Annotated in this window: 48 protein-coding genes, 3 tRNA genes and 1 rRNA gene (1 of these 52 running past the window's edge); 28 read left to right on the plus strand and 24 right to left on the minus strand. The window is 48.9% G+C overall.

Translation table 11 applies throughout. The features are described from left to right. Positions 1–121 (minus strand): 16S ribosomal RNA (locus tag ACYVJM_RS25090); the annotation flags it as partial. A 718-nt stretch (positions 122–839) separates the two neighbouring features. On the opposite strand from ACYVJM_RS25090, the gene ACYVJM_RS25095 reads away from it, so the two are divergent. The 3 genes from ACYVJM_RS25095 (at position 840) to ACYVJM_RS25105 (ending at position 6,325) form a co-directional block, all read left to right on the plus strand. Then, positions 840–2,066, plus strand: a complete 1,227-nt coding sequence (locus ACYVJM_RS25095) for a metallophosphoesterase family protein (RefSeq protein WP_461150986.1) — start codon at positions 840–842, stop codon at positions 2,064–2,066. Continuing rightward, entirely contained in the window at positions 2,063–5,152 is a 3,090-nt protein-coding gene (locus tag ACYVJM_RS25100) for an AAA family ATPase (RefSeq protein WP_461150987.1), read from the plus strand. Before ACYVJM_RS25095 ends, ACYVJM_RS25100 begins: the two co-directional genes overlap by 4 nt. 150 nt (positions 5,153–5,302) lie before the next feature. Continuing rightward, a complete protein-coding gene (locus ACYVJM_RS25105) occupies positions 5,303–6,325 on the plus strand; it encodes an alkaline phosphatase D family protein (protein ID WP_461150988.1) in 1,023 nt (340 codons plus the stop codon). Between the two features lie 101 nt (positions 6,326–6,426). Here ACYVJM_RS25105 and ACYVJM_RS25110 read toward each other — a convergent pair whose 3' ends face one another. The 3 genes from ACYVJM_RS25110 to ACYVJM_RS25120 form a co-directional block, all read right to left on the minus strand. Beyond that, positions 6,427–7,242 (minus strand): enoyl-ACP reductase FabI, encoded by an 816-nt coding sequence (locus ACYVJM_RS25110; protein ID WP_461150989.1) that lies wholly within the window; start codon positions 7,240–7,242, stop codon positions 6,427–6,429. 134 nt (positions 7,243–7,376) lie between these two features. Further along, positions 7,377–8,429 (minus strand): alpha/beta hydrolase, encoded by a 1,053-nt coding sequence (locus ACYVJM_RS25115; protein WP_461150990.1) that lies wholly within the window; start codon positions 8,427–8,429, stop codon positions 7,377–7,379. Beyond that, positions 8,426–9,871, minus strand: coding sequence for a methyltransferase RsmF C-terminal domain-like protein (locus tag ACYVJM_RS25120; RefSeq protein ID WP_461150991.1), 1,446 nt, complete (start codon positions 9,869–9,871; stop codon positions 8,426–8,428). Before ACYVJM_RS25120 ends, ACYVJM_RS25115 begins: the two co-directional genes overlap by 4 nt. Positions 9,872–9,918: 47 nt before the next feature. Here ACYVJM_RS25120 and ACYVJM_RS25125 point away from each other — a divergent pair, with 47 nt between their 5' ends. From ACYVJM_RS25125 to ACYVJM_RS25140, 4 genes are all read left to right on the plus strand, one after another. Then, positions 9,919–10,431: a KdsC family phosphatase gene (locus ACYVJM_RS25125; RefSeq protein ID WP_461150992.1), complete on the plus strand. Its 513-nt coding sequence runs from the start codon at positions 9,919–9,921 to the stop codon at positions 10,429–10,431. A 138-nt stretch (positions 10,432–10,569) separates the two neighbouring features. Further along, on the plus strand, positions 10,570–11,841 hold the full coding sequence (gene bioA / locus ACYVJM_RS25130; RefSeq protein WP_461150993.1) for an adenosylmethionine--8-amino-7-oxononanoate transaminase: 1,272 nt from the start codon (positions 10,570–10,572) through the stop codon (positions 11,839–11,841). Between the two features lie 154 nt (positions 11,842–11,995). Continuing rightward, positions 11,996–12,068: transfer RNA gene (locus tag ACYVJM_RS25135), tRNA-Gly, on the plus strand. Between the two features lie 372 nt (positions 12,069–12,440). After that, complete coding sequence (locus ACYVJM_RS25140) at positions 12,441–13,088, plus strand: VWA domain-containing protein (RefSeq protein WP_461150994.1); 648 nt, start codon at positions 12,441–12,443, stop codon at positions 13,086–13,088. 784 nt (positions 13,089–13,872) lie between these two features. On the opposite strand, the gene ACYVJM_RS25145 is transcribed toward ACYVJM_RS25140, so the two are convergent. Beyond that, positions 13,873–13,944 (minus strand) — tRNA-Arg (locus ACYVJM_RS25145). Positions 13,945–14,255: 311 nt separating this feature from the next. Between ACYVJM_RS25145 and ACYVJM_RS25150 the strand changes: the two genes are divergently transcribed. Further along, complete coding sequence (locus ACYVJM_RS25150; protein ID WP_461150995.1) at positions 14,256–14,525, plus strand: hypothetical protein; 270 nt, start codon at positions 14,256–14,258, stop codon at positions 14,523–14,525. Positions 14,526–14,593: 68 nt separating this feature from the next. Here ACYVJM_RS25150 and ACYVJM_RS25155 read toward each other — a convergent pair whose 3' ends face one another. Beyond that, positions 14,594–15,436, minus strand: coding sequence for a retropepsin-like aspartic protease (locus ACYVJM_RS25155; RefSeq protein ID WP_461150996.1), 843 nt, complete (start codon positions 15,434–15,436; stop codon positions 14,594–14,596). A 496-nt stretch (positions 15,437–15,932) separates the two neighbouring features. Here ACYVJM_RS25155 and ACYVJM_RS25160 point away from each other — a divergent pair, with 496 nt between their 5' ends. Continuing rightward, the gene (locus ACYVJM_RS25160) at positions 15,933–16,223 is read left to right on the plus strand and encodes a LytTR family transcriptional regulator DNA-binding domain-containing protein (RefSeq protein WP_461151148.1); all 291 of its coding nucleotides are present in this window, start codon (positions 15,933–15,935) and stop codon (positions 16,221–16,223) included. 217 nt (positions 16,224–16,440) lie between these two features. After that, positions 16,441–16,680 carry a DUF6965 family protein gene (locus tag ACYVJM_RS25165; protein ID WP_461150997.1) on the plus strand — a complete coding sequence of 80 codons (240 nt, stop codon included), beginning with the start codon at positions 16,441–16,443 and terminating at the stop codon, positions 16,678–16,680. Between the two features lie 1,195 nt (positions 16,681–17,875). Here ACYVJM_RS25165 and ACYVJM_RS25170 read toward each other — a convergent pair. From ACYVJM_RS25170 to ACYVJM_RS25185, 4 genes are all read right to left on the minus strand, one after another. Next, positions 17,876–18,100, minus strand: coding sequence for a hypothetical protein (locus ACYVJM_RS25170; RefSeq protein WP_461150998.1), 225 nt, complete (start codon positions 18,098–18,100; stop codon positions 17,876–17,878). 160 nt (positions 18,101–18,260) lie between these two features. Further along, positions 18,261–19,751 (minus strand): TonB-dependent receptor, encoded by a 1,491-nt coding sequence (locus tag ACYVJM_RS25175; protein ID WP_461150999.1) that lies wholly within the window; start codon positions 19,749–19,751, stop codon positions 18,261–18,263. A gap of 88 nt (positions 19,752–19,839) precedes the next feature. Beyond that, a complete protein-coding gene (locus ACYVJM_RS25180; RefSeq protein ID WP_461151000.1) occupies positions 19,840–21,303 on the minus strand; it encodes a S41 family peptidase in 1,464 nt (487 codons plus the stop codon). Positions 21,304–21,408: 105 nt separating this feature from the next. Then, a complete protein-coding gene (locus ACYVJM_RS25185; RefSeq protein WP_461151001.1) occupies positions 21,409–21,762 on the minus strand; it encodes a YraN family protein in 354 nt (117 codons plus the stop codon). A 100-nt stretch (positions 21,763–21,862) separates the two neighbouring features. On the opposite strand from ACYVJM_RS25185, the gene lipB reads away from it, so the two are divergent. The 5 genes from lipB to ACYVJM_RS25210 all read left to right on the plus strand — a co-directional run bounded on the left by lipB (position 21,863) and on the right by ACYVJM_RS25210 (position 26,680). Continuing rightward, positions 21,863–22,600, plus strand: coding sequence for a lipoyl(octanoyl) transferase LipB (gene lipB / locus ACYVJM_RS25190; protein WP_461151002.1), 738 nt, complete (start codon positions 21,863–21,865; stop codon positions 22,598–22,600). Between the two features lie 82 nt (positions 22,601–22,682). Further along, positions 22,683–23,087, plus strand: coding sequence for a hypothetical protein (locus tag ACYVJM_RS25195; RefSeq protein ID WP_461151003.1), 405 nt, complete (start codon positions 22,683–22,685; stop codon positions 23,085–23,087). Between the two features lie 51 nt (positions 23,088–23,138). Continuing rightward, entirely contained in the window at positions 23,139–23,876 is a 738-nt protein-coding gene (locus tag ACYVJM_RS25200; RefSeq protein ID WP_461151004.1) for a 3'-5' exonuclease, read from the plus strand. A gap of 139 nt (positions 23,877–24,015) precedes the next feature. Beyond that, a complete protein-coding gene (gene rnr, locus ACYVJM_RS25205) occupies positions 24,016–26,493 on the plus strand; it encodes a ribonuclease R (protein WP_461151005.1) in 2,478 nt (825 codons plus the stop codon). 115 nt (positions 26,494–26,608) lie between these two features. Beyond that, positions 26,609–26,680: transfer RNA gene (locus ACYVJM_RS25210), tRNA-Arg, on the plus strand. Positions 26,681–26,911: 231 nt separating this feature from the next. Here the strand turns inward: ACYVJM_RS25210 and ACYVJM_RS25215 are convergent. Then, positions 26,912–28,444, minus strand: a complete 1,533-nt coding sequence (locus tag ACYVJM_RS25215) for a hypothetical protein (RefSeq protein ID WP_461151006.1) — start codon at positions 28,442–28,444, stop codon at positions 26,912–26,914. A gap of 300 nt (positions 28,445–28,744) precedes the next feature. On the opposite strand from ACYVJM_RS25215, the gene ACYVJM_RS25220 reads away from it, so the two are divergent. From ACYVJM_RS25220 to ACYVJM_RS25240, 5 genes are all read left to right on the plus strand, one after another. Continuing rightward, complete coding sequence (locus ACYVJM_RS25220) at positions 28,745–28,939, plus strand: hypothetical protein (RefSeq protein WP_461151007.1); 195 nt, start codon at positions 28,745–28,747, stop codon at positions 28,937–28,939. Positions 28,940–29,057: 118 nt separating this feature from the next. Then, positions 29,058–29,492 (plus strand): EVE domain-containing protein, encoded by a 435-nt coding sequence (locus tag ACYVJM_RS25225; RefSeq protein WP_461151008.1) that lies wholly within the window; start codon positions 29,058–29,060, stop codon positions 29,490–29,492. After that, the gene (locus ACYVJM_RS25230) at positions 29,485–29,940 is read left to right on the plus strand and encodes a MarR family winged helix-turn-helix transcriptional regulator (protein WP_461151009.1); all 456 of its coding nucleotides are present in this window, start codon (positions 29,485–29,487) and stop codon (positions 29,938–29,940) included. The genes ACYVJM_RS25225 and ACYVJM_RS25230 overlap by 8 nt, the downstream gene beginning before the upstream one ends. A gap of 305 nt (positions 29,941–30,245) precedes the next feature. Beyond that, positions 30,246–32,798: an FdhF/YdeP family oxidoreductase gene (locus ACYVJM_RS25235; RefSeq protein ID WP_461151010.1), complete on the plus strand. Its 2,553-nt coding sequence runs from the start codon at positions 30,246–30,248 to the stop codon at positions 32,796–32,798. 486 nt (positions 32,799–33,284) lie between these two features. After that, entirely contained in the window at positions 33,285–34,988 is a 1,704-nt protein-coding gene (locus tag ACYVJM_RS25240) for an AMP-binding protein (protein ID WP_461151011.1), read from the plus strand. A 161-nt stretch (positions 34,989–35,149) separates the two neighbouring features. On the opposite strand, the gene ACYVJM_RS25245 is transcribed toward ACYVJM_RS25240, so the two are convergent. Beyond that, positions 35,150–35,587 (minus strand): LytR/AlgR family response regulator transcription factor, encoded by a 438-nt coding sequence (locus ACYVJM_RS25245; RefSeq protein WP_461151012.1) that lies wholly within the window; start codon positions 35,585–35,587, stop codon positions 35,150–35,152. 273 nt (positions 35,588–35,860) lie between these two features. Between ACYVJM_RS25245 and cysM the strand changes: the two genes are divergently transcribed. From cysM to ACYVJM_RS25265, 4 genes are all read left to right on the plus strand, one after another. Beyond that, positions 35,861–36,733 carry a cysteine synthase CysM gene (cysM, locus tag ACYVJM_RS25250; protein WP_461151013.1) on the plus strand — a complete coding sequence of 291 codons (873 nt, stop codon included), beginning with the start codon at positions 35,861–35,863 and terminating at the stop codon, positions 36,731–36,733. Between the two features lie 62 nt (positions 36,734–36,795). Then, complete coding sequence (locus ACYVJM_RS25255) at positions 36,796–37,842, plus strand: quinone-dependent dihydroorotate dehydrogenase (protein WP_461151014.1); 1,047 nt, start codon at positions 36,796–36,798, stop codon at positions 37,840–37,842. A gap of 105 nt (positions 37,843–37,947) precedes the next feature. Further along, positions 37,948–40,515: an FtsK/SpoIIIE family DNA translocase gene (locus tag ACYVJM_RS25260; RefSeq protein WP_461151015.1), complete on the plus strand. Its 2,568-nt coding sequence runs from the start codon at positions 37,948–37,950 to the stop codon at positions 40,513–40,515. 125 nt (positions 40,516–40,640) lie between these two features. Then, the gene (locus tag ACYVJM_RS25265; protein WP_461151016.1) at positions 40,641–41,282 is read left to right on the plus strand and encodes a LolA family protein; all 642 of its coding nucleotides are present in this window, start codon (positions 40,641–40,643) and stop codon (positions 41,280–41,282) included. A 73-nt stretch (positions 41,283–41,355) separates the two neighbouring features. Here ACYVJM_RS25265 and upp read toward each other — a convergent pair whose 3' ends face one another. After that, positions 41,356–42,003: a uracil phosphoribosyltransferase gene (gene upp, locus ACYVJM_RS25270; RefSeq protein WP_461151017.1), complete on the minus strand. Its 648-nt coding sequence runs from the start codon at positions 42,001–42,003 to the stop codon at positions 41,356–41,358. Positions 42,004–42,136: 133 nt separating this feature from the next. Here upp and ACYVJM_RS25275 point away from each other — a divergent pair, with 133 nt between their 5' ends. Beyond that, a complete protein-coding gene (locus ACYVJM_RS25275) occupies positions 42,137–43,933 on the plus strand; it encodes a hypothetical protein (protein WP_461151018.1) in 1,797 nt (598 codons plus the stop codon). A 90-nt stretch (positions 43,934–44,023) separates the two neighbouring features. Next, positions 44,024–44,596, plus strand: coding sequence for a D-sedoheptulose 7-phosphate isomerase (gene lpcA, locus ACYVJM_RS25280; protein ID WP_461151019.1), 573 nt, complete (start codon positions 44,024–44,026; stop codon positions 44,594–44,596). A 23-nt stretch (positions 44,597–44,619) separates the two neighbouring features. On the opposite strand, the gene ACYVJM_RS25285 is transcribed toward lpcA, so the two are convergent. From ACYVJM_RS25285 to ACYVJM_RS25300, 4 genes are all read right to left on the minus strand, one after another. Then, positions 44,620–46,974: a carbohydrate binding family 9 domain-containing protein gene (locus tag ACYVJM_RS25285; RefSeq protein WP_461151020.1), complete on the minus strand. Its 2,355-nt coding sequence runs from the start codon at positions 46,972–46,974 to the stop codon at positions 44,620–44,622. A gap of 119 nt (positions 46,975–47,093) precedes the next feature. Beyond that, entirely contained in the window at positions 47,094–47,957 is an 864-nt protein-coding gene (locus ACYVJM_RS25290) for a TPM domain-containing protein (RefSeq protein ID WP_461151021.1), read from the minus strand. Continuing rightward, positions 47,950–48,384: a TPM domain-containing protein gene (locus ACYVJM_RS25295; RefSeq protein ID WP_461151022.1), complete on the minus strand. Its 435-nt coding sequence runs from the start codon at positions 48,382–48,384 to the stop codon at positions 47,950–47,952. Before ACYVJM_RS25295 ends, ACYVJM_RS25290 begins: the two co-directional genes overlap by 8 nt. 82 nt (positions 48,385–48,466) lie before the next feature. Beyond that, positions 48,467–49,048 carry a LemA family protein gene (locus ACYVJM_RS25300; protein WP_461151023.1) on the minus strand — a complete coding sequence of 194 codons (582 nt, stop codon included), beginning with the start codon at positions 49,046–49,048 and terminating at the stop codon, positions 48,467–48,469. 145 nt (positions 49,049–49,193) lie between these two features. Between ACYVJM_RS25300 and ACYVJM_RS25305 the strand changes: the two genes are divergently transcribed. Further along, the gene (locus ACYVJM_RS25305; RefSeq protein ID WP_461151024.1) at positions 49,194–49,982 is read left to right on the plus strand and encodes an SDR family oxidoreductase; all 789 of its coding nucleotides are present in this window, start codon (positions 49,194–49,196) and stop codon (positions 49,980–49,982) included. Positions 49,983–50,215: 233 nt separating this feature from the next. Here ACYVJM_RS25305 and ACYVJM_RS25310 read toward each other — a convergent pair whose 3' ends face one another. The 6 genes from ACYVJM_RS25310 to galE form a co-directional block, all read right to left on the minus strand. Continuing rightward, on the minus strand, positions 50,216–50,875 hold the full coding sequence (locus ACYVJM_RS25310; RefSeq protein WP_461151025.1) for a response regulator transcription factor: 660 nt from the start codon (positions 50,873–50,875) through the stop codon (positions 50,216–50,218). A 64-nt stretch (positions 50,876–50,939) separates the two neighbouring features. Next, the gene (locus tag ACYVJM_RS25315) at positions 50,940–51,752 is read right to left on the minus strand and encodes a sensor histidine kinase (protein ID WP_461151026.1); all 813 of its coding nucleotides are present in this window, start codon (positions 51,750–51,752) and stop codon (positions 50,940–50,942) included. Between the two features lie 856 nt (positions 51,753–52,608). After that, the gene (locus ACYVJM_RS25320; protein ID WP_461151027.1) at positions 52,609–53,013 is read right to left on the minus strand and encodes a hypothetical protein; all 405 of its coding nucleotides are present in this window, start codon (positions 53,011–53,013) and stop codon (positions 52,609–52,611) included. A 398-nt stretch (positions 53,014–53,411) separates the two neighbouring features. Continuing rightward, positions 53,412–54,272, minus strand: a complete 861-nt coding sequence (gene rfbA, locus ACYVJM_RS25325) for a glucose-1-phosphate thymidylyltransferase RfbA (protein WP_461151028.1) — start codon at positions 54,270–54,272, stop codon at positions 53,412–53,414. A gap of 104 nt (positions 54,273–54,376) precedes the next feature. Next, a complete protein-coding gene (rfbB, locus tag ACYVJM_RS25330) occupies positions 54,377–55,435 on the minus strand; it encodes a dTDP-glucose 4,6-dehydratase (protein ID WP_461151029.1) in 1,059 nt (352 codons plus the stop codon). 88 nt (positions 55,436–55,523) lie between these two features. Beyond that, the gene (gene galE, locus ACYVJM_RS25335; RefSeq protein WP_461151030.1) at positions 55,524–56,558 is read right to left on the minus strand and encodes a UDP-glucose 4-epimerase GalE; all 1,035 of its coding nucleotides are present in this window, start codon (positions 56,556–56,558) and stop codon (positions 55,524–55,526) included. Between the two features lie 130 nt (positions 56,559–56,688). On the opposite strand from galE, the gene ACYVJM_RS25340 reads away from it, so the two are divergent. Then, positions 56,689–57,564, plus strand: coding sequence for a transglutaminase-like domain-containing protein (locus ACYVJM_RS25340; RefSeq protein ID WP_461151031.1), 876 nt, complete (start codon positions 56,689–56,691; stop codon positions 57,562–57,564). A gap of 73 nt (positions 57,565–57,637) precedes the next feature. On the opposite strand, the gene ACYVJM_RS25345 is transcribed toward ACYVJM_RS25340, so the two are convergent. Further along, positions 57,638–57,671: the end of a 4'-phosphopantetheinyl transferase family protein gene (locus tag ACYVJM_RS25345; protein WP_461151032.1), read on the minus strand. It continues 596 nt past the right edge of the window; the window shows 34 of its 630 coding nt (coding positions 597–630); the start codon falls outside the window, past its right edge; its stop codon occupies positions 57,638–57,640.

Below are 57,671 nucleotides of genomic sequence, written 5' to 3' on the forward strand. Positions count from 1 at the left end.
ATGAGGCAGGTTGCTTACGCGTTACGCACCCGTTTGCCACTGGCCTTGCGGCCCGTTCGACTTGCATGTATTAGGCCTGCCGCTAGCGTTCATCCTGAGCCAGGATCAAACTCTCCATCGTAAATATTTGCGTGACCTGCTAAAGATCACTATGTTGTTCAACCGGCAACCGAAGTTGCAAAGTTGAGTCTTTCTGTGCTGACCGTTTGTCAAAGAACTTGGCGCCTGACCCGTTGGTCGAAGCGTTGTTGAGAAGTGATTTAAGCGGGTTAAACCGTGTCTCGTTGTTTGGGAGTGCAAAGGTACTGCTTATTTCCCGATTGTCAAGTAAAAGTGAAATTATTTTTTAACTTAATTTTTTCACTTTTTCCTGGTAACAGATTGATAGTGAGTGGTTTATTTCTCTTTTTTCAATCTCCCTCATTGTTTGGGAGTGCAAAGGTACGAGACGTTAATTAGTTTGTCAAGTAAATCTGAAAATAAATTTTTAGGTTGATTTTCAGGCTGTTGCACGTAATGAGTTGATTGCCAGTGGCTTTCGCTTGTGTTTTCGACTCATTCCCGATGTTTGGGAGTGCAAAGGTAGGTGGATTTTGGCCCGGTGTCAAGCCCTGGTTTGAAAATAATTGGGGGCTTGCCAAACATTATTTGGTAAGGCCCGCAATCTCAATTAGTTACCGCAATAAAATAATTAAAAACTTTTTTCACCTATCCTTGTTACTGCCCCTCGAATAACGCAAAAAGCTTGCTCATGCCGTTTTTATGCCCACTATGCGGGTGTCATGAGTTATATTGCATCTTCCTTTTGTATCAATTCATCCGATACAATTTGTCATCTAATGAAAATACTACATACGGCAGACTGGCATTTGGGAAAGCGGCTTCAGGATTTTCAGCGGCTTCAGGAACAAAAAGACGTATTGGCCGAGATTACTCAGGTGGCCGATCGGGAAGGTGTCGACCTGGTTTTGGTAGCGGGCGATCTGTTCGATACGTTTAATCCAGACCCTAAAGCCGAGGATCTTTTATATAGTACCCTGAAAGAACTCACGGGAAACGGTCGTCGGACGGTGGTAGCTATTGCCGGAAACCACGACAACCCGGATCGGATCGAAGCGCAGGATCATTTCGGGCGTGAGTGTGGAATTATCTTCGCAGGGTTTCCAAAGACAGAGGTTCGTTCCTATGAACTGAGTTGTGAAGCCAAACTGCTTTGTTCGGCACCAGGCTTCATCGAGTTGAAGTTGCCACGGCACGACGCACCCGTTCGTATTATTATGACGCCCTATGCTAACGAGACCCGGCTTCGGTCATATCTCGGTATGGTGAGTCTTGACGACGAACTCCGGCAGCATCTGCACCAACATTGGGCTGCTCTGGCCGATACATACATGGATGAGCAGGGCATCAATCTGCTAATGGCTCATCTGTTCGTGATGAAACGGGGTGGTGAGCAGCCCGAAGAGTCCGACGATGAGCGCAGTATTTTGCAGGTCGGTGGGGCGTCGGTTGTGTATACAGACATGATTCCGCCCCAGATTCAGTACACGGCGCTTGGGCATTTACACCGGTATCAGCAAATAGCGGGTGGGCCTTCTCCTGTTATATATAGTAGTAGCCCGTTAGCGTACAGCTTTGCCGAAGCCGATCAGCAGAAATACGTTGTTCTTATTGACGCCGAAGCCGGGCAGCCCGTTACGGTTACCCCGGTTCCTCTTACTACCGGAAAGCGTCTGTTGCGTCCGAAGTTCAAGCGGGTGGACGAAGCGGTGAACTGGCTGCGGGAGAACCCTAACTGTTATCCCGAAATAACCCTGCAAACGACAACGTTCTTGACAAGCGACGAACGCCGGCAATTACAACAGGCGCACGAATTTCTAGTAACGATCATCCCGGACGTACGCGACGTAGAAGAAACGGAGCAGGAAGCAGCTCCCGCCATTGATCTTAGCCAGAGCATGGAAGCGCTGTTCACGAGTTATTTTAAGAATAAGAACAAAGGGCAGGAGCCAAACGAACGGCTACAGCACCTTTTTAAAGAGATTTTAGCTACCGAACCTGAATGATACCCATCAAACTGTCAATTCAAGGACTCTATTCATATCAGGACTTACAGGAAATTGATTTCCAGCAATTAATTGGTTCGAGTGTTTTTGGCATCTTCGGGAAGGTAGGCAGTGGCAAAACGTCGCTGCTGGAAGCCATAAGCTTTGCGTTATACGGAAAGACAGAGCGACTTAACGCAAAAGATAATCAGGCATACAATATGATGAATCTGAAGTCGAAGCACCTGATCATCGACTTTCAGTTTCAGGCTGGTCCGGAACAGCAGTTGTATAAGTTTATTTACGAAGCGAAACGTCATCCCAAAAAGCATCACGAAATAAGCACCGGAGAACGTCGGATGTTTATCCATGAGGACAATGAATGGAAGCCGATCGGTAATGAGAAAGAGAATGTTGAAGCTATATCGGAGCAGATTTTAGGCTTAAACTACGAGAATTTTAAGCGGACGATCATTATTCCGCAAAACCAGTTCAGGGAGTTTTTGGAGCTTAGTCCTACCAAACGGACTGAGATGATGAACCAGTTGTTCAAGCTCGATCAGTATGACCTGGCCGCTCGGGTCAATAAACTGAGCAAAGCTAATGACAACCAACTGGCCGAACTGCGTGGCTTGTTATCCCCTCTGGAAGCTGTAACGCCCGAAGCTATTGAACAGGCGAATGCCGATATTGCTCTTATTTCGGAGTCTCTTAACCGCAAGGAAGCCGAAATCAACGAACTGTTTCCTACCGAGAAACGATTACTGGAAAACCAAAAACGAAGTCAAACGCTGGCTTCAACGCAACAGGAACTGACCCAGGTCCTTAACCGGGCACCACTTTACCAGCAACGGGAACAGGCGCTTGCCCTCTACGAGACCTGTCTACTCGTTTTTCAAGCCGATTTTGCCAGTCTTGACAAGCTCAACGCCCGTAAAATTAAGCTGATTGACCAGGAACAAGTGTCCCAAAAGCAACTTCTTTCGGTAACGAAGCGGCTGGTGGGTTTGCGGAGTTTGTACGATGCGGCTAAACAGGCCTACGAAACGCGCGACGCATTACAGCAGAAAATCGATGAACTGGATACGGTCCAGCAAATCCGAACGCTGCAACAGACCATTGGTCAGCAAACACGCAACCGCGATAACTTAGCAAGTCAACTCGACCAGCAGGCGGTTTTGATCGAGAAACATAAAGCAACCCGCGCCAAACACCAGCTTATTCTGGATGACGGCATCGGTCGGACATCCGATCTGGAGCGACTTTATAAGGTCAAGAACTGGTTCACGGCCTATAAACCACTAAAGAAACAAGCCGATGACCTTCTGCTGGCCGTTGACAAATACGACCAGACTATTGAAAAACTGAAGCAGCAGAAGAACGATGCGCTGGTGGGTTTCCCGGCCGATTGGACTGACTTGACGCTCAAAACCTTGCCGGATGCCATTGAAGATGCGCTTGCCAAATTTAAAGAAGTCCGGCAGGAACGCGAGGATAGACACCGAAAATTACTCGTTCAGGATGAGTTACGAAAGTATGCCGATGCGCTGACCGAAGGACAACCATGCCCACTCTGCGGATCAACGCACCACCCCAACCGACACAAGGGCGATGAGGAAAGTATTGATGTAAAAGGCAGCGAAGCCGGTTTACAAAAGGTAATCCAGCGAATAGAGGTTACCAGCAAGCTACAACTCACGATCAAGGAATTGACGACAAAACTGCGGAGTGAACTCGATAATGGGAAACGGCTCATTCAGGAGCGTACCGAAATCGTCCGGCAGTTGACCGAGCACGAGGATACGTTCATGTGGCCGGAGTTCTCGAAAGAGCAGGAAGGCGATGTAATTAATGCCATTCAAAGGGAAAGTGACGCCCAAAAACAAATTCAGGACGCGCAGAAAGCCATTCAGGATCTCGAAAAACTGATCGCAGAAGCCGATGCCATCCACAGCGACTTAGCCAAAAAGGTTGTCGACGCGGGTAATGCTATCTCGGGATTAAGCGGGCAATTAAAAACAGCGGCCGAATCGTTGGAGCACTTCCGGCTGGAAGAAGTAAAGAACTGGGGCCTCGACCAGATCGCCGACTTGCGCGAAACACTCACCAAAACGTACAATCAGGCAAAGATTCACTTCGAAGATACCTCGAAGGAGAAAAGTGAGGCCGAAAAAGATCAGGCAACGGCAGAGGAACAAATTCAGCAGTTGCATAACCAACTCGCCGAAGTCGCTACCGAACTGGACACGCTGGAAGCTACTATTGTGCAGAATCTGGCCGATCAACAACTGACCCGCGAGCAGGTGAAGTCCATTTTACAGTCCAACCTCAACATCGGTCAGGAACGACAGCAGATCAACGAATACAACGAAAAGCGAAGCGGTCTGCAAGGGCAGGTCGTCATGCTACAGACTGAACTGGCCGAACAGCCCTTCGACCCGGCCGAACTGGCGATGGTTCGACAGCAATTGGCGACATTACAAGCCGAGAAAGATGCCCTGAACAAGGAACACGGCCGCGCCACGAGCGTATTGGCTTCGCTCGAAGGCCAGTTGCAACAGAAGCTGGAACACCAGAAGCGGCACGATGAGCTTGACCTCCGAAAGCAGGACCTGAAGAAGATGGACGAGATGTTCAGGGCGCAGGGTTTTGTCAATTACGTATCGTCGGTTTATCTGAAAAACCTCTGCGAGTCGGCCAACGAGCGCTTCTTTAAGCTGACCAACAACCAACTACGGCTCGAGTTGGACGATAAAAACAACTTCCTGGTGCGTGATTTCCTCAACAGTGGAGAGGTACGCAGTGTGAAAACGCTCTCGGGTGGCCAGACCTTCCAAGCGGCTCTATCGCTGGCGCTGGCGTTGTCGGATAACATTCAGCATTTGACGAAGGCGAAGCAAAATCTGTTTTTCCTCGATGAAGGCTTCGGTACCCTCGACAAAGATTCCCTGCAGACGGTCTTTAAAACGTTGAAAGCCCTCCGCGCCGAAAACCGGGTGGTTGGTATTATTTCCCACGTGGAAGAGCTTCAGCAGGAAGTGGAGCATTTTATACGCGCGGAATCGACGGAGAACGGCAGCCGGATCATTCGGAGTTGGGAGAGTTGAAAAAAGGAAGAAAAGGACGAGAGGGATTTCTGTCTGTTAACAAATCTTGAACTTGACGGATAAATAATCCCGCTGTTTTACTTTTGGCGCGGTTAACGTAGCGCGGGTCTTTAGCCCGCGCTACGTTAACTCCAATTTTACCAAATCTGAATGAAAACACTTGTTACTCTTGGCTTACTCGGTTGCGTTGCGTTGGCCGGGTGCCGTACACCAAAATCGGGGACGGCTGCGATTCAGCAGCAGAAACCAATTACAAAAATTGCGTTCGGGTCGTGTAGTGATCAGAAGCGGCCACAACCACTGTGGGATGATATTGTGGCCCAAAAACCGGACGTGTGGATCTGGCTGGGCGATAATATCTATGGCGATTCGGAAGTGATGGATACGCTGAGTGCCAAGTACGCTCGTCAAAAGTCGAATCCCGTGTACCAGCAGTTGCGGCAGTCGACGACCGTTATCGGCGTGTGGGACGACCATGATTACGGCGTTAACGATGGTGGCAAGGAATACCCGAAGCGAAAAGAAAGTCAGCAACTGATGTTGGACTTTCTGGATGTACCCAGAACTAGTTCGTTACGCACACAGGAAGGTGGTTACTCTGCCCATACCTATGGCCCGAAAGGTGAGCGGGTGAAAGTGATTTTGTTAGATGCCCGTTATTTCCGCGATCCACTAAAGAAAGAAGGAAAAGCTAATGCGCCCGACCCATCGGGCGATATGCTGGGCGAAGTGCAGTGGAAATGGCTGGAGCAGCAACTTACCAAATCGGATGCCGACGTCCACATCATTGGAAGTGGCGTTCAGGTATTGCCCGAGGAGCATGTTTACGAGAAATGGGCGAATTTTCCCACCGCCCGCAAACGACTGCTGGATTTAATCGCCAAAACGAAACCGAAAGGAACCTTTTTCATTAGTGGCGACCGCCACATGGCCGAAGTTTCAAAAGTCAATGTACCCGGCCTCGGCTATGATCTCTTTGATATTACAAGCAGCGGCCTAACTCACGTATCGGCCCCGCACGAAGAAGCCAACCGCCACCGCGTCGGCAATATGGTCACCAAACTGAACTACGGCCTGATCACGATTGACTGGAACGCCAAACCGCTAAAAGCCATTGTCCGCATCAACGGCGACGAACAGGCCACATATTTAACTCAGGAAATAATCTTTTAAAGGAGGAAAGGGAGGAGGGACGAGCGGGAGGAAAGGGATAAATTGACATCGGCCATATCTCTTTCCTCCCGCTCGTCCCTCCTCCCTTTCCTCCTCTTTTCTTACTCCTTAGTAACAAGCGCCATGACCTCTTCCGATATGCCGGTCATCGAGAAACCGCCATCATGGTAGAGATTCTGCATGGTCACCATGCGGGTCAGGTCCGAGAAGAGCGTGATACAGTAGTCGGCACATTGATCGGCGGTGGCGTTGCCCAAGGGCGCGGTTTTGTCGGCGAAGTCATAGAACTTGTCGAAGCCGCCGATACCGCCACCCGCCGTTGTTGGCGTGGGTGACTGCGAAATGGTGTTCACGCGTACTTTGTGCGATTTGCCATAGCGGTAGCCGAAGCTCCGGGCAATCGACTCCAGCACCGCTTTCGCATCGGCCATGTCGGTATAGAACGGAAACGTCCGCTGGGCCGCCATGTAGGTAAGCGCAACAACAGAACCCCATTCGCTGATGGCATCCAGCTTATAGGCCGTCTGCATCATTTTATGAAACGACAGCGCCGAGATATCGATGCTTTGTTTGAACCAGTCGTAGTTTAAATCCGTGTACGCTTTGCCCTTACGGATGTTTGGACTCATACCGATGCTGTGCAGCACAAAGTCAACTTTGCCGCCCAGTACCTCGGTCGATTTGGTGAACAGATTTTCAAGGTCTTCAACCGACGTTGCATCAGCCGGGATAATTTCGGCGTTGCATTGCTCGGCGAGTTGTTTGATTGCTCCCATGCGCATCGCAATCGGCGCGTTGGTGAGGGTAAACGTAGCACCTTCTTCCTTCGCTTTCAAAGCGACCTTCCAGGCGATTGATTTTTCGTCCAGGGCACCGGAAATGATGCCGCGTTTTCCGTTCAGTAATCCGTAAGCCATAAGTTTAATGTATAATGGATAATGAAGAATGGACAATGAAGACGAAGCACCTGCGTGATAAAGAACGCACTGGCTATCACTATTTATTCGTCACTCTTCATCGTTAACTCTTCACTAATTCCCGCAAAGTTAGGTTATTTTTTGGTCGTACCACCTTTTGATCGCATGGCAAACATGGGTGTTGCTACCGGAGCCAAAGGTACTTTTAGTACGGTCGACATAAAGGTTTCGGTGGCTTGATAAACCCCTTTCAGGTCGCCGGAGGTAAAATGGGATGTGATAACGTGTTCACCCGCGTTCGGAAAAGCCATTTTCTGTTTTTTGCCGGCGGGCGTTCCGAGTTCATCGAACATCGCCAGCATAGCCGGTACCGATACTACTTTATCCTGATGCTCGTCGTCTTTGTAGTAATAGCCCATGAAAACGGGTTGCTTTACTTTTTCAAACTGCTCGGGCGTCATGTATCGGTCCAGCATAGTTTGCAGGGTAATCAAACCATTGGTATGGTACTGCGGAAACCAGTATTTGGCACGCTCACCGCTGTAATTGGTATTGACAACATGTTCGCCTTTAAAGACCTGGTCGAGTATCTGTTTTCCCCAGGGTCCTGTCGTCAGTTTCAGCGCCGAATTAGCCGTCGCAACACAGGGTGAATAGAGGATCAGGCCTTCAATTTCGGGATGATGAGCGGCCAGATAAAGCGTAAGCATCCCTCCTGCCGATGTGCCCATAACGATCACCTTCTCCCCCAGCGATTTGCCAATGGCTAAGGCCCGTTCGGCAGAAGCAGCGTAGTTGGCGGGCGTTATGTCTTTCAGCGCATCGGGCGAATCAACGCCATGTTCGGCGGTACGGGCAAGGTACAGATTACATCCAAATTTCTTCGCGATTTGCTTATGAACCGGATCGCCCTCGGCCCAACTAGCCGAGAAGCCGTGTATATAAACGATACTATACGGTGTTTTCACCTTTTTAAGGCTATCCGCCCAAATAATGCGGGCTTCGTTATCCGGGCGTAGATTGGCCTTTTTCTCCGATTCGGCAATAATTTTCTCCAGCTTTATCAGGTCGGGATCAAGCACAATGGCTTCCTCCTTTACCGCATCGCGCTTTGCGGTGGGCCCTAAAAAATAACTCACGCCGATAGCGGCTACCAGCAAGCCTGTGATCGTGAAAAACCGTTTCATACGTACTCTTTTATGTCCATTCTAATTCGCCAGTCTTTCGGCAGATAGTTATTAACGCGAGTACCTACTCCTTTTACCCAGCCCAGATTTACCCCTTTGTACTTGGCAAGCAACCAGCCTTTTACGGGTTCATCGAACACCAGGTTTTCCTTCTTAAAGTAACGTAAGGCCTCTTCCTTACTCAATTCGAGCCCCGGAAGGTCCTGGTTGACAGCCGTACTCAGCGCCAGCGCATGGGACGGAATGAAATCGGTCCCTTTAAACTGACCCATCTCCAGCCCAAATCCTTTGCTTTTCAAGGCACTGTCCAGGAACAAGTACGTTTTTTCGAGTGCTTTGGGCAGGGCCATCACATCGCCATTAGGTTTTTCCCAGAACGAGAAATCGGCCGGATTCTGGAGCCACTTGGCCGCCGACGCTGTTTCGCGAGGGCGAAGCGCACGAATGGTCCGAAAGGTACGGGCGTCGAGTTTAACCGGAGCCGTAAACGTTGTTTTCTTGAAGACGCTGATAAAAAAACCTTCACCCCGCACCCGCTGTGGATAGCATTGATACCCCACAGCCTCACCTGTATCGGGATCTCCCGCCTGGCGTTCTACGATATTCCATTCCGAAGGCAGAATGAGCGGTTTGTTTCGAAACCCGATTTCGGTCAGGTACCGGACGTTCCCCGCGTTCTCTTTATCGTTATAGGTGCAGGTGCTGTAGATCAGAATCCCGTCTTTGTCCAGTAAGGACGCGGCTGCAGCCAGAATCCGTTTCTGCCGGGCTGAGCAGAGCTCGACACTTGCTTCCGACCATTCCTGCATGGCGTCGGGATCTTTGCGGAACAACCCTTCGCCCGAGCAGGGCGCATCGACCAGCACCACATCAAAAAAGCCGGTCAGTTTGCTCATATCTTCCGGGTCGTGGTTGCTGACTGCCACATTCGGGTAGCCCCATTTATCCAGATTTTCGCGCAGGACCGACACCCGGCTCCGAATCACTTCATTACAAATCAGCAAACTATCGGGATGGAGGGCCGACGCCAGCAGCGTGCTTTTCCCCCCCGGAGCCGCACACAAATCCAGCACCCGCAGCGGTCGGTTGAGGTTAACCGTTTGCCGAAGAACTTCGTGCAACAACATGGACGACGCTTCCTGCACATAATAAGCTCCGGCCTGAAACAGTGGATCGAGCGTAAAACTAGGCCGTTCGGACAGATAATAGCCATCAGGACACCAAGGTACCGGCACCAGACCGGTCGTGTCATAAGCCGCCCCGGTTACTTTTCGGGAGTTGATGCGGATACTTACCGGTGTTGGTTGTGCTAACGCCGATTCGAACTCGGCGAACTCGGCACCCAGTTGCGTCTGCATTTGAGCTAGAAATTCGGGAGGCCAGCCAGCCACCCCTTCCTCAGCCGGGAGTGAAGCACTACCTGTCAGCTTGTTTGTTGTCATGCCACAAAAATACGGAACTGTCGGGCGGTTTTCACTAAACTTGCAGCATGACAGCACTAGAGGAGCAATTCCGGCAAGTAAAAACCTTCATTTTCGATATAGATGGTGTACTAACCGACGGCGGGGTTTCCCTGCTTGCATCGGGCGAACGCTACAGAACAGTTTTTATCCGCGACACTTACGCCATTGAACAGGCACTAAAAGCAGGCTTTCGGGTAGCCATTATTTCGGCCGCCAATGCGGATGGTCTTCGTAGCTGGCTGACGTCCATGGATGTGAAAGACATTTTTATGGGTGGCCCATCCGACCAGAAATTGAATGCCTTCCTTGGCTACATTGCCCGCGACGGCTTAAATGAGTCCGAAATTCTGTACATGGGCGACGACATCCCCGATTATCCGATTTTGAGCCGGTCGGCGGTACTGAGCACCTGTCCGGCCGATGCTGTCGACGAAGTTCAGGCAGTTTGCCGGTACATATCTCCCAAAGCGGGGGGCCGCGGTGCCGTTCGGGATGTGATCGAATACGTCATGAAGGCGCAGGGAAAATGGGGTGTTTAAAAATAGAATGTAGAATGGATCATGAACAATGTAAAATGATAACCCTTAATGGATGATGTAGGGTACATAATGAATTTGTTTCCGTTCATTATCCATTGTTCATTTTACATTATCCATCATTGAACTTATAGTATTTAAATGAATGATTTAGCCGAACGTGACCGGGCTGTGATTTGGCACCCGTTCACGCAAATGCAAACAGCCCCACTACCGATTCCAATTGTTCGGGGCAGTGGTTCAGTAGTATATGGTGCCGATGGTCGGGCGTATCTCGACATGGTTTCCTCCTGGTGGGTCAACATACACGGGCACGCCCATCCGCACATCGCCAACCGAGTATCGGAGCAGTTACGAACGCTCGAACACGTCATTTTTGCCGGTTTTACGCACCAGCCCGCTATTGAGCTGGCCGAGCGACTGCTGCCTATTTTGCCCCAAAATCAGTCAAAGGTTTTTTATTCGGATAATGGCTCAACCGCCGTTGAAGTGGCTCTGAAAATGGCTTTCCAGTACTGGCATAACTTGGACCAGCCACGCAAAAAAATAGTGGCGTTCGAGAATGCCTACCATGGTGATACATTCGGGGCGATGGCGGTCAGTGGCCGAAGTGCCTTTACGGCCCCCTTCGTTCCCTTTTTGTTTGATGTGGTCTATCTGCCGGTGCCCGTTCCGGGTCAGGAAGAGGCCGTTCTGCAACAGGCCGAAGCGTTATTTAGTGAAGACGTAGCGGCTTTCATCGCTGAACCGCTCGTGCAGGGCGCTGGCGGCATGGTCATGTACCAGCCCGACGTGCTCGATAAGCTGTTCCAGCTAGCCCGCAATAAAGGAGCGCTCATCATTGCCGACGAAGTAATGACGGGCTTCGGCCGCACGGGCAAGCTCTTTGCGTCTCATTATCTGACTGAGAAGCCCGACATGATGTGTTTATCAAAAGGCCTGACCGGTGGCACGATGGCACTGGGCGTTACAACCTGTGCGGAACACATCTATAACGCGTTCCTATCCGACGATAAACATAAGACGCTTTTCCACGGTCACTCGTTCACGGCGAATCCGCTGGCTTGTACGGCGGCACTCGCCAGTATGGATTTACTTTTGTTGTCCGAAACACAAGCCAATATACAGCGCATTGCCGCCAGCCACGCAGCTTTCGCCAGTAAACTAACGACTTATCCAACCGTTGAGAACATTCGCCAAAGAGGTACTCTGCTGGCGTTTGATTTAAAAGCCGGGGAGCAGACGTCTTATTTCAACAATATCCGTGATCTAGCTTATAATTTTCTGCTTGATCGGGGGGTTTTGATGCGTCCATTGGGCAATGTGTTGTATATCATGCCGCCTTATTGCACGACAGATGAGCAACTAAGCTATACGTATGAACAGGTGAAGCTATTGTTGACTACCATGTGATCGAGACTGCTCACTACACGGTGGCACGGCTCAGATTTAATATTGAAAACCAGACGCTTGATTCAGCCGTGCTACAGATCTACATGCACTCCCATCCGACTAACCGGGCTTGACATTTCAAGTTTAATCACACACCTTTGTTTTACCAATCAGCGCGGGAGTAGCTCAGTTGGTAGAGCGGCAGCTTCCCAAGCTGCAGGCCGTGGGTTCGAGACCCATTTCCCGCTCAAGTCTAATATGTTGATTAAAAGCCGGTTAGCCGAAAGGTTGACCGGCTTTTTTCCTTTGCAGATGTTAATTAACAGACACCCTGGTTTACAATACTACTACAAGTGCTCTTTTTATATGAACTTGATGAGTGAGTAATAAAATTTATCAATAAACTAATACTTTACCCCTAGTAACAACGTATCGCTGATAGGCGCAATACTTCGCGTGGGCATGCTGAAATTTTCGGAGATACCGACGATCAGCGGAGACGAGGCCACTGATTCCAAACAAGAATATATTACTAATAATCAGCACTTTAAGAAAAATAATCAGTTTGAAAATTTCCTTTTTTTGTCGTAAATTGATAGCCAATTCTAACACAACAAAAGATGATGAACACAACTACACACAAGATTTTCAACCTGATTATTCTCGACGAAAGCGGCTCGATGGAGAGTATCAAGGCCCCTACACTCAGTGGCTTTAACGAGGTCGTTCAAACTATTAAAGGAGTTAGCGGGCAATTTCCCGAGCAGCAGCATACCGTTACGCTGGTTACCTTCAATAGCCTGGGTATTCAAACCCGGCTGGACAATCAACCCGCCGGCCAACTGACCGAACTTACCGATGCGTTGTTTAAACCTACAGCCGGTACGCCCCTCTACGACGCGATGGGCCGTAGCCTGATGCGGATGGAATGGCTTACCGAGAAAGAAACGGACTATACCGTGCTGGTGAGTATACTAACCGATGGTGAAGAAAACGACTCTCATGAATTTAATGGTCGTCAGATTCAGGCGATGGTCGAACGGCTGAAGCGGCACAACTGGTCATTCACTTATATGGGAGCCAATCAGGACGCTCAGAAAACGGCATCGTCGCTGTCCATCACGCAGTCCATCACCTTCCAGGCCAATGAGGCCGACATGAAAGAGCTGTTTGCCAAAGAACGCAAAGGCCGCACAGCATTTTATGAAAAACGCAGCAAGGGCGAAACGGTTCAGAGTGCCGAAAGCAGTTATTTCATCCAGCCTTAGAAACGGCATTGCAGTCGCCTATTCAGTTAAGTAACCGGTACGAGTAGGATCTGGCCGCTATCGAGCAGCTTATTGCCCGCAGCTGTTGTTTGAAGTACTTTTATACGATAGCGGCCAGCCCCTAACCGGCTCTTTAACATCATATCTATAAATTCCGGCACGAATACTTCTTCGCCTTTCAGCCATCGATGCCCTCGTCCCTATAAACGGGCTGGATAAATTGACGTTTGTCGGACATTTCAACCAGCAGCTATAGCCCTCGGTCCGTGTTGTCAATGAGATGCCGGGGCAGTTGCTGATCAATCACCTGAACAAACAACGGTTTACCAGAGGTACAAACTGACCAGTAAACACTGCCGTTAGATAAATGATACAAGATCAACGTGAGCTTCTTACGCGTCTATTTACCTTTTCAATTAGTTGATAACCGCCAGTTCAGTACTTTAAACCAGACGCTAATCTGGCTGACTGACCAAGGTAATACCAGCCATCGGGTTGTCATGCAACATCAATAGCAGACCTTAAATGAGCCTTATAAACTATCCATACTGGTTATCAATTTAAGACATGGGCAATCCAGCGTACCTATTTAATAGTCGTATGACGGGGTTTGCAGACTCGTTCTGAGGGAATATATACTGACCAGCGGGCAACGTCACGCTGCTGATGCTGTATCAATTAGTTGAGGGAGAAGCAAGGCTGGCGACTGCCGACTGAATAGCCAAGGTCTGGGCGTGCTTACCGAACAACGAATTATTAGGTTAAGCAGGGCATTTATACTAAGTGGCTTTATAGGGACTCGAACCCCAACCAACAGTTCCGAAGACTGTGATGCTATCCATTACACCATAAAGCCATGGCGCAAAAGTACGCTTATTTTCTGATGCTGGTAAGAAAAATTTGACTGGTTAGTCTCTTTTACAACGCCAGGTAGTCTAAAAATTAACAACGCCTTAATTTGGCTTTAGCGTACTTTGTAAGGGTAGTTGATCCAACTAACGTCTACCTGTAAAAACCGTTTAATTCGACCGTATAGGCCAGTTTTTAACCGTTTCTTAAATTATATATTTCTTGCTAGTAGTAACATTTACAGAATAATTACGTTATTTAAAATAATTTTATCATTAAAAAATATCACGTTTTTACTTTTCGTTTAAAATTTTGAGTGTGGGCGCTATTATTAAATTAACAACGAAGAATGTAATTGCCCTTTGGTTTGGTGAGGACACACCGATCCGGCAATACAAAATCAGAATGAATCCTAAAGTGTGGGCGATGTGTGAGCGAGTAAGTCAGGACTTTAAAGCTCCCTCCGGTCGATTACGTCAGAGCGACTTTCGAAAGTCAGATAAAGTAGCTTTTGCAACACTGGTTCTGGAAGCCCTAGAGCAACAGGGTAATGATGTAGAAAAAGATATGTTTGATCTGGCCTATTAAACCAAATACGGACATATACCTTCGGTTTCGAGAGAACATGGAGCTCCCGGTTAACTAACCGGGAGCTTTTAGTCGAGTCTGATGAGCTTCTTTCGCTGATCGAACGTTAGAACATGCTCTTTCAAAAATCCTTCTCCTACATTGATCTGGTGAGCTTTATCGGAATAATATACTTTCTGGTTTTTCACGCTCACTGAGCCCAGCACCAGTTCATCGTGTAATAGCGCTTCCTGTAGCGTAAATGACGTGTTGGCTTTAGTTTCTTCCTGCTTATTCGATGTATTATCGTAACGAACGCCAATTAGTTTGCCTGCCGGAAAATGCAACGGCAGGTTCGATCCGGTATCCAGGTTGAACAACAAATCTGTTTGTCCGATCTTACCCGGAATGACAAAGGCTTTGCTGTAACTGAAAACGCCTTTCGCCCCCACCTCGAGCGTCTCTTTCGAGACAATTAGCCGACGCGCCGGTCCATCAATAGTGAGCAGGTAATTATAGAAGAAATCCCGGCTTAACACGCCGTCTATCCGTATCCTTTTGGGTTTTGTGTTATAATCGCCAATCATTAGTCTGAGCCCCGAATTTGTAACCTGGCCCAGGCTTAGACTTTCAACGGCAACCAGGATCTCAATTTTTGACTGATAAATGTCTGATACCTGCTGGTAGCCAATAATTTTTAACCCCATCTCTTTGGCCAGCCGGCGATCGATACGCCCCATACCGGCCGTGCCCGAATCGAGAATAAAATTAAAAGGGCCGCGACCATTGACGTGGACCTGCACGTACACCAAATCATCGCTGATGGTAATTTCGCTTTGCTGTCGGAACGGCTGAGCCATAACGGCGTAACCCGATCCTAGCATGAGCCCTATCAGCATGGTCATGCAAATCCGCACATAAAAAACTAGCATCGTTTGAATCGGCGGTCAGTGAAGAGATTACGGTAGCTCGACGCGGGTTGATCTTATCCGTTGTCGGGTTGGCTTTTCATTCGTTGAAATATACGGCACCTGAGTTATCAGAGTATGGATTGACTATAGGCTTTATTCAACAAATAGCCAGTTAATCGTAATGTTAACGTCTATTTTGGGATAAGATGACAACCCGGCTGAGGTTTATTTTCGTCGTACTCTTTGATAGGCTCACCGTTTTTGGAAATCCTGAACAACCACAGTTTTCGAGCAATCTTTTTTGATAAAGCCTTTTGCGTTAATTCCCTGTCAGCATGAACCGTTTGCACCTAATTAATTTATTTTTCACAGCCACAGAATAAATTTCTCCTTTTCCTACTGGATAACATATTTATTCGTTATGTTTGCAAAAGAATATATTAGTTAACTAATAGTTACCGATAGATAAATAGTAGAAATGACTTTTACTAAATTAAGTACTAACACGGTTCGTATTATGTATTTAATGGGTTGGGGGAATTACACACGCGTTTTTTTTATCGATTCCTCTCCGGCCATTAATGCAACCACGCTGAAAAAGTGTGTTGATACGCTGCCCGGATTTATTCGACTAAGCAAAAGTGTGGCGGCAAATCCGGCTCATATATCACAAATCCGTCGGAAGAGTGATCGATCAGCGGAGTTACTTGTAGCTGGAAACTGGTTGCATGTAAGTCGCCGGCGAGTGCCTGCAGTTCTCAGCCAGCTTGAGCCTCATTTTGCTAGCAGAAGGAAAGTAATAGCTTAATTTATAAAGCATTATATATAAAAATAAAAGTATATATAGTATTAGGTTAGTAAGTGTTTAGATAGGGATTTATTATTTCAAGGGTTAGGTGTGACATAGCCGGGCAATGCCCGGCTTTTGTTTTTTGTAGCGAACCAGCATTACTCGTTATGGTTTCTGCACAGGGAATCCACCCGCCTATGGTGCATATAATTAATTTGATGCCTATTTTCGTCCTATGCATTTTAGTAACGAACACGAAGAATTAGAAAATTTCTTTCGCGACCGATCCCTCCCGAGCGGCCCACAACACATCAACGAATACAGCGTATTTCTTAATCTGCCGGGTGCTGTAACCACTCAACTTCAGTGGTTGCATAGTGAAGTAGCCGCTACCAGAAAATCGGCGGCCGTGATGCTGCAGGAAGTACGTGATTGGTTGCTTCAACAGGCCGGTTCAGACCAACTGCCCAATTAACGTTTGGGTTCCTTTAAGACATTGTTGGGGATTTTTGGGGCTTCACCTATTGTGCTGATATTGTGAGGCTGTCAAGAGCCAGGTCCTAGGGATGACGCTGGTAGTACTTAACGCTGACAAACTTGTGGCCCATTCGCCTGATGAAGAAAAAACCCGCAAATCAAAGCGTTCACGGGTTTATATATCTTCATTCTTTTTAATTTTTCGATATAAAACTAACAAATTGTTAACTTAAAATCAAATAAGATAACAAATTTAAATTCGTTTTCTGACAATTAACCACCAGTTGCCTGATTCGGTAGGTAATATGGTACGTTCTACTGGTCAAAAAGATCGGTAAGACATTGTGATAGATACTAGTGTGAGCCTGAATAGAGAGTCCCCTAAAGCGTTGAATCTATAATTGAGTACCCGAAAGCTGACGGCAGAAAGTTAACCTTAATAAAGGCGAGGGTGGTTACCGATCGAAAAGCCACTTAGCTTGTACAATTCTATTTATATGTGTCGCACTTTGTAGGCAGGCCTTCTAATGACTAATGTCGAATTGGCGCGCTCGTAATCGTCAATGAATTCCAATCCCAGTTCGCTTACAACATAGCATAAGGGCTCAACAACGTTTTTTGTATCTACCCAAACAAGTCCACTCTCGAGTAACCCATTCAGGTAATAGTCAATCATCAGACGATTAAGCGTTGTTTTACTTTGCACTTCGCAAGCTGTTGCACCACCGTACGTTGCCGTAAGAACACAATATTGAGCGAAGGTGAGAATCATAATACATCAGTGGCTTATATCAACACTATAACTTTGATTAAATAAAAAGGCCTTATGTAACTTAATTAACCCCTATGTGAAATAGATAATGATTTATAGATGAATTTTGTTCATAAATGTATATTAAATTTTACCTATTCAGTAAAAAAATTTGTTCTAATAAATTTAAGGTACAAGTTGATTAAGGGTATATAGTATAGTAGTTGTCTGCAGGCCATAACCCGGCAATCTAAAATCGCCGAAGATGTGCGATATAGATACGTTTGACCACAGTATTGGATCATCCGGTAAGCAGTAGAGTACATTGATGAAATTGTATTGCCTCCTCTCCTCGCACGACGAGAGCTTGAGGACAGGAAGGGAGGCCGATTAAGATGTAGTTACCTTAATCGGCGTAGAGAATCGGCTTATTGAGTAGTACTCAAATGGCTTCTTCAATAGCCAGACGAACTAATTGTCCTTCTCTATTCCAAAATATTCCTGCTGTATTATTTTCTCCCGACAAAGCCAGTACAAAGCCGTTTTCGTCGGCGTAGTGGCTCATCATTTCCGACATGATCAAACCGTATTCATAAGGAACAACAATTCGCTTTACAGCACCGTATGCTGCCCCCGTCCAAACGGTTAATGTTACTTGTTCTTTCATTACTGCCATCTCATTAGATGAACGTTGCTCTGCTCATCAACTCAATAGCAGCGTAGAATACCCTCATCAGCACTGAAAAGCTATTTAGCGGCAAACGGCTGCTTATTGTAAGCATTCTGATCTGTTGCTTTTGTCAGGCATCTCCAACCGGTTCTGAACCCTAACTTACAGGCGTTGATAACGGAGCCGGCATTTGTTCTTCAACCTGCTGCTGCCGCACCTGCTGCCCAATGGGTATGTATTCTACCTCACACGGATAGCCAAACAGGCAGTTCGTTTTTATCTGATCAGCTACGCGGGCAGGCACCATGTTTTCCCAGCCATCTTCGCCCTGCTGTATCATTTCCAGCACGTGGTCGGTCGAAATGTGCAGGTTCTGTTCGTTGTAATCCGTGATGTCCTCGATTTTATCGTTTCGTACGAGATATTGAAACAGGGGCTCCAATGTTGGGGGTAATTCGAATTCGTTGCAGGTGTAAATAGCACCATGTTTCAGCGTCGGATAGACAAATAGCTTGACTTTACGACTAAACAGTGTGGCGAACGATTCGAGAATACCACCCGGCAGAAACTCGTAGTGCCCTTCTTCGAAAATGTATTCCAGGTTCGGAATACCCACAATCAGGCCTATCTTGAGCCGCGTCAATCGGGCCAGGTACGCAACAAGTTTATAGTATTCGAGGTAGTTGGAAATCATTACCGTCTGGCCCATCGAGCACAGAATGTCGACCCGGTCCAGAAAGTCTTTCTCATCGATACCCTGCTCATTGGCTTTCAGATTGTGCAGGGTCAACTCGGCCATCGACACCACCCGGTTGGAATCAACATCCGGTTCGTCTTTGAACTGCTTAAGCCCGTTCTCGATCATATCCATCTGAACATTGGTAACGGGTCGCAGTCGACCACGCATAACCAGAATATGCTTTTTGTACAGAGCCTCCGATGGTTGGAGCACCTGCCCGTCGGGTCCGAAGAGCGCGGCATCAGTAAAGCCGTTTTTAACGAGGTGCAAACTCATCAGTCGGTTGTCGACATCGGCGAAATCCGGGCCGCTGAACCGGATCATATCAATCTGAATTCGTTCGGGAGCCAGATCATCCATGAGCGAAAGGACCAGCGTTTCGGGCGACTTCGAGTAGTAATAGCACCCATAAATCAAATTGACCCCGATAATACCCAGCGCCTGCTGCTGCAAAATATTCTCATTGTCGATCATCCGAACGTGGATAATGACATCGTTGTAGCCGGATTGCGGATTCAGCTGGAACCGACAGCCGAGCCAGCCGTGTGCTTCGTTGGTTTTCTGGTAGTTCAGGGCAACAACTGTATTGGCAAAGGCAAAAAAGGTCGTGTCGGGGCCCCGCTTTTCGGCTAACCGTTTTTCGAGTAAGCTGTACTCCTTATTAAGCATCTTTACCAGTCTCGACTCGACCACGTAACGTCCGCTTTCTTCGACTCCATAGATGGAATCGCTAAAGGTCATGTCGTACGCCGACATGGTTTTGGCAATGGTACCCGATGACCCGCCCGCTTTAAAGAACATAGCGGCTGTTTCCTGACCTGCTCCAATCTCGGCAAATGAACCATAAATACGACGGTCAAGATTTATACGTAATGCTTTCTGCTTAGTACCTATATTCTTTTCGTACATAGTCTCGTTAGGTTGCTGATGTTAAAGTTACAGTATAAAACGCCAAAAGCAGCCTGTGGGGCTGCTTCAAACGCAAAATAATACAATATTAATGTACCGACCCCAGTTGTTTATCACTGATGTACATGTTCCCTCCTCCGGCTTTTTCATCGAGAGATGAGCCGATCAAAGGCCGATCTATTTCTGCATTGGCGGCCCGACGGGCGTTTCGTACTCCCGCGATCTGAAAAATAGCTTCGCTTAACATCGATTCGTTCAAATCGCCGAAAGCTTTCATAGCTACCGTTGGCTCTTTCACCTCAACGAATGGCACAAATCCGTTGCCATATTCGGTAAAGCCCAGTGCATTGGCGGATTTAAACGTGATGGGCTGCATACCCCATTTAATGCGCCCTGTATTATCCGAAATCGTGATCGACCCAACGTTTTTACCCGTAGTGGTTGTGCCAATGGTGGTTACCGTCATAAACGGCCGTAACCCGTTTATGATCAGCTCGCTGGCCGAAGCGGTGCTGTTCGTCGTCAGCACAAAGACACGGCTCAGGTTGGTACCAATATTGGTCGACTTGTTCACGAAATTCTGAATGTTCCAGTTGGCCCCGTTTTTGGCAGCATAAATGGCCGCAGCGGTAGGGTTCCACTTCTGAGAATAGAATACTTTGGAGGCATCAACATTTTTGCCGATCAAACTGGCCAGATTAACCGCCGAACTTACATATCCTCCGCGATTGTAGCGCAGATCGAGCACCAGTTCATTGACGCCTTTTTGCTTGAACTTGCCGAAAATGTTATCCAGTTTCAGGTCGTACGTCTTATCTGTCGGACCACCTAACGTATAAGTACCGGGGATAAACTGGTTGTAAACAACGTACCCGATCGTTTTGCCATTAATGGTGTAAGTCGTATCGAGCAGCACCGGATCTTCCTGAAAGATAATAGCGGTTACCTGTTTTGTCTGATCGGTATCTACGGTTGAGCCGTTCGCAGCTACCGTGGCAAACCCGTATGTATACGTATCTGAACTCCCCGATAGTAAATCGGAGTAATTGGTACCGGTCAGGGTTTGTCCATTCACCTTTGAGATGATATCCCCCCGTTTAATACCGGCTTTAGCGGCTGGCGAGCCAGGCAGAACATACAGCACCGACGCAATAACAGTGGTTCTGGTGTTATCCCGGTAGTACAGCTTATACTGCATACCCGTCGTTTTTGACTGTCCGCTCAAAGAAGCCTTGAGTGTTTCAGCGCTCGGCTGAATCCACGAAAAACGGTCGCCATCGGCATTACTCGTGGCGTTATACGTATTCAGCAGGGAAGCAAAAAACTGGTCTGGACTTAGCGATTTATTAGGACTGGCCGGGAGCTTGTCGTTCCAGAAGTAAAACGTCTGCATGTTTTGCAAGATCCAGTCATTCACCTCCGCATCCGTTACTGCCGTTGTCGATGACAGGTTTCCGGGCGCAACATCTTCACTTTTCTTACATCCTGTAAGCAGGACAGTAGCCGAAACCGCCAGTAACAATGCCGGACGCCAAACGTTAAATACCTTCATAGTAAGTTGTTGATGTGCAATTTCAATGCCTATTAATAACGTAATCGAACACAAAAAAATTTAGTTGTAACTACTTAATTAACAAAGGACGTTTTTCCCGATTACTCAGGAGAAAGCATCTTCAATGTGCTTTACCTGAGGCTCATTGTTAACGAGGGTAATAGCGATGATGTCGAAACGCACATCGAACATCCAGCCTGTAGCGAATATGTACTGCTCAGCCGCTTTCATGATTAGTTTAGCCTTTGTGTAGGAAACGAACTCCTCCGGGTTTCCGTAAATGACGTTGGTCCGGGTTTTTACTTCGGCAAAGACCATCAGCTTCCCTTTTTTGGCGATTACGTCAATCTCCGCATGTTGGTAGCGGTAGTTCCGGACCATAATTTCATACCCCTTTTCCAGCAGATAACGGGCGGCTTCCGCTTCGCCCTCTTTGCCGGTTTCGTTGTGCTGTGCCATCAGTTTAAGTAGGTTACGGGCTAAAATCGAACGAAACAGGCTCGTCTGATTGTTAATAAAGGGAAGTTGCCTTATGAAAGGCTGGTTCCTCCGTAAAGCAATGAATAGGGTTATTAATAAACAAGTTAACGTTCGCAAATTAGGCTTAATCGCGTATCAGGATGCCTGGAATGAGCAGGAGCGTTTGTTTGCCACCATCGTCGATCAGAAATTAACGAACCGCGCGGTCTCTCCGGATGAGCAGCAGCCAACTGCCAATTACCTGCTGTTCTGCGAACATCCCCACGTGTATACCTTGGGCACGAGCGGGCATGAAGAAAACCTTCTGGTCGATGAAACCCGGCTCGCTTCGGAGTTTGGCGCGTCGCTTTTCAAGATTCGGCGGGGGGGCGATATTACTTATCATGGACCCGGCCAGCTGGTAGGTTACCCGATTCTGGATCTGGATAATTTCTTCACCGATATTCATCGGTACATGCGGCTGCTGGAAGAAAGTATCATCCTGACGCTGGCCGATTACGGTCTTCAGGCGGGTCGAATCGAGGGCGTCGGGGCCGAACGCCTGACGGGTGTGTGGCTTGATGCTGATGGAAACAATCCCCGAAAAATCTGTGCTTTGGGCGTGAAAGCAAGCCGTTGGGTAACGATGCATGGTTTCGCCTTGAACGTTAATACAGATTTGAGTTATTTTAACCATATTGTCCCCTGCGGCATCACCGACAAAGCCGTTACCTCACTGGCGCTTGAGTTGGGTCATGAGGTGCCGCTGGACGAGGTGTCAGACAAAGTACAACAGCATCTGTTTACCCTGTTTGACATGGAACCGGTTAATTCGTAAGATCTCGATACAAGATGTGGGCCGATGCCCGGACATGACCCGGAGCCATCTTTATAGCCTTGCTTTTATCTAAACCTTGACAATGAAAAAAGATATTAATTTTTTGCCCGTTGAGGGCGTACAGATAGTAATTGCCCGGAAAGAGAATGAACTTGGGGAATACGACTGGCGGGTATTTCTGATCAACCAAAACGACGTGCCCATTAAAACGGTCTTTGTTACCTCGAAAGGCTACGGACTCAAAAACGATGAAGAGCAGAAAACATCGACCTTACGGCATTTTTTTGTAGAAGTGCTGCCAGGTGCCCACGAGGTGGTCGAAACGATAATGCCCGATGTATTTCACCTGAACAACGAATACTGGGTCAGCTATTTCATCGGCGATCAGATTTTCGACAAAAAGTTCATCTTCGTGCCCGATAGCATCGTCGAAGAAAACCTTGTCACTGTACCAGCGCTGGGTCTGGAAGGAATTCTGCACGCTTAAGTAACGCGGACTGTCCGCGTTACCCACTACCCGCGCTACTCAAAATACCTTATGCCTCAACCCGTCTCCTGGAAGCGTCGTCTTAAAAACTTTCTGTTTATCGACCTCAAAACGGTGGCGGGAGAGCCATCACTCCTATCGGTCGATCCCCGTTTGCAGCGCCAGTGGGAAGAGAAAAGCCGGTATTTCAAAAATGATGATGAGCTCTCACCCGCAGGCTGGTACGACCGAAGGGCCTCGTTCTTTGCCGAATTTGGTAAGATCATCTGCATTGGCGTGGGTGGGTTGTTTTTCGATGACGACGACAAACCCCACCTGAAGGTAAAGCTGCTCAGCAACGACGACGAAGTACCGTTGCTGACCGAGTTTCTGGCCATAGTAAACCGGTACCCACCCGGCGAACTAACCCTTTGTGCGCACAATGGCAAGGAATTTGACTTCCCGTATCTGTGTCGGCGGCTGATGGCTAATGGACTTCCACTACCACCGGCCTTACAGATTTCCGGCAAGAAACCCTGGGATATTCCCCACCGCGATACGCTTGAGTACTGGCAGTTCGGCGACAAACGGCATTTCGTACCCCTCGACTTGCTGGCCGCCGTACTCAATGTACCCACCCGCCCCCTCGAATGGACCGGCGACCGCACCAGCGAGGTGTATTACCGCGAACACGACTGGCCCCGTATTGAAAAGTACGCCCGCGACTCGATGGTAATGCTGGTGCAGGTTTACCTGAAAATGGTGGGTGCTCCGCTCGTGGCCGACGAGCATATTGTATTGAGTGATTGAGGCTTTATTAATGACTAATGGGTTATGTAAAATGAATAATGCTGTTTAACACCATTGTATATAATTCATTACCCACTATCCAGCCTTCTTCCACACAGAATTAAACATTTTAGCCTGACGAAAGAGTTAGGCAAGTAACATGAGAAACGGAAAACCAAAACAAACTAAATATACAAAGGATGCCGCCAGCCAACCGGCCGGTCGGCAATCTCACACAGCACGCCCGCGCGAAAAGGGGGTAGAACGATCCGGCAAAAGCCATGTTCGCCCCATTCAGCAGGCAGACTCGTTTCTGGATGAAATGAAAAACGACATCATGGCGTTTTTCCAGATTAACGACGGACAGTCGTTTACCCAGGAGCAGGTTCTCGACCATTTCGACACCAGCGACCGGCGCATGAAACTCATCATGCACGGCCTTATTGGCGAACTCACCGACGAAGGCACCATTGTACGGCAACCCGACGGTAGCTACCGCGCCGATGCCGACGCTAATATTATCGAAGGTGTTGTCGACCACGTCAATTCGCGCTTTGCCTTTGTCATTCCCGATACAGCCGCTGGTACCGCCCGCGACCGCGATGATGACATCTGGGTATCGTCTGATGACCTGGCCGGGGCCGTTGATGGCGACCGCGTACGCGTGGTGCGCTTCCAGGACTCGCGCAACGGAGGCCGCAATGCCGCCCGGCGCCGGATTGAAGGCAAAGTAGCCGGCATCGTGGAGCGTGGCCGTACAGAACTGGTGGGCCGCATTGAAGTCTGGCCAACCTACGGTTTTGTAGTGCCCGACAGCAAGAAGATATACGATGACATTTTCATCCCGAAAGAAAAACTCGGGGGTGCCAACGACAACGAGAAGGTCATTGTTCGCCTGACAAAATTCCCCGACCCCAACAGCAGCAAGCAGCGGTTTGAGGGCGAGGTGATTACCGTATTGGGCGTGGCTGGTCAGAACAACACCGAGATGCACGCCATTCTGGCGGAGTTCGGGCTGCCGATTCATTTCCCCGCCGATGTGGAGAAAGAAGCTGAAGCCATCCCGACCAAAATTCTGAAGAAAGACCTGGCCAAACGGCGCGACATGCGGGATGTGACGACCTTCACCATCGACCCGATCGATGCCAAGGACTTCGACGATGCTCTGTCGGTGCAGGTGCTGGACAATGGTAATTACGAAATCGGCGTTCACATCGCCGACGTAACCCACTACGTATTGCCCGGTTCAAAGCTGGAAGAAGAAGCGTACAAACGGGCTACATCGGTTTATCTGGTAGACCGGGTCGTTCCTATGCTGCCCGAGAAACTGTCGAACGGTCTGTGTTCACTCCGGCCTAATGAAGACAAACTGACTTTCTCGGCCGTTTTCGAGATGACCCCCGACGCTAAAATCGTGAATGAATGGTTTGGCCGAACAGCCATCCACTCTAACCGTCGGTTTGCTTACGAGGAAGCGCAGGATATTTTGAACAGCAACAGTGGTGACTATATAGAGGAACTACGCCTGCTGAACGAGCTGGCCTACAAACTCCGCGACGAACGCTTCAAAAACGGAGCGATCAACTTCGAAACGGTTGAGGTGCGTTTCCGACTCGACGAGAATGGCGTTCCGCTGGCCGTTTACCCCAAAATTCGGCAGGACACCAACAAACTCATCGAAGAGTTTATGCTGCTGGCGAATAAACGGGTGGCTGAGTTTGTGCATTCGCTCTCGAAGCGCAACAAAGGGGGTGAAGAAAACACGATGGTTTACCGGGTACACGAATCCCCGGCCGATGACAAGCTCCGCAGTTTTTCGGACTTCGCGCGTAAGCTGGGCTACAAACTCAACGTCGACGACGAGCACCTGTCCAACTCCATGAACCGCTTCATGGCGAGCATTGAGGGCAAACCCGAAGCCAACATGCTTCAGCAGCTGGCCGTCCGGACCATGTCGAAGGCGCGCTACAGCACCGAAGACCTGGGCCATTTTGGTCTGGCGTTCAAACGGTACTCGCACTTCACCTCGCCCATCCGTCGTTACCCCGATATGATGGCGCACCGCTTGTTGCAGCATTACCTGGACAAAGGGAAACCCGCCGATCGCGAAGAATACGAAGAGAAATGCCGGCATTCGTCGGAACGGGAGAAGATGGCCTCCGATGCCGAGCGTGCCAGTATCAAGTACAAGCAGGTAGAATTTATGAGCCGGATGGCTCCCGATCAGGTGTTTGAGGGTGTCATCTCGGGCGTTACCGAGTTCGGTATCTTCGTTGAAATTACCGAGAACAGTTGCGAAGGTCTCGTGCGTATGCAGGATCTGAGCGACGACTTTTACGAATTCGACAAAGACAACTACCGCATTATTGGCAGCCGCACCAAAAAGATGTACACTTTTGGCGACGCCGTGGTAGTACGCGTGAAAGAAACTAACCTCGCCCGCCGGAGCATGGACTTTGCCCTCGTCAGCGACAGCGCCGGTCGGGCTACCGATGCGGGCTCAGGTCGCCGGTCGGGTCGCAGCGATAGCAGCCGATCGGGCGGGTCGTCTTCCAGCCGAAAAGTGGGTGGTAGCCGCGATAAAGAAAGGGTAGCCGCGAAAGGTGAAAACCGACGCGGGGGACGCGGCCGCCGATAGTGTTTATAGGGATTACGTTAAAAAATGGCGTAATCCCTATCGGTTGTTTAGAAAACCGCTTGCGTTTTAGTGGTGTAATCTGCTATATTTGCACTCCCAAACAGGGACATTGCCCGCTTCCGTAGTTCAATGGATAGAATTTCGGTTTCCGGTACCGACGATAGGGGTTCGAATCCCTTCGGGAGCACAACAACAGAAAAAGCCTTCATACAGTATGTGTGAAGGCTTTTTCTGTTCTCAGAAACAATTATAAAACTCATAAACTATGCAATTAAGCAACTCTTCAAGCTAAAAAATCCGCTATAATTATTACCTCTCACTAATAATATAATCTGTATGGCTCCTCCGAAAACGGGCCGGAGAACCACCCACCCGACCCAATGAAAAATGTTTTATCTAGTTACGATTACCAATAACATTAGGGTTTTGCTATCTGTCTGACCTGTTTCTCTAATTGCTCAATTCGATTTTGCTGCTGAATCAAATACAAAGTCAGTTCTTCTACTTTCTCGAGTAGTGTAGCGTTCATTTTCGCTAAGTCAATTCCTTCCTTCAAAACCTCTTTGGCCGATGGTACACCGGGTAAGTGTCCATTCTCCTGAACAAAATTCGAAACTGATTCCAACGAACGTAATCTGTAAGTGGGTGCAAAGACTTTATCGCTCCATTCGCCGGTATTGTTGATTCGTAGCTGATAACGCCCCTTGATCACATCACCCCGTTCATTGACGGTCAGAAACTGATCGGTTGAGGTTGCAACCTGACTATTAGTGGTTAGGTTGGATAATCGAAGACCACTGTTATTAGGTGATTCACTAACAACTTCTAATCGAACGGCAGGAGATGAGGTGCCAATCCCAACGTTGGCCTGATTGCCTAAAATCAGCGCATTACTGATGGCTACGCGAGAATTAGCGCCAATGGCAGCAGCGTTGTACAGACCATCCTCTGCCTGGCTATTGTACCCCATCAGTACGTTGTCGTCACTGGTAGTAATAGCTGTTCCGGAGTTGGGGCCGATAATGATGTTATTGGAGCCAGTGGTAATATTATACCCTGCCCGATAGCCCAGAAAAGTATTTTGACTACCCGTTGTGTTGGTATAGCCAGATTGATAGCCTAAAAATGTGTTGGCAGAAGAAGTCGTGTTATTTATACCCGAACTAGTTCCTACAAAGGTATTATGCTGACCCGTTGTGTTTGCTGCACCGGCAGAAGCTCCGATAAATGCATTAGCTGCACCCGTAGTGTTGGACGTACCCGCTACGTAGCCATTAAACGTATTAAAGGAGCCAGTTGTGGTTGAAAAACCCGCCATTGACCCCGTAAAGGCATTATTAGCGCCTGTTGTATTATGATTTCCTGCTGAAGAACCCAAAAAGGTGTTCGAGTAACCTAGGGTATTATACTGACCTGCATAGACTCCCAGGAAAGCATTATCATTGCCTGTCGTATTGTAATAACCCGTCTGATAGCCGATAAAGGCGTTATTTAGCCCATTTTGATTTCTAGCTCCCGCAGAGTTGCCTAAAAATGTGTTGTTGGCACCGGTTGTATTATTGCCGCCTGTTTGATAACCTAAAAAGACATTAGAAGAACCAGTCGAATTGAAATAGCCTGCAGACTCACCAATAAAAGTATTCTCAGTGCCTGAGGTATTATTAAAGCCCGTCACACCTCCAATAAAAGTATTAAGAGAGCCAGTAGTAGTCTTGTAACCGGCACCGGCACCCATAAAGACATTTTGAGTTCCTATCGTATTGGCATTACCGGCCGCATACCCAACAAAAACATTTGAATTCCCTGACGTAATCGCATTCCCCGCATCATAGCCAACCAATGTATTGAAAGTACCGGGTGTTAGCGAGTTAGGCGTATTGACTACATAGTTGTTCTGTGCTAGCAGAGGTGTATTGATTAAAATAAGAAGTAAATAGAAGAACTGTTTCATTGTACTAATTTAATGGCTCGTTCAGAAAGATAAAGTACGGTAAGTTACTAAAAGTCGATCGCTATTAACTATATAGAATCAATTATTTATTATCTTATTTAGTTTCGTTAATAAGTTAACGGAAATTATAGATATCAGTCAGTTACTAGCGCACAAATTGCGCCATCTGAAATAAAAACGGGCTAGGGAAACCACCCAGCTTGTTCTAAGACGTCAAGCTTGACCTTTATTATTCTGCTTTGAACCAAAGCAGATCGGATTCGGTTAATTTAGTAGTCATGACTACTAAATTAACCGATCATGCAATTTTCAATCCAACTAGGTTTTGTTTCACTTCAGGTGAGTGATCTGGAAGCCTCACGGCAGTTTTATACCGACGTTATGCGGTTGCAATCCGTTACCCAGTCGCCACCCGATACCTACGCCTTTGCTGTCTGGAGTGGAGCTATCTTTACCATTCGGAAACCCATAGTGGATTTAAAAACGTCTTCCTGAAAGCCGTTAGGGACAGAGCTACTCTGATTCAGGGCATGCAGCCAACGCCCTTTGGCAATACCGCCATCATTGCCGATTCCGATAGGCATTAGTTAACCCTACAAGAGACAAAAAGCGAATGAACCAAACTAACTATTGGATCGTGGTAGCTAGCCGCGACCACGCGCTGAACGGGGTTGCACAAGGCTTCGTACAGGCTAATCATGGGAAGCCCGGCCCCCTTCGTCGCATGCAGCCCGGCGATGGCGTGGTAATCTACGCACCTAAGCGGGTGTATGGCCAGACAGAGCCTTACCAGCGGTTTGTCGCCTTGGGTGAAGTGAGCCAGGGGCCGGTGTTCCAGGCCGAGGTTAGTGCTGATTTTCGTCCCTTCCGGCGACAGGTAAGCTATCAGTCGGTTAGCGAAACGCCCATTCAACCCTTACTGGAACACCTCAGTTTTACTCAACCCAGAGCGAGTTGGGGAGCCAAGTTTCGGTTTGGCTGTTTCCAGATTCCAGCCACTGACTTTATGCTGATTCAATCGGCCATGACCCCTGATTCTCATGAATGAAACCGCCATTTTTAGCTTTACCCAGCCCGAAGAAAATAACGGCTACCTGCTTTGGCAGGTAAGTATGCGCTGGCAACTACAGATGAATCAGCAGTTGCGTGGCGTGGACCTAACGCTGACCCAATTCTCGCTGCTGGCTGGCCTATACTGGCTCAGTCGACAGGGCGAGTTGGTCACCCAGCAGCGACTGGCCGATTATGCGCACACCGATAAGATGATGACCTCTAAAGTGGTACAAACACTGGCCAGTAAGGGTTTCCTCCTTCGGGTTGATAACCCGGAAGATGGCCGGGCCAAGCACCTGCAACTGACGCCGGTTGGGGAAACGATCCTGGTGCAGGCCAATTCGTTAGTCGAGCAGGTCGATGCTGCCTTTTTTGGCGCTATTGAGCCGGAAACGACCACCTTCAACCGGCTGATGCAGCGCCTGACCGTATTACCTCGCTAACAGCTACCGAGTTGACCGGTGTTGGCCGATAGTTTATTTTCCTGCTAAATATTTGCCCTACAAAATGGGGCCATGGGCGGTAATCTACCGGTTGCTCCCTGTCAGGTTTATCACGGCCCGTTAGTAATCACTGGTGGAGTTTGCCTTTTCTTCAAAACATCTCGGCTCAACAACGCATTGTTTTGAACGTACCATTAAAATATGGCAAAAATGGACAGCCCGTCAGGCCATCGGTTACTGGATTTCGTTAGATAGGTACGTGCTTTATCAACGCTTTACTTTCGGCCCGCAGGCCGCCCTATACTATGGAAAAGACGCCTAATAACGAGAGCAGGCCCAGTAATCCGGCCGAACAGGATGTGAACAACGTTCCCCAAAGTGGTGATCGTCCCGATCAGGGAACTGAGCGTACCAACGACCACTACGACCCGCAGGGAAAACCAGATGCCGATAAACGCGTATTTTCAGCTCCCGATAACGTGGCCGCAAAACATAAAAACCCTGTACTGGCGCAACCGCCCGAAGAATTCACCGGTCTTAAACTTGGCAAGCCTGCTACGGTTGCCGCTGGTGTCACCGCCGTTCTTAAATCCATGGAGTTTTCGTGGAGTGAAGCGGGCGTTGGCCGGGGCACTCATGCGCTGCTGAAGCTCAATCAGAAAGACGGTTTCGACTGCTCGTCCTGCGCCTGGCCCGACCCCGACGACCATCGATCGGTGGCCGAGTTCTGCGAGAATGGCGCCAAAGCCACGGCTTCTGATGCCGATTCGCGCCGGGCCGATCCCGAGTTTTTCGCGAAACATAGTCTGGTCGATTTGTCGCACATGACCGACCGGGATTTGAATAATTCGGGTCGGTTAACGCACCCGATGGTCCTTCGCCCCGGCGATACGCATTACCGGCCCATTGCCTGGCGGGATGCTTTTCAGGTAGTAGCCGATGAGCTGAACGCATTGAAATCGCCCGACGAAGCTATTTTCTACACCTCGGGGAAGGTGCCTAATGAACCAGCTTATCTGTATCAGCTTTTCGTGCGGGAGTTCGGCACCAACAACCTCCCCGACTGCTCCAATATGTGTCACGAAAGCAGTGGTTCGGCGCTGAGCCCCACGCTTGGGCTAGGCAAAGGATCTGTAACGTTAAATGACGTTCATGATGCCGAGGTTATCCTGATCATGGGACAAAACCCCGGCACGAACCACCCGCGTATGCTTACGGCTTTGCAGATAGCCAAGCGCAAAGGGGCCAAAATAATTGCGATCAACCCCTTACACGAAGCGGGGCTGAGCCACTTCAAGAATCCGCAGGATTTCATGAACCCCATCAAAGCGGTAGGTACGTTACTCAGTAAGGGGACGCCCATTGCTGATTTGCACTTGCAAGTGAAGATCAACGGGGATATGGCCGTGCTGCGGGGTATTATGAAACACTTGCTTGTGGCTGAAGAGCAAAAGCCCGGCACTGTACTCGACCACGAATTCATCAAGCAATACACCGCCGGTTATGACGAATTCATAGCGACAATTCGCAATACCGCCTGGGAGGATATAGAAGAAATGAGTGGCCTGTCGCGCGGTCAACTGCTCGAAGCGGCCAACATTATTGCCCCTAAACAAAAAATCGTTACCTGCTGGGCTATGGGCCTTACCCAACAGAAAAACGGAGTCATGAGCATTCAGGAAATCGTCAATCTACACCTGATGAAGGGGGCGGTTGGTATTCCGGGGGCAGGCACCTGTCCGGTTCGCGGTCACTCTAACGTGCAGGGCGACCGTACGATGGGTATCTGGGAACGCCCACACGATGATTTCCTGGACGCTCTTAAAAAAGAATACGGCTTTGAGCCACCCCGCGAGCATGGCTACGATACGGTTGAGTCGATCAAGGCGATGCATGAGGGCAAAACGCAGGTCTTCATGAGTCTGGGCGGCAACTTCCTGTCGGCCTCGCCCGATACCGAACTGGTAGCCGAAGCGCTTCGCAAACAGAGTCTGACCGTGTTTGTCAGTACAAAGATCAACCGCGGCCACCTCGTTACGGGGAAAACATCGCTGATACTACCCTGCTTCGCTCATTTGGATATTGATATGCAGAAGTCGGGGCATCAGTTTACCTCCTGCGAGAACTCGATGGGGGTAGTGAGCCAGAACAAAGGCGTACTGGAACCGCTGGAAGGCGAAATGCTGAGTGAAGTGGCCATATTATCGGGCATTGCCTTGACCACGCTGGGTGAGCGGACAAAAGTCGACTGGGTCGGCTATACCGAAAACTACGATACCATTCGGGATGCTATTGCCCGCGTAATTCCCGGCTTTGATAAGTTCAACGAGAAGATTCGGAAGCCGGGTGGTTTTTATCTGCCCAACGGCCCCCGTGAGCGGAACTTCACAACCGAAAATGGTAAAGCCAACTTCACTGCCACCGACATGGTCAGGCATGAGCTTGAGCCTGACCAACTGGTTATGATGTCCATCCGAAGCCATGACCAGTTCAACACTACGATTTACGATTATAACGACCGCTACCGGGGAGTGTATGGCGAACGGCGGGTTATTTTCATGAACCCACAGGACATGAAAGAGCGAGGTATCGAAGCGCGTCAGTTAGTCAATATCACGAGCCATTTTGAAGGGCAGCAACGAAAGCTGGAGCGATTTATCGCTATTCCGTACAATATCCCGAAAGGCGACACTGCTGCTTATTACCCGGAAGTGAACCCGCTGGTGCCCGTGGCCAGCGTAGCCTACATTAGTAATACGCCAACGTCGAAATTTATTGTCGTTACGGTAGAACCCATCGCCGAGCGTCTGCCCGACGGGAGTACGTCAGCGGTTCCAATGGTCGTTGAAGCCAGCTAGTTTATGATCTCCAACCCTCGAATAGTAAGGAGGTTACGGGATTATAGTTACAACTGGTTACAAAAATCGCTAAACGTTGGCAAAGACATTAAAATAGTATGTACCTTGCAGTCACTGTAGGAACTAAAAACGCCGAACACATTAGCGGCCCGGCGTTTCTGCACTATTTTCTTAACTTAAACGCTGTTACGCGCTGGGTATATGACGAAAATTTCAACCTTAGCGTTGCATCAAGACGTCCATTTTGTACAAACGGTATAATTCCTGTACAAATGGACAACAAACAAACGCCGGACTTCAACAAGTCCGGCGTTTGTATTTCGTTCGTATAAAGGTGTTTGACATAGACACCAGATAGAACAATTTCCTTAGTTTTGTTGCACGTATCAAGGATTTATGGACGCCTGGTCAGGGTACCATAACTTATACTTACTATACCTATCTAAGACAGACGAATTTAGTTTCGCTCTAAAACCTACACGCTACATGAACACTGAATCAACTCTAAATCCGTATCCATGGCGCCGTTTTTATCCTAAAGAAGTGCCGGATGAAATCAACCCAGATACATACCCATCGCTGGCAGCTTTGATGGAAGACGGTTTCCGGCGATTTACAGATCGACCTGCTTATTCCTGCATGGGCAAAGAAATCTCCTTTGGCGAAGTCGATAAACTGTCGGCCCAGTTTGCTTCATTTCTGCAAAACGAATTGAAACTCCAGAAAGGGGATCGGATTGCCATTCAGATGCCCAACACGCTGCAATACCCTATAGCCATGTTTGGTGCGCTCCGGGCGGGTTTGGCGGTTGTCAACACGAATCCGCTCTATACCCCGCGCGAAATGCAGCATCAGTTCAAGGATTCCGGCGTAAAAGCTATTGTCATCCTGAGCAACTTTGCGAGCAATCTGGAGAAAATTCTGGACCGGACAGACATTCAGCACATCATTGTCACCTCGCTCGGTGATCTATTGGGTTTCCCCAAGAAACAGATCGTCAATGCGGTTGTCAAGTATGTCAAGAAACTGGTTCCTGCTTACAACCTGCCCGACGCCATCTCATTCAATGATGCTCTGAGCCGGGGCAGCAGCCAGCCATTTAAACCGGTAGCCATCAAAAATACGGACATGGCTTTTGTTCAGTATACGGGTGGTACCACAGGTGTTTCGAAAGGTGCAGTATTGACCCACCGGAACATCCTGTCGAATGTTGAATGCCAGGATTACTGGATGAAACCCAGCGGCATTCCCGATGGCGAAGGCATCATTGTTGCGGCTTTACCGCTTTACCATGTGTACGCCCTTACGACCAACGCCCTGGCTTCGCTCAAGAACGGGTCCATGAACCTGCTGATTACGAACCCGCGTGACATGAACGCGTTCATCAACGATCTGAAAAAGTACAAGATCACGGCATTCACGGGGGTCAATACACTTTATAATGGCTTGTTGAATAACCCCCGTATCAATGAAGTCGATTTTAGCCACCTTAAGGTCACGTCGGCGGGTGGCATGGCCTTGCAGACATCCGTTGCTGAACGCTGGAAGAAATTAACTGGCAACACACCCTGCGAAGGCTACGGCCTGACGGAGACATCCCCGGTCCTTTGTTCTAATCCTATTGACGGTTCCGTTCGGGTGGGCACCATCGGCATTCCCTGGCCGAGTACAGAAATGAAAATCATTCGGGACGATGGCAGCGATGCCCCCATTGGCGAACCCGGCGAAATAATAGCCCGTGGCCCGCAGGTATTCAGTGGCTACTATAATCGGCCCGAAGAAACAGAGAAATCCATGCTGAACGGTTGGTTCAAGACCGGTGATGTAGGCGTTATGAATGAAGACGGTTTCTTTAAGATTGTCGACCGGAAAAAGGACATGATTCTGGTATCCGGCTTCAATGTCTACCCCAACGAGATCGAAGATGTCGTTGCCCAGTGTCCGGGTGTGCTCGAAGTAGCGTGCATTGGTGTTCCCGACGAAAAGTCGACAGAGGTGGTTAAGATCTTTGTCGTGAAAAAAGACCCCGACCTGACAGCCGACACCATCAAGGCATTCTGCCGCGAGAACCTGACCGCCTACAAAGTACCTCGCGTTATCGAGTTCCGGACGGAGTTGCCAAAGTCGAATGTGGGCAAGATTCTTCGTAAACCGCTACGGGATGAAGAGTTAGCCAAATTGGCGAAGTAATTGTGTTTCCTGCATACAGAAAAAGGCAGCTTCTTATGCAGAAGCTGCCTTTTTCTGTATGCAGGAAACGTGGAAATTAACAACAACGATGTTTTTTTTCGCATAACAGGCCGCCACCCAAAGTAGCATTAAATAACCTGCGTTTCAGATAAATTAAACTTTTAGGCCAAAATTGAAAAGGTATCCATCGTTTTCAATTCCTGCTGAAAACCCTTTACCTGCTTAATAAAGCGACTTGCCTTTCGGCGTGACACTTCTACACGGTCGCCATTAACGAGACCCGCGCAAAGTTGTTCTCCCGGGTAAACACCTTCCAGATACAGCAGGTTAATGATATTTTTTTTGTGCGGTCGAACAAACACTTTAGACGAAAGCCGGCTTTCCATTTTCTTCAGCGTCAGCGATACCATTAACTGGCTTCCGTCGGCGAAATGAAACAAGGTATAGTTCCCTTCACCTTCCAGGCGGACAATACGGTGCATGGGCATCTTTTTGCGGCATCCCCAGAACGGTAGAATCAAATCTGACATGGCAAACTCGTCGGCCAATTGTTCAACATCCCTTTTAGACAGAGGATGGGCAATTAGTGGTAGTCTCATGGTGTAAAAGCAAAGAGGGTGTGAATACAATAGCTCTGAACCAGACAAATAAGGTGTCTATAATCGAGCCAAAAACGTTACCAATTTTACAACTGTTTGCCTGTTAGTCAATGGTTTAAACCTAAAAAATGAACTCTAAATGCTAAAAATACCATGATCAGGGTAGTTAAATTCAGGGAGACAGGCACCCATTTTTGGGAAAACAGTCCGTCGAGCGAACTTATTAAGCCTCTTTCTCCTTGAAAACAACAGGACATTTTTTGATACATCAGCATGGCAACCCTGCTTGATTTGGTCGGCAACACTCCCCTCGTCGAGCTCAATCGACTGAATCCAAATCCCAACGTTATCCTTTACGGTAAACTCGAAGGCAACAACCCAGGCGGCAGTGTAAAAGACCGGGCTGCCGTTAGTATGATTCAGGGCGCACTGGCCCGCGGTGACTTTAAACCCGGCATGACGCTCGTTGAAGCTACCAGCGGAAATACCGGTATTGCGCTGGCCATGATTGCCCGGCTCTACGACATTCCCATTGAGCTGGTCATGCCCGAAAACTCAACCCGTGAACGTGTGTTGACTATGGAGGCTTTCGGGGCTAAGGTGACCCTGACCGAAACCATTGAGAGTGCGCGCGATTACGCCGATGCACAGGTACAGAAAGGTGGCTTCCTGATGCTCAATCAATTTGCCAACCCCGATAACTATCTGGCTCATTACCGGACAACAGGTCCCGAAATATGGCGGGATACCGCCGGGGAAATTACCCATTTTGTTTCGTCGATGGGCACCACAGGGACGATCATGGGCACCTCGCGCTATTTGAAAGAACAAAATCCCGACGTACAGATCGTGGGCTGCCAGCCTACAGATGGCTCTTCGATACCAGGCATCCGAAAATGGCCCGTCGAATACCTACCCAAAATTTTCGAACCGCAGCGCGTAGACCGAATCATAGAAGTATCGGCCGACGAAGCCACCCAAATGACCCGCAAACTGGCGAACATAGAAGGTGTCTTTGCGGGCATGAGTAGTGGGGGTTCTGTTCACGCAGCCGTTCAACTAGCACAGGAACTTGAATCAGGCGTTATCGTCTGCATCATCTGCGACCGGGGCGACCGGTATCTTTCCTCCGATCTGTTTGGTTGAGTATAGTGCCGACCATCCTGGTTGGCACTACAACTATCGACACTACAGTTATCTTTGTACTTATGTACAAGCATATCATTCTGCCCCTACTCTTCCGTTTCGATGCGGAAACCATTCACCATACCGTAACGCGCTTTCTGAAAATTGCCCTCTCGATTCCCGGCGTATCGGCGCTTTTTCGTTCACTCTACGTTGTTAATGATCCGCGCCTGGCCCGTACGGTATTTGGGCTGACGTTCCCAAACCCGGTAGGTATGGCTGCCGGATTCGATAAAAATGCGGAGTTGATCAGCGAGTTGAGCGATTTGGGCTTTGGTTTCGTCGAGATCGGCACGGTAACGCCCCGCCCTCAGCCCGGTAATCCACGCCCCCGTCTTTTCCGGTTAAAAGCTGATGGCGGCCTCATCAACCGAATGGGTTTTAACAACAAAGGCGCCGGTCCGGCGGCCGAACGGCTTCGGCATTTTGCGAAGAACCGGGGCGGACGGCAGGTGATCGTTGGTGGAAACATCGGCAAGAATAAAGATACACCTAATGAACAGGCACTGAGCGATTATCTGATCAGTTTCCGGGAGCTTTTCGATGCAGTCGATTATTTTGTGGTCAACGTCAGTTCGCCCAATACACCGGGTTTACGCGATTTGCAGGAACGGGCGCCCCTTACCCAACTTCTAACGGCCCTTCAGCAGGAAAATCGCCAGCAGCCAACGCCTAAACCGATCCTGTTAAAAATTGCTCCGGACTTAACCAATGGCCAGTTAGACGACATCATTGGCATTGTTGCCGAAACGGGCATTGCGGGCGTCATTGCCACCAATACGACCATTAGCCGCGATGGCCTGGCAACCGATGCGGGCACGGTTACCCAAATGGGAGCTGGTGGCGTAAGTGGCCGCCCCCTGCGCGAACGGGCTACCGAGGTTATCCGCTACCTCCACCAGCAATCGGGCGGGGCGTTTCCCATCATTGGTGTTGGTGGTATTTTTTCGGCTGAGGACGCTCAGGAGAAACTCCGCGCCGGTGCCAGCCTGGTGCAGGTCTACACGAGTTTTATTTACGAAGGCCCCGCTTTGGCCAAACGCATCAACAAGGCGTTGCTAGCGGCATAGCCGTATAATCAGGTCGTCAAATTTTTACGCCTATACACCGTTCTCATCGTAGTTTCTCGGTAAAAAGTGAGAAATTTACCAGTAGCTACCGCCTAAAATCAACGCATGGCACAACCAACTACATCGCCCCGCCAGAATACACTCCGACGCTCTGCTGAACCACGTCCGCGCCCGAACCGCGATGGCAATCCGTTGCCCGGACGTTCGCAGAGTACGTCATTCAACTGGGGGGCAGCACTTGACCGATGGCTCACCGATCAGCGTTCGACCTTAACACTTGGCGTGTTGCTGATGGGCCTGGCGCTTGGTTTACTGGTAGCGTTTATCTCTTACCTGCTCAATGGCCAGGCCGATCAGAGCGTAGTCGGTGCCGCCTTTTCGGAACCGCTGGCCGAATCGGGCAGTGAAACCCGCAACTGGGTCGGCCTGGTAGGCGCCTATGTGGCGCATGCCTTTGTTTTCCGGTGGTTTGGCGTGGGCGCGCTCGCCATTCCGGTCATTGTTTTCCTGGCTGGCTACAAAATGACTTTCGGAAGTGAACTGCTGCCTTTAAGCCGTACAACAACCGGCCTTTTGTTTGCCTCCGTCTGGACAAGCCTTATGCTGGGTTACATCGTCCTTGTTACCGACTCTGCCGAAACGGCCAGCGTGTGGTGTGGTGGCATTGGTTATGAATTCAACGTAGCCCTGTATAGCCTGTTCGGCTGGGGAAACCTGGCCTTTATCGCCTTTGCGCTCTTTAGCTTTGTCATCTACTTCTTCGATGTACGGTCCATCAAGCTGCCAACCTTCTCCCAGCCAGCACCTTCTAAACCCAAACGGTCGTCCGATCCACTACAGACTTACGACGAGAGTGAGCAGGAACCTGACGATGACGATGAACTGGAGCCTGAAGACTCAGCAGAAACAGCGCCCGAATCGATTCGAACACCACAGGCCAATACGTTTGCCAATGTTCCGGTAGCCCCTGCTGCCCGAGAACCGGAAACTCCATTACCTGAGGTGATTGCACAAACAACAGGCGTCACCCTGACAATCAAAAATCGGGATGCCGTAGCCGACACCTCCGATTTGGAGGAAGAGCTAAGCGCAACTCCCGCCCCGACCTTTGAGCCCGACCCCTTTGAAGAAGATGATCTGGTAGCGCTTCATGGTCTGTACGACCCAACTATCGACTTGCCTCAGTATCAGTATCCGGTCAATGAGTTGCTGACGGACTACCCCAACAGCCGTAAAGCCCAGGTTTCGGACGATGAACTGACCGTTAACAAAGAGAAGATCGAAAATACGCTCCGTAACTTCGGCATTGAGATCGATTCGATTCAGGCATCCATCGGGCCAACGGTTACGCTGTACGAAATCATTCCGGCTAAGGGCGTGCGTATTTCCAAGATCAAAAGCCTGGAAGATGATATCGCACTGAGTCTGTCGGCGCTTGGCATCCGGATTATTGCCCCCATGCCCGGCATGGGAACGATTGGTATTGAGGTGCCGAACAAAAACCGGGAGATGGTCTCGATGCGGTCAGTGATTACCAGCGACATCTTTAGCACCAGTAAGTTCGATCTGCCAATTGTCCTGGGCAAAACCATTTCAAATGAAATCTACGTAGCCGACCTGGCCAAGATGCCGCACTTACTCATGGCCGGAGCCACCGGGCAGGGTAAGTCCGTAGGGCTAAACGTACTCCTCACGTCGCTCATCTACAAGAAGCACCCTTCGCAGCTTAAGCTGGTGCTTGTCGACCCGAAAAAGGTGGAGTTAACCCTGTTCAATAAGCTGGAACGGCACTTCCTGGCCAAACTTCCGGATTCGGAAGAGCCAATCATTACCGATACCAAAAAGGTTGTCAACACGTTGAACTCGCTATGTATTGAAATGGACAACCGGTACAACCTGCTCAAAGATGCCGGTTGCCGGAACCTGAAAGAATACAATGCCAAATTCATAAAGCGACGACTCAATCCCGACAAGGGCCACCGGTTCCTGCCTTACATTGTCCTGATTATTGACGAGCTGGCCGACCTCATGATGACAGCGGGTAAGGAAGTGGAGCAACCCATTGCCCGGCTGGCACAGCTGGCGCGGGCTATTGGTATTCACTTGGTTGTGGCTACGCAGCGGCCGTCTGTAAACGTTATTACCGGCTTGATCAAGGCAAACTTCCCGGCGCGTCTGTCGTTTAAGGTTACATCGAAAATCGACTCCCGTACCATCTTGGATACAGGTGGGGCCGAGCAGCTGGTCGGTATGGGCGATATGCTCCTGTCGTCCAATTCCGATATTATCCGGCTGCAATGTCCTTTTGTCGATACCAACGAGATTGAAGACATCTGCGAGTTTGTTGGCAACCAGCGGGGTTACGATGAAGCGTATGCGCTACCGGAATTTGTTGGCGATGATGGCGGCCAGGGCGACGATAAGGACGTAGACATGGCCAATCGCGACCCGATGTTCGACGAAGCTGCCCGACTCATTGTCATTCACCAGCAGGGAAGTACCTCCCTCATTCAGCGCAAACTCAAACTCGGCTACAACCGGGCCGGTCGTCTGGTAGACCAGTTGGAAGCGGCCCGAATTGTGGGGCCGTTTGAGGGCAGTAAAGCCCGTGATGTGCTGGTGCAGGATTTACAAACGCTGGAAGACATACTAAAGCGCTTAAAAGGTGAGTAACCAGTCCCGCTTGGTATTCCGCTTAACTCATTATTAAACTTTTCCCCTCACTTTCCCGTCTAAGAAAAAGAGATTCGTTTCCCGAACGAATCAAAGGATTAACTTGACGGGCAATTCCACTAACAATGAAGAAATTTGCAGTACTGCTTAGTTTGGCGTTTATCATGACGCTGCCTGCTTTTGCTCAAAAAGATAAACGGGCGCAGGGTATTCTGGATGCGATGAGCAAAAGATACAAATCGCTGAAATCATATCAGGCCAACTTTACGTTTGCCAGTGCCGGGGGCGGGGCAAAAGAATCGTATAAAGGCGATTTAACCGTAAAAAATGAAAAGTTCCGGTTGCTACTTGGTGGCCAGGAAGTATTTACAGACGGCAAAACGATGTCTACTTACATCAAAGAGTCGAACGAAGTAAACGTACAGGACTACGATGCCGGTAGCAACAGCGAGCTGAATCCAACGCAGATTTACACTATCTACAAACGTGGTTTCGACTATCGCTTTCTGAAAGAGCAGAAACAGGCAGGCCGAACCCTTGAAGTTATCGAGCTGACGTCCAACCGTCCGAAAAGTGCCATTAAAACGGTGCAAATTGCAGTTGATAAAGCAGACAAGTCTGTGCGTAACTGGCTCATCACCAACCGAGACGGTAAGCAAACATCGTATACGATCACCAAATTCACGCCAAACGTAAATGTTCCGGATACCTATTTCGCCTTCGACAAATCAAAATATCCCGGCGTAGAAGTAGTAGACCTGCGGTAAGATATAGGATGTATGATATAGGATGTATCTGCTGCGTCAGTGATGTATCCTATATCATACATTATACATCATTTTACACTTTTGCCCCGAAGGCCAGATCGCCGGAGTCGCCGAGGCCGGGTACGATGTAGGCGTGCTCATTGAGGTGATCATCGACAGCACCCAGCCACAGATGACATTGCGGCAATTGCTGCTGCACATACCGTACCCCTTCCGGACTGGCAATAACAGCCGCAATGTGCGTTTGGGCGGGAATGCCATAACGCAGAAGCGCATGATAGACTTTTTCGAGCGAACGGCCCGTAGCTAACATCGGGTCGCAAAGGATTAGCGTTTTCCCGCTTAGATCAGGACTAACGATATAGTCCATGGCAATCTCAAATTCATCATCTCCCCCCGGTGTGTACCCCCGATAAGCACCCGCGAAAGCATTCTCAGCCTGATCGAAGTAGTTGGCAAATCCCTGATGAAAAGGCAGGCCAGCCCGCATAATGGTTGCCAGAACAGGTTGCTTGCGAAGTACTTGTGTGTTAGCAATTCCCAGGGGCGTTTGCACAGCTACTGCCTGATAAGACAAACTTTTGGAGATTTCGTAGGCCATCAATTCCCCTAATCTTTCCAGATTTCGACGAAACCGAAGCCGATCCTGCTGTATAGCTACATCCCGAAGCTCGGCGATATACTGGTTGGCCAATGAAGGCTGGTGGGTAAACACAAACATAGTCTGGAGACGTCTTTGCCTGTAAATTAGCCGCAAGGTTGGCGTATATCCAAACTTAATGGCTAATTTAAGCGGCTTTTATGACCTAATCAGCCACAAGATAAGCACAATAAGACCATCGGTCAGTAGTTTCATGCGCATCAACGTTTACTTAATTTCTTTCCTTCTGCTTTCGTCGTCAGCTCTGGCACAAAGTCCATTTGTCCCGCTCAATGCAGATTATTATCACCTTATTGACCGGCTCGAAATACGAAAAAACAGTTGGGCCGAAGGGTTTCACAGTTCAGTGAAGCCTTACAATCGCCAGAGTATAGTTCAGTTAGCTGATAGTGTTACTGCCCATCCCAGTCGTGATTTTTCCGATACTGACTACTTCAACTTTAATTACCTGTTGAACGACAGTTGGGAATGGGTACCACCCGCCGATTCGCTTAACCCGAGCCTCTTTACAAGGGTAGAACCAGCCTCTTCAGCGGCTGCCGGCGACAGTAGAAAGCCTATCCTAACTCATTTCTATAAAAAGAAGGCTGACTTTTATAGCCTGCAAACGCCGGATATCGACTTACACGTAAACCCGGTTTTCTATATCGGCTTCGGCGCCGAATCACTGTCGGGTCTGGCAACGGCAAACACCAGTAAACCTGATCCGTTGTTTGTCAATACCCGTGGACTGGAAGTGCGCGGAACCATCGGCAAAAAATTAGGCTTTTATACCTTTTTTGCTGATAATCAGGCCATCTACCCAGAATATATTCAGCGTTACGGGCAGACCTACGGACAAACGTACAACGCCGAGGGCGTCTTACAGACAACAGCGCCGGGCGAAGGGTTCGTGAAGCCTTACCGCACCAACGGGGCCGATTTCCTGACAGCCAGAGGCTATATTACGTTCAATACGCTAAAAGTTATCAATGTTCAGTTCGGTCATGACCGGAACTTCTTCGGAAACGGCTTCCGGTCGCTGCTTCTGTCGGACAACAGCCCGGCTTACCTCTTCCTGAAATTGTCGACCCGCTTAGGACGCAACATTCAGTACACAAACCTTTTCACGTCGCTGCAAAATACACAGACGCCCCGCGTTCAGGACGATAAACTCATTCCGCCCAAGTTTGCGGCCATGCACCATGTGAGCATCAATCTAAGCGACCATATCAATATAGGTGTTTTTGAAGCGGAGGTATTTAGCCGCGACCGTCTGGATTTGAGCTATCTAAACCCGATTATTCTATACCGCTACGTTGAGTCGAGCCTGGGAAGCAAGGACAACGCCTTCATTGGCATTGACTTCAAAGCTAATTTCCTGTCGCATTTTCTGGTATACAGCCAGTTTATGCTGGATGAATTCCGGCTAAGACCATTGCTGGCTGGCAAAGGTGACTGGACTAACAAATTTGCGATACAGGTTGGAGCCAAATACATTGATGCCTTCGGTGTACCCAATCTCGACCTGCAAACGGAGTTTAATCTGGCACGACCTTACACGTACTCGCACGAGTCGTCTCCTACGGTTACAGCGGGTCAAACCAATTACGCGCATTACAGCCAGCCCCTGGCGCACCCGCTGGGCAGCAACTTTTTGGAAGGACTGGGCATTGTTCGGTTCCAGCGCCAGAAGTTATCGGCCAATGGGATCTTCGGGGTGATGATGTATGGTTCCGATCCCGCTGTTGATATTAACTACGGTGGCAATATCTTAAAGGACTACACCTTTCGGTTTCGGGATGAGGGCAACTTCATTGGCCAGGGACGCAAAACAGTGGCCACGTACGCCGATTTGCGGGTTTCTTACATGATCCGTCACAACATATTCCTGGAAGGCCGGTATATGTACCGGTACCAAGACAGCCAGTACCGGCCGGATAGCTATACCGATCAAACGGCTACCTTTGCACTTCGCTGGAACCTACCCTACCGCAACTGGGTGTTTTAGCCGGTTAATCGCCGAAAAATCATTAGTCGTAACTAAGTTTACGTCACCGTTTTCTGCGGGTTTACGACTTTATCATTTACGACTAGAAAAATGCTTGACATTATCCGTCAGGAGCTAACCGAAGCTCAGACTGTTTTAGATACATTCCTTGCCAATCCCGACCATCTGACGGCCATTGAACAGGCCGCCATCCTGATGGCCGATGCACTTAAAAGCGGGCGTAAAATTATATCCTGCGGCAACGGTGGTTCGCATTGCGACGCCATGCACTTTGCAGAAGAGCTTTCAGGGCGGTATCGGGATAATCGCCGGTCGCTGGCTGCTATAGCCATCTCCGATGTAAGCCACCTCTCCTGTGTGAGTAACGATTTCGGCTATGACTTTATCTTTTCCCGTTTTATCGAAGGCTTAGGCAATGAAGGCGATGTGCTGCTGGGCCTAAGCACGAGTGGTAACTCAGCCAACGTTGTCCGGGCCGTTGAAGCCGCCCGGGAGAAAGGCATGAAAGTGGTTCTTCTAACCGGTAAAGATGGTGGTAAACTAGCCGGTAAAGCCGATGTTGAAGTCCGAGTTCCCCATTTTGGTTACGCCGACCGTATTCAGGAGATACACATCAAGGTAATCCACCTGTTTATCCTGCTGATTGAGAAGCAGGTCATCTGAAACCGCACGGGCAGCCCGTGCGGTCAGAACTGCTTCAAATACGATAGCTTACCAATTATGTGCTGCTCGCGCTGCCGGTCGACGGTTCGGATGGAGCCAGCGTAGGTGCCTGCGTTGTAGACGATGTACAGAAACGACAGGGGTTGAAACTCCCAGGCTAGCCGGATGTTCCAGGCATTCTTTTCGGTAAATGTATTCCGCTGAAAAAAGCTGATCAACTGCAAGCGGGGATTGACCGCCAGCCTACTTTCTATACTATACAGAGAAATTGTACCGGTATAACCGCCTACCTTCTTAAAATCATTTGCTTCGGCACTGAGCGTAAAAGCCGCGTGCGGAATGGGTGCAACAAGCAGCGTAGCCCGTCCGTAGTTCAGGTTACCATCGTAATATGCTCCCGTCTCGCCGTTGAACTGAAACGACACTTTTTTAGATGGGTCTGTGCTGAACATTGCTGTATACCGAACGTAGCGGTACTTACCCGATTGGATACCCAAACCGAGCGGCCGATAGTCGCCATCGTCTAGCCGCTGAAACGTTGAGTTGACAAAAAGTCCCACATTACCCCCATTCTGAAACGTCAGCCAGACAGGGTTAAAGTTGGACTGCGTTTCCTGCAAATAACCGGTCGATGCTTTATGGTAGATCTCAAAAAATGCACCGGGCTCGAAATTACGTACCCATTTGGGTAACCATTTCGACCGATTGACCAGATACAGCCCCGGCGTGGTAGCAATTACGTCGCTGCGCGATACGAAGCCCATTTCCGGGTTAAATGTCTTCGTAACAAGTGCCTGCGTCCACCAGCCGACGACCTGATTGGTACGGTACATTACCTGGCTGTAGGCAGATATTCCCTGATCCGCGCCGGCCGAACTTAGGGAACCCACGACCATTGCGCTGTAAGTCCACTTTTCATTCAGACGGAAGAAGCCATCCAGCGCCAGTGTTCCGTTCTGCCGACTGCTCGTACTATCCGTTCTATGTACATTCTTCAGCGTGAACAGCGCTCCAATGCGGTTTCGCTGACCAATGTTTTCAACATAACGGCCCACAACAAAGTCGGTTGTGGGGCTACCGGGAACGCCACGCTGCCGGATAACCATACCGCCATAATTACGATTGAGCGACCGATATACCAGCCGGGCACCGGCATCAATTGGTACGGGACTGCTGGTGCCATCCGCTAACGTTGCCAGACCAATTGTTCGGCTGAAGAAAGGCTTGATCACCATACTTCCGCCTTCGCCGGTATTTTTGTTGCCCGGCAAACCCGCTCCGAACAGGCTCGCGTTCTCCAGAAAGAAAGCTCGTCGTTCGGGAAACAACACCGAAAAACGCGTGAGGTTATTAACCTGCCGGTCAACGTCGGCCTGGGCAAAGTCGGTGTTAAGGGTTAGATCGAGTACCGTATTGGGATTGATCGCCCACTTGGCATCACCGCCAAGCTTTACATTGGCGCTCTGCCCATAGCCAACTTCTGTACCAGAATAACGATCATCGCTTACCAATACATAAGGTTGGATACGGATGTTAGGCGAAGGTGGTGGTGGCTTCAGACCCGTCAGCAACCCGGCATAAGTCATCCGGCTGGATGTGAACGCACGGGGAAACGGCGACCAGGCCGACAGTTCATTGGAGTACCGACGGTTCCGAAAAAAGTTGATACCCCACGACTGGGTCGAATCGGCCGAGTGAGCGTACCGCAGTGTCTGCCAGGGGATCTGCATCTCAGCCACCCATCCCGAATCGGTACGCGTGGTACGTACTTTCCAGAAGCCGTCCCAATCTTCGTCGTAGAGTACATCATCGAAGGAAAGCAAATCGCGCTGCGTACTATGCGGATTAGTCACGAAGGTCATGGCATTACGGCGGTCGTTGAAGCCATCAATCGACACTCCAAACAAATCGTGCGCCCGACTGCTGAAATCGCGCTTGAAGTTGGGCACGCGCAATGCTTTTCGACCAAGCGAATCATGATTTATGGCCGCGATATATAAAAAGTGGCGGTTGTACAACACCCGAACATCCGTTTTGGACACAGCAGGACGTCCCTGCCCAGGATCCACCTGTACAAAACGCCGGGCAAGTTTACTCTCTTTCCAGTCGGCCTCGTCCAGACGACCGTCAATTTTTAACCTGTTCTTTATTTCAACCGCCCGGATAGTCCGGGGACGAGTTGAGGGAGCAAAAATTACCGATTGGCCAACGCCGGCGTTTGTGGCAGACGAATTCTCTTCGGCTGTATAATCATCGGTTGAGTCCGATTGTACAACAGTAGGCTGAGTTGTATTAGGGGCAACAGGAGTAGTTTGTGCTCGTGATAGAAGCGGCAGAAAGGCGAGCAGTAAAACGTTACGAACAGTAAAAAGAAACATACGCTGGTGAATGGCTAACCAACAAAAATAGGTACATGGGTAAGTACATGTACCTATTTTTGGTTGAACGGCCTTTAAGACCCATTCACTGGCAGTGCATAGCCACGGTTTACAGCTGCTTAGTAGTCGCCACCGGCGCCACCACCACCGAAGCTGCCACCGCCAAATCCGCCGAAGCCGCCACCGCTACCGCCCCCGCCACTCCAGCCGCCACCGCTGGAACCACCCCAGCCGGAGAACGTAGATGTTGGGAAAAAGACGGGACCACCCCAGCCACCACCGCGATTGCCGCTGTTACCCCCACCACCCCGGTTGCGCCGGGCAATGATGAAGATGATAACCATGAATACGATGAGTATGATCAGGAAGCCTCCCGGGCCATCGTCTGTGTTAGTATCTGGTTCGGCTTTGTATTCGCCCTGGGCACGTTTAATGATTTCGGTTGTTGCCTCGTCCAGTCCCTGGTAATACTGTTCCTGTTTGAAAGCCGGAGCGATGGTATTCGTGATGATGCGCTTGGCAATAGCGTCGGGGATAGCTCCCTCCAGCCCATAACCAGGCGCGATAAAGATCTTCCGGGTCTGGGTAGCCCAGGCCAGCACCAGCCCATTGTTTTTACCCTCTTGCCCAACGCCCCATTTGCGTCCTACCTGAAAGGCAAAGTCACCAATTGGGTAAGGCTCCGTAGTTTTAACAATAACAATGGTGATCTGGGTAGACGTAGAGTCGTTATAGGCACGCAGTTTCTGTTCCAGCTGGCTGCGTTCGGTTGGGTTCAGTATCCCGACAAAGTCATTAACCAGACGGGGCGGATTCGGCTTGTTGGGAATAACATCATTCGCCGATGCACCGTTATCGGTCGCGGTATCCTGCGCTTTCACCGTAGCCGGAACAACAGCCAGCAGCACGAGTAGCAACCCAAGCCGCAGCCATCGGGCAATAAAGGAAATAGAAGAGAGTACGTTCACGGCAGTGTCAGTCAAACGAAATATCGTCGGCGAGTTCGTTAACGTCGTCGCTGGCGTAGGGAAAGTACTGTTTCAATTGTTGCCCGGCCCGTTCAATACCCAGGCTGAGCCCTTCGGCATACCGACCTGATCTGAAGTGGCTTCGAAGCAGTTCTTTCGTACTTTCCCAAAAATTATCGGGCACTTTGGCGTCAATTCCTTTGTCGCCTAAAATGGCAAACTTCCGGTCGGTATGGGCCAGGTAAAAGAGTACGCCATTCTGTTCTTTAGTCTGGTGCATTCCCAGTTGGGCGAACACTTCGATAGCCCGCTGCACGGGATCGGCATGGGCACAGTGTGGCTCTACATGCACCCGAATTTCGCCCGATGTAGCCTTTTCGGCCTGTCGGATGGCTTCCACAATGCGCTGTTGTTCGTCCTGCGTGAATGGGTTCGTTTGCATAGGGCATGGAGCGAAGGTATAGGGTTAAGGGGTTAGTCATAGGCCACATAGCCCTATGCCCCAACCCCTTTGCCCACTACCATTAAAACTGTACCGTTGGAGCACTTTGGGCCGCTTGCGATGCTTCGAAAAAGCCTTTGACGGGGAAGCCAAATATACCGGCGAAAATATTGTTCGGGAATGAACGCACCGACTGGTTATACGTTTTCACCGCTCCGTTAAAATCATTTCGGGATACGGCAATTCGGTTTTCCGTTCCTTCCAGCTGAGCCTGCAACTCCAGAAAGTTCTGATTCGCCTTTAAATTCGGATAACTTTCAGCCACGGCCAGTAAACGAGACAGCGAGCCACTCACCTGATCCTGTGCCGCCTGAAACTTCTGGACATTCTCCGGAGTCAACTGATCGGCCGTAAATTTCACCTGGGTAGCACTGGCACGCGCCTGAATAACAGCCGTCAGCGTACTTTTCTCGAAATTAGCAGCACCCTGTACCGTCCGAACGAGGTTGGGAATTAAATCGGCCCGGCGTTGGTACTGAGTCTGTACCTGAGCCCATTTTTCCTGTACGTTTGTGTCGGACTGGACTAAACCGTTATAGGAACTACAGCCGTACATGCCCAGAATAAGGGCAAGAACCACCACAATAATTAATGTCTTTGACATGGTCTGTTGGAATGCAAATAGTTGATACTGGATTCAAAGTTGGTCAAAACTACTACTTTGTAAACGCAAAACTACGCCAGTGGTTTTTTTACCCATTTTGCGACCAGTTTGTATTGATGACTGGTATACGCAATAACGCGATTATATGAACCTGACACTAATCGGAAAGACCGCCCTTGTTTGCGGTAGTACTCAAGGCATTGGCCGCGCTGCGGCTGTAGAACTGGCCCTGCTGGGAACCAACATTGTGCTGATGGCACGAAACGAAGAAACACTTCAGGAAACCCTGGCTGAACTGGACACAAGTCAGGGCCAGACACACCGATATCTGGTAGCCGATTTTAGTAAGCCGGGCGAGGCTCCGGCAGTGCTTGGTCAACATCTGGCCAGGTTTCCAGCCATGCATATATTGATTAACAACACAGGCGGGCCAGCGGGTGGAGCATTGATTGATGCCAAACCCGAGGAGTTCATCCAAACATTCCATAATCATTTGCTTAACAACCAGGCGCTGGTTCAGCTGGTTTTTCCTGCCATGAAGGAAGCCGGTTTCGGACGGATCATTAACGTCATCTCAACCTCTGTGAAACAACCTATTGTGGGTCTGGGCGTCTCGAACACGATTCGGGGAGCCGTGGCGCAGTGGGCCAAAACCCTTTCGCTGGAGATCGCTCACGCTGGTATTACAGTCAATAACGTGCTGCCTGGCTATACAGAAACGGCACGTCTGGCCGCAGTGCTTGCTATGCGGTCGAAGTCGTCAGGTAAGTCGGAAGACGAAGTAGCGAAACAGATGGCGAGTGAGATTCCAACCGGACGGTTTGTGAAAGCGGAAGAGGTAGCGGCTGCCATCGCTTTTCTATGCACACCCGCAGCCGCGTCGATCAACGGTATCAACTTACCGGTAGATGGTGGACGAACGGGCAGTCTTTGAAATGGGTGTTTGTTAACTAATACGGTCGCTGAATGATCTGCGTAGGCCCGGTCTGTGTCCCTTCAGAAAGCTCATAGAATCTACACTAACAGCGTTTGGTGAGTACACAAACCGGGCCTACAAGTAGACAAACACCTGATTTAACAAACAGGCTTAATCCGTTAAACTCTTCGTTCCCGGTGTCTCTGTGTTCAATAAATCAGCTTACATACTTATTTAACTTACACCGCGTATCAAACAAGACTGTTCTTGAATGCGTAGGCGACCATGCCAGCGGTGTTTTTGGTTCCCGTTTTTTCGAGGATGCGTAGCCGATGGCCTTCAACCGTTCGGGGGCTGAGGAATATTTTCTCACTGATCTCCAGCGTCGAAAGGCCTTCGCAAATGAGCATCAGTACTTCCTTCTCCCGTTCGGAAAGCAGAATCTTGCTGTTATAAAAGGCATTGACGGGCTTTGTTACGGTTGTCTTATTCGTCATCTTCCGCAGCATAGCCTTCGACACGAACTCATTCAGGTAAACCCCTTCGTCCATCACCTTCCGGACAGCTTTTTCCACTTCGCCCGCTTCGGCGTCTTTCAGCAGGTAGCCGCTAACGCCTTTTTCGAGCAGGTGAAGTACCATCCGGTCCTCATCGTGCATGGTGAGCACAACGATCTTGATAAGCGGGTAATTTTCCCGCAGATAATCGGCGGTTGCAGTGCCATCCATAACCGGCATCTGCAGGTCGAGCAAAACGACGTCGGGGAGTTTCCGGGCAATTTTATCGATCAGTTCCTGACCGTTGCCCGCTTCGAGGACTAATTCAAAATCATTGATCTGCCCGAGTATAGTGGACATCCCGACCCGAAACAGGGTGTGATCATCGCAGAGGGCCAGTTTAATTTTTCGCATAGAGGAAGAAAAGTTAAGAGCTGATACCCTATTAGTCGCATAGAGCAGCCATTTGGCAAACAAATTAACTCAATAAATTAACAGGTTGCGTGTCGTGCAGTTGAACCTGTATATGGATTTGCGATCCGCGGCCGGGGGCCACATCGAACGTTACGTGTCCATTCACCACGCTAAGACGGCTTTCGATATTTCGTAACCCCAGCCCGCCCTGTTTATTTTCCATGACGGCATCGAAATCAAAGCCTACGCCGTTGTCCATGACCGACATACGAACCTCCTGATCGATGCAAACCAATTGAATGGTAATCTGGCTGGCTCGGGCGTGACGAATGGCGTTATTGACCAGTTCCTGCGCAATTCGATACAGCATCAGGTCGAGCGACGGTGGAAATGGGGTCTCACATTCAGGAAAGGTCAACTGTACTTCCGTATTTGAATCGGTAGCGCGGTCGGCCAGTTCTTCCAATGCGGCCAGCAGACCAAATCGCTCCAGGGTAGTTGGCACCAGGTTCCGGCTTATTCGCCGAACGTTGGTCATAGTCTCATCAATCATGGAGCGTGTTTTCTGAAACTGAAAACTCACCTGCCCATCTCCCCCTACCTGACGCTCCAGTTGGTTAAGGCTCATTTTGGTGACGGACAGCATAGTGCCAATGCCATCGTGCATATCTTCGGCCAGTCGTTTTCGCTCTTCTTCCTGCCCCCGTAAGGTGGCTTCCATCAGTTCCCGACGGTGCTGAACCTGCAATTCTTTAAAGGCCAGTTGTTGTTTCGCCTGTTTTTGCTGGTAATAGGCCACGAAGATGATGATGAACACCGCCATCACCAACAGCACGGCCGTACCAACGGCAATCACAAAACCGGAATCTACTGACATTGGCGTTTTACAGCAATCGGTATAAAGTAAAGGTCAAAAATCTATAGCTGAATATCAATTATACCAATAACTATTGAGTTAGCGGAACAGTCATCCTTAGCCTATTTACTATAAGTTATAAAAATTACAAAGAATGAAGATATATTTTTATCAAAGTCCGTTAAATTATATTTTCCTGATCGTATTTGCTTAGCCAGATACCAATTGATGCAAGCAAACAAAAAAAGATATAGAAAATAAGATTTGTATCCCAATACTGTTGAAATATGTCCGGTTTAGCTTTGCTTGACAATACTTTATCACTTAAAAGAAAAATAAAAAAGGTGCCACAAAAATACAAGAGCAAGCCACTATTTATCCAAAACATTGAATACGTGAGTATGTTTTTTATTCGTACTTCAGACAAGACTCGTTCAAAAAAAACTATGGAAATCAATATACCGTATAGCCTTACAATTGTAAAATCTATTATAGAGAAATCATTTTTACTATAAAACAATAAGCCTATCAATAGAGAGATAACGACACCCCAAATGATAATTTTCCTGTATTTTGGGGAGTGTATCCTAGGGTTATTGTAAAAGATCAACGCTAAGAAAAACAACTCAACAAAAGAAAAAATATTATAAATGAAGAGATTGTTTTCTTTGATAGAAGCAAGTAGGTTAGATAGAATATCTCTCAAAAAATAGAGAACAAAGAGTACTAGAAGAAATTTGATTTCATGCTTGATTGATAAAATTCGAAATAACCCTATTAGTATAGGTAATAGGGTTATTAGTTCGGCAATAAAGGCTATTGGATAATCTTGATACGGGCTAAAGAATCGACTCATTACATAAACTCATTACATAGCTTAATTACCACAGTATTGAGGACATGGTCTGCCATCCCCTACCGCTCTGCCACTGCCATCATTTGCGGGCATATCTTTCAAACCGGCTTTATCGACACGAATAGGCATGTCTTTACCTTTAGCATCTACTCCCGTTAACAGTACACGAGGCACAAGCTGACCCTTATCCGGACTGGTCGGCTTGCCATCAGAATCTTCCCAACGCTTGGCGTGATGAACTCGCAATCCTACACAGCCGGGTTGACTAAGTAGATACTCGATGTGGTTTGTACCAAAAAATTCGGAACGAATGTATTCGTCTTTTGAAAGACCAACTTGAAGCTTGCGCTCCTGGTAGGCGCCTGTCAGGGCCTGTGTTTCTTGTGGGTCCAGAATACGACCCGCATCTTTGGTAAAAACACTCATGATAAATTAGAATTGAAATTAAGGTGATAGATGCGCTCTCTAAGGGTGGATAAAAGCGGAAAGCGCATCTAAATTACAACATCGATGTTTCCCGGCGAATATCCATGCATAATCCGCTATGCAATCAAATAACTCATAACCAACACCTTAAACCTTATAAACTATTTATCAATACGTAGTTATACGTACCAAATTGCGGACTTCTGCGTAGTTTGTTTGTGATACTGAAATTCCGTGTTTATGCGCTTATCCAAGTTTATCCTTACCTCTACCTTTGTTCCGTACTAATGAACACTTGGCGTAGCACTAAAAATTTCTCATAGGTTAGGTTTACGAAAAACGCCGGAGCAGCTTGCTCCGGCGTTTTTGTATTAGTGCCTTATAGTTCTTGAATACCTCTATTTCAGCAGGTTTAGCAGGTAGGCGCCGTACCCGCTTTTCACCAATGGCTTGGCAATGGTTGCGAGTTGAGCAGCGTCGATGAATTTCATGCGATAGGCAATCTCTTCGGGACAACCGATTTTCAGGCCCTGCCGCTCTTCGATGACGTGAACGAACTGACCGGCCTGCATCAGCGATTCGAAGGTGCCCGTATCGAGCCAGGCAGTTCCCCGATCCAACACGCCAACCTTCAATTTGCCCCGTTCCAGATACACCCGGTTGATATCGGTGATTTCCAGCTCACCTCTCACGGAAGGTTTTATGTTCTTGGCGATATCGACAACATCGTTATCATAGAAATACAAACCTGGAACCGCATAGTTTGACTTAGGCTTCTCTGGTTTTTCTTCAATGGATAACACGTTAAAGGCATCATCGAACTCCACAACGCCATAGCGCTCCGGGTCGTGTACCTGATACGCATACACCACGCCCCCATCAGGATCATTATTAGCCTGTAGCAGTTTTGACAGGCCTGAGCCATAAAAGATGTTATCGCCCAATACCAGCGCCACTTTATCGTCGCCAATAAATTCTTCGCCGATGATAAATGCCTGAGCCAGCCCATCCGGACTAGGCTGAACGGCATACGTAAATTTACAGCCGATGCGCTCCCCATCGCCGAGCAGCTTTTCGAAATGAGGCAGATCGTGCGGTGTCGAGATGATTAGAATCTCCCGAATACCAGCCAGCATCAGGATCGACAGGGGATAATAAATCATCGGCTTGTCATACACCGGCATCAATTGTTTCGAAACAGCCAGCGTAAGCGGATGAAGACGAGTGCCGGAGCCTCCGGCAAGTATAATTCCTTTCATTTGTTTAATGAGTGAAAGCGTGAGAGAGCAAAAGAGCAACCAGCGGATCAATTTTTTGCTCCGCACCGGCAGCCCGGTTTCGCTCTTTTGCCCTTTCCCCTTTATTAACGATTCGCGTACATTCCCTGATAATAACTCTGATAAGCTCCGGAAGTAACGTTATCCATCCATTCCTGATTGGCCAGGAACCAGTCGACCGTTTTTTCGAGACCTTCGGCAAACTGAAGGGAAGGCTCCCAACCAAGCTCGTTCATGATTTTGTGCGCGTCGATGGCGTAGCGCAGATCGTGTCCGGCGCGGTCGGTCACGTAAGTGATCAGTTGTGCCGAGGTGCCCTCCGGCCGACCGAGCTTACGGTCCATAATGCCACAAAGCAGGTGAACGATGTCAATGTTTTTCCACTCATTAAAGCCGCCAATGTTATAGGTTTCGCCTTGCTTGCCTTTGTGGAAAACGGCATCGATAGCACGGGCGTGATCCACCACGAACAGCCAGTCGCGAACGTTCTCTCCTTTGCCGTAAACCGGCAGTGGTTTGTTGCTCTGGATGTTGTGAATCATTAACGGAATCAACTTCTCCGGGAAGTGATTGGGGCCATAGTTGTTCGAGCAGTTTGACAGAACAACGGGCAGCTTATAGGTATTTCCGTACGCCCGTACAAAGTGATCGGAAGCCGCTTTGGAGGCCGAGTAAGGCGATTGGGGATCGTAAGGGGTTTCTTCGGTAAAGAAGTCTTCGGGGTTGTGCAGGGAACCATACACTTCATCCGTCGATACGTGATAAAAGCGTTTGCCCTCAAATCCACCCGTAGAAGCCCAGCTGTTCTTGGCCGCATTAAGAAGATTGACCGTACCAACCACGTTGGTCATTACAAACGACATTGGGTCGGTAATGGACCGGTCAACGTGCGACTCAGCCGCCAGGTGAATGACGCCATCCAGTGATAACTCAGCGAACATATCTTCCAGAAATTTCGCATCGGTAATATCACCTTTAATAAACGTATAGTTGGGTGCATCCTCAATGTCTTTCAGGTTAGCCAAGTTACCGGCATACGTCAGGGCATCAAGATTATAAATTTGATATTCGGGGTATTTCGTAACGAATAGCCGAACGACATGCGAGCCAATGAACCCGGCTCCACCTGTGATGAGGAGTTTCATTATATTTTAGGTTTTAAGTCTACGGTTAATAATTTAGGGTTAGTGGAAACTAAAGTAATATAATATCTGCTAACCCTAAATAACAAATTTACTTCATTAATTTTTTTTGCCAATTCCATGCATCCCGTAACGACTCAGCGAGCGAACGACGGGCAGACCACTCCAGTACACGGTTGGCCTTAGTAACGTCGGCATAAACTTGCTCAACATCGCCCGTCCGGCGTGGCCCAACCGTATAATTTACCTTAACGCCAGTAGCCTCTTCAAACGTTTTGATTACGTTCAGAACCGTCTCGCCACGACCCGTGCCAATGTTGATAACGTCATAAGACGCACCTTCCGGTGCTTCTATCAATTTTTTCAGGGCCTGAACGTGCGCGTCAGCCAGATCGCCTACATCGATATAATCACGAACACAAGTGCCGTCCGGTGTATTATAATCATCACCGTATACGGTCAGGCTGGGGCGTATGCCAGCAGCCGTTTGTGTAATGAACGGTACCAGATTGGCTGGAACACCTAGCGGCAACTCGCCAATCTCGGCAGATGGATGGGCTCCAATTGGGTTGAAATAGCGAAGTGCCAATGCTTTGACGGGTATCTGTGCTGTTATAGCATCCCGAATAATGTCTTCGCCAATGGCTTTGGTATTTCCGTAAGGCGACTGGGCGGGTAGCCGGGGCGTCTCTTCCGTTACAGGCAATTGAGCCGGCTGACCATAAACCGTACAGGACGATGAAAACACGAAGTTCTTTACCGAAAACTGAGGCATCAATTCCAGCAACAGCATCAGCGGGTCAAGGTTATTGCGGTAATATTTCAGCGGTTTAGCAACCGACTCACCTACTGCCTTGTTAGCGGCAAAATGGATGACGCCAACGGGTGCCTCTTTCCTGAAGATGTCTGCCATGACCTCGGCGTCATTGCAGTTTGCCGGATAGCACGTTACATCGCGGCCCAGGATAGCCCGCAATCCATCGAGAGCAGAGCGTTCAGAATTGGAAAAATCATCAATGATTACCGGCTCAAAACCGGCGTTAACCAACGAAACAACCGTGTGCGATCCTATGAACCCTGCACCTCCGGTTACCAGAATTTTGGGAGAATTGCCTGAAAGAGTCAAACCGTTTTTTATAAAAATTTTGTTGCTATATTAGCATAGTCAGTTTCATAACTAGACAAAAGTAGCATATTCAGTAGGTTTCCGAAAACAGTTTTTATCCTGGGGTACCCTGATAAAGCAATACAATCGAATGAATGACAACGAATTGAAAGCCCTTATCTCGCTTCTGGACGATGAAGACCGAGAAGTTGTTGAACACGTTGAACAACAAATTCGACAGATGGGGGGGCAGATGATCCCGCTTCTGGAGTCGGAATGGGAAGGCAGCTTCAATCCTGAACTTCAAAAGCGAATCGAGGAAATTATCCATGACCTTCAATATGAATCGGTACTGGATCGTATGCGCGACTGGAAAAATGGCGGAGCCATGGATTTACTGGAAGGCCTCTGGATTATTGCCACCTACCAGTATCCCGACCTGTCGCTCGATAAACTGAAGCAGGAGGTAGAGCAGTTATTTTACGACGTATGGGTTGATTTTAAAGCAGATATGCATCCCGACGAGCAGATTAAAGCCATGAACAGTGCTTTCTTCTCCAAACTGAAATTTGCGCCGAACACCAAGCATTTTCACTCGCCGGCCAACTCCATGATCAACCAGGTACTCGAATCGCGCCGGGGAAACCCTATAACGCTTTGTGTACTTTATATGCTCATCGCCAAACGGTTGAACCTGCCTGTTTATGGGGTCAACCTGCCTAACCTCTTTGTGCTTACCTATAAGAATAGCAGCGGGGTTCAGTTCTACATCAATGTATTTAACCGGGGACTGGTCTTTACCACCAAAGATATCGATCAATACATCGATCAGTTGAACATTAAACGGCTGGATACTTTTTATCAACCCTGCACCAATGCCGATATCGTCCGGCGTGTTCTTCGCAACCTGACGCTGGCATTCGAAAAGAATGGTGATACGGAACGCGTCCGGGAGGTAGAGCAAATCCTCAACACGGTTCGGGACGATGGCGACGGCCTTCCGCTCTCAGATTACACCCAACGGTAAACAGTATGCAGGGGCTTCCTTCCGTAATTTTACCTGATAAATTCAGAGATCACGGAAGGAAGCCCCGGCGTACTTAATAGGCTACGGCCAGCAGGCCGGGTCCTTCC

The sequence above is a fragment of the Spirosoma pulveris genome (genome assembly GCF_054781875.1).

What these genes read in the sequence shown, in the direction of transcription:
- ACYVJM_RS25220 (WP_461151007.1), top strand. Translation starts at nt 28,745, where the DNA reads ATGCAATTTTCAATCCAACTAGGTTTTGTTTCACTTCAGGTGAGTGAT.
- ACYVJM_RS25310 (WP_461151025.1), bottom strand. Translation starts at nt 50,875, where the DNA reads ATGCGAAAAATTAAACTGGCCCTCTGCGATGATCACACCCTGTTTCGG.
- ACYVJM_RS25170 (WP_461150998.1), bottom strand. Translation starts at nt 18,100, where the DNA reads ATGAAAGAACAAGTAACATTAACCGTTTGGACGGGGGCAGCATACGGT.
- ACYVJM_RS25110 (WP_461150989.1), bottom strand. Translation starts at nt 7,242, where the DNA reads ATGGCTTACGGATTACTGAACGGAAAACGCGGCATCATTTCCGGTGCC.
- ACYVJM_RS25195 (WP_461151003.1), top strand. Translation starts at nt 22,683, where the DNA reads ATGAAAAAAGATATTAATTTTTTGCCCGTTGAGGGCGTACAGATAGTA.
- ACYVJM_RS25300 (WP_461151023.1), bottom strand. Translation starts at nt 49,048, where the DNA reads ATGTCAAAGACATTAATTATTGTGGTGGTTCTTGCCCTTATTCTGGGC.
- ACYVJM_RS25165 (WP_461150997.1), top strand. Translation starts at nt 16,441, where the DNA reads ATGCATTTTAGTAACGAACACGAAGAATTAGAAAATTTCTTTCGCGAC.
- ACYVJM_RS25255 (WP_461151014.1), top strand. Translation starts at nt 36,796, where the DNA reads ATGTACAAGCATATCATTCTGCCCCTACTCTTCCGTTTCGATGCGGAA.
- ACYVJM_RS25115 (WP_461150990.1), bottom strand. Translation starts at nt 8,429, where the DNA reads ATGAAACGGTTTTTCACGATCACAGGCTTGCTGGTAGCCGCTATCGGC.
- bioA (WP_461150993.1), top strand. Translation starts at nt 10,570, where the DNA reads ATGAATGATTTAGCCGAACGTGACCGGGCTGTGATTTGGCACCCGTTC.
- ACYVJM_RS25245 (WP_461151012.1), bottom strand. Translation starts at nt 35,587, where the DNA reads ATGAGACTACCACTAATTGCCCATCCTCTGTCTAAAAGGGATGTTGAA.
- ACYVJM_RS25125 (WP_461150992.1), top strand. Translation starts at nt 9,919, where the DNA reads ATGACAGCACTAGAGGAGCAATTCCGGCAAGTAAAAACCTTCATTTTC.
- ACYVJM_RS25185 (WP_461151001.1), bottom strand. Translation starts at nt 21,762, where the DNA reads ATGGCACAGCACAACGAAACCGGCAAAGAGGGCGAAGCGGAAGCCGCC.
- ACYVJM_RS25265 (WP_461151016.1), top strand. Translation starts at nt 40,641, where the DNA reads ATGAAGAAATTTGCAGTACTGCTTAGTTTGGCGTTTATCATGACGCTG.
- ACYVJM_RS25175 (WP_461150999.1), bottom strand. Translation starts at nt 19,751, where the DNA reads ATGTACGAAAAGAATATAGGTACTAAGCAGAAAGCATTACGTATAAAT.
- ACYVJM_RS25105 (WP_461150988.1), top strand. Translation starts at nt 5,303, where the DNA reads ATGAAAACACTTGTTACTCTTGGCTTACTCGGTTGCGTTGCGTTGGCC.
- ACYVJM_RS25235 (WP_461151010.1), top strand. Translation starts at nt 30,246, where the DNA reads ATGGAAAAGACGCCTAATAACGAGAGCAGGCCCAGTAATCCGGCCGAA.
- ACYVJM_RS25295 (WP_461151022.1), bottom strand. Translation starts at nt 48,384, where the DNA reads ATGCAAACGAACCCATTCACGCAGGACGAACAACAGCGCATTGTGGAA.
- ACYVJM_RS25260 (WP_461151015.1), top strand. Translation starts at nt 37,948, where the DNA reads ATGGCACAACCAACTACATCGCCCCGCCAGAATACACTCCGACGCTCT.
- lipB (WP_461151002.1), top strand. Translation starts at nt 21,863, where the DNA reads ATGAATAGGGTTATTAATAAACAAGTTAACGTTCGCAAATTAGGCTTA.
- rnr (WP_461151005.1), top strand. Translation starts at nt 24,016, where the DNA reads ATGAGAAACGGAAAACCAAAACAAACTAAATATACAAAGGATGCCGCC.
- ACYVJM_RS25225 (WP_461151008.1), top strand. Translation starts at nt 29,058, where the DNA reads ATGAACCAAACTAACTATTGGATCGTGGTAGCTAGCCGCGACCACGCG.
- ACYVJM_RS25095 (WP_461150986.1), top strand. Translation starts at nt 840, where the DNA reads ATGAAAATACTACATACGGCAGACTGGCATTTGGGAAAGCGGCTTCAG.
- ACYVJM_RS25320 (WP_461151027.1), bottom strand. Translation starts at nt 53,013, where the DNA reads ATGAGTGTTTTTACCAAAGATGCGGGTCGTATTCTGGACCCACAAGAA.
- ACYVJM_RS25120 (WP_461150991.1), bottom strand. Translation starts at nt 9,871, where the DNA reads ATGACAACAAACAAGCTGACAGGTAGTGCTTCACTCCCGGCTGAGGAA.
- ACYVJM_RS25340 (WP_461151031.1), top strand. Translation starts at nt 56,689, where the DNA reads ATGAATGACAACGAATTGAAAGCCCTTATCTCGCTTCTGGACGATGAA.
- lpcA (WP_461151019.1), top strand. Translation starts at nt 44,024, where the DNA reads ATGCTTGACATTATCCGTCAGGAGCTAACCGAAGCTCAGACTGTTTTA.
- ACYVJM_RS25155 (WP_461150996.1), bottom strand. Translation starts at nt 15,436, where the DNA reads ATGCTAGTTTTTTATGTGCGGATTTGCATGACCATGCTGATAGGGCTC.
- ACYVJM_RS25100 (WP_461150987.1), top strand. Translation starts at nt 2,063, where the DNA reads ATGATACCCATCAAACTGTCAATTCAAGGACTCTATTCATATCAGGAC.
- ACYVJM_RS25230 (WP_461151009.1), top strand. Translation starts at nt 29,485, where the DNA reads ATGAATGAAACCGCCATTTTTAGCTTTACCCAGCCCGAAGAAAATAAC.
- cysM (WP_461151013.1), top strand. Translation starts at nt 35,861, where the DNA reads ATGGCAACCCTGCTTGATTTGGTCGGCAACACTCCCCTCGTCGAGCTC.
- ACYVJM_RS25215 (WP_461151006.1), bottom strand. Translation starts at nt 28,444, where the DNA reads ATGAAACAGTTCTTCTATTTACTTCTTATTTTAATCAATACACCTCTG.
- ACYVJM_RS25240 (WP_461151011.1), top strand. Translation starts at nt 33,285, where the DNA reads ATGAACACTGAATCAACTCTAAATCCGTATCCATGGCGCCGTTTTTAT.
- upp (WP_461151017.1), bottom strand. Translation starts at nt 42,003, where the DNA reads ATGTTTGTGTTTACCCACCAGCCTTCATTGGCCAACCAGTATATCGCC.
- rfbA (WP_461151028.1), bottom strand. Translation starts at nt 54,272, where the DNA reads ATGAAAGGAATTATACTTGCCGGAGGCTCCGGCACTCGTCTTCATCCG.
- ACYVJM_RS25140 (WP_461150994.1), top strand. Translation starts at nt 12,441, where the DNA reads ATGATGAACACAACTACACACAAGATTTTCAACCTGATTATTCTCGAC.
- rfbB (WP_461151029.1), bottom strand. Translation starts at nt 55,435, where the DNA reads ATGAAACTCCTCATCACAGGTGGAGCCGGGTTCATTGGCTCGCATGTC.
- ACYVJM_RS25200 (WP_461151004.1), top strand. Translation starts at nt 23,139, where the DNA reads ATGCCTCAACCCGTCTCCTGGAAGCGTCGTCTTAAAAACTTTCTGTTT.
- ACYVJM_RS25275 (WP_461151018.1), top strand. Translation starts at nt 42,137, where the DNA reads ATGCGCATCAACGTTTACTTAATTTCTTTCCTTCTGCTTTCGTCGTCA.
- ACYVJM_RS25285 (WP_461151020.1), bottom strand. Translation starts at nt 46,974, where the DNA reads ATGTTTCTTTTTACTGTTCGTAACGTTTTACTGCTCGCCTTTCTGCCG.
- ACYVJM_RS25305 (WP_461151024.1), top strand. Translation starts at nt 49,194, where the DNA reads ATGAACCTGACACTAATCGGAAAGACCGCCCTTGTTTGCGGTAGTACT.
- ACYVJM_RS25180 (WP_461151000.1), bottom strand. Translation starts at nt 21,303, where the DNA reads ATGAAGGTATTTAACGTTTGGCGTCCGGCATTGTTACTGGCGGTTTCG.
- ACYVJM_RS25315 (WP_461151026.1), bottom strand. Translation starts at nt 51,752, where the DNA reads ATGTCAGTAGATTCCGGTTTTGTGATTGCCGTTGGTACGGCCGTGCTG.
- ACYVJM_RS25160 (WP_461151148.1), top strand. Translation starts at nt 15,933, where the DNA reads ATGTATTTAATGGGTTGGGGGAATTACACACGCGTTTTTTTTATCGAT.